This window comes from Parabacteroides sp. AF17-28, assembly GCF_003479205.1.
Classification (GTDB): domain Bacteria; phylum Bacteroidota; class Bacteroidia; order Bacteroidales; family Tannerellaceae; genus Parabacteroides; species Parabacteroides acidifaciens.
Genome location: NZ_QUGV01000021.1, coordinates 1 through 57671, shown reverse-complemented (window position 1 = coordinate 57671; position 57671 = coordinate 1). Strand labels below are relative to the sequence as shown.

At 45.3% G+C, this 57671-nt stretch carries 48 protein-coding genes, 1 pseudogene and 1 riboswitch (1 of these 50 running past the window's edge); of the genes and pseudogenes, 18 read left to right on the top strand and 31 right to left on the bottom strand.

What is annotated here, in order from left to right; translation table 11 throughout:
- Window positions 1–21 carry the final stretch of an ABC transporter permease gene (locus tag DWW90_RS14810; RefSeq protein ID WP_122345513.1) on the top strand. The gene continues 936 nt to the left of window position 1, outside the view, so 21 of the gene's 957 nt are visible here — the last part of the coding sequence; its start codon lies beyond the left edge, outside the window; the stop codon is at window positions 19–21.
- Window positions 22–116: 95 nt separating this feature from the next.
- On the opposite strand, the gene DWW90_RS14805 is transcribed toward DWW90_RS14810, so the two are convergent.
- From DWW90_RS14805 to DWW90_RS14790, 4 genes are read right to left on the bottom strand one after another with little or no spacing between them, the layout of a single operon-like run.
- Entirely contained in the window at window positions 117–581 is a 465-nt protein-coding gene (locus tag DWW90_RS14805) for a hypothetical protein (RefSeq protein WP_122331252.1), read from the bottom strand.
- A 1-nt stretch (window position 582) separates the two neighbouring features.
- The gene (gene rhuM, locus DWW90_RS14800) at window positions 583–1584 is read right to left on the bottom strand and encodes a RhuM family protein (RefSeq protein WP_233547771.1); all 1002 of its coding nucleotides are present in this window, start codon (window positions 1582–1584) and stop codon (window positions 583–585) included.
- Between the two features lie 53 nt (window positions 1585–1637).
- Window positions 1638–2303, bottom strand: coding sequence for a DUF4919 domain-containing protein (locus DWW90_RS14795; protein ID WP_122345511.1), 666 nt, complete (start codon window positions 2301–2303; stop codon window positions 1638–1640).
- Between the two features lie 4 nt (window positions 2304–2307).
- Entirely contained in the window at window positions 2308–3378 is a 1071-nt protein-coding gene (locus tag DWW90_RS14790) for a GNAT family N-acetyltransferase (RefSeq protein WP_122345510.1), read from the bottom strand.
- A 209-nt stretch (window positions 3379–3587) separates the two neighbouring features.
- Here DWW90_RS14790 and DWW90_RS14785 point away from each other — a divergent pair, with 209 nt between their 5' ends.
- The 7 genes from DWW90_RS14785 (at window position 3588) to DWW90_RS14760 (ending at window position 11524) form a co-directional block, all read left to right on the top strand.
- Window positions 3588–5177, top strand: a complete 1590-nt coding sequence (locus DWW90_RS14785) for a carboxylase (RefSeq protein WP_122345509.1) — start codon at window positions 3588–3590, stop codon at window positions 5175–5177.
- Window positions 5178–5233: 56 nt separating this feature from the next.
- On the top strand, window positions 5234–6877 hold the full coding sequence (locus tag DWW90_RS14780) for a DUF6377 domain-containing protein (protein ID WP_122345508.1): 1644 nt from the start codon (window positions 5234–5236) through the stop codon (window positions 6875–6877).
- A gap of 157 nt (window positions 6878–7034) precedes the next feature.
- Window positions 7035–7184 (top strand): hypothetical protein, encoded by a 150-nt coding sequence (locus DWW90_RS20660; protein ID WP_199662202.1) that lies wholly within the window; start codon window positions 7035–7037, stop codon window positions 7182–7184.
- Between the two features lie 128 nt (window positions 7185–7312).
- A riboswitch (cobalamin riboswitch) is annotated at window positions 7313–7512 on the top strand.
- A 57-nt stretch (window positions 7513–7569) separates the two neighbouring features.
- A complete protein-coding gene (locus tag DWW90_RS14775; protein ID WP_122345507.1) occupies window positions 7570–8733 on the top strand; it encodes an ABC transporter substrate-binding protein in 1164 nt (387 codons plus the stop codon).
- A 9-nt stretch (window positions 8734–8742) separates the two neighbouring features.
- Window positions 8743–9780, top strand: coding sequence for an iron ABC transporter permease (locus DWW90_RS14770; protein WP_122331247.1), 1038 nt, complete (start codon window positions 8743–8745; stop codon window positions 9778–9780).
- The gene (locus DWW90_RS14765) at window positions 9780–10787 is read left to right on the top strand and encodes an ABC transporter ATP-binding protein (protein ID WP_122345540.1); all 1008 of its coding nucleotides are present in this window, start codon (window positions 9780–9782) and stop codon (window positions 10785–10787) included. Before DWW90_RS14770 ends, DWW90_RS14765 begins: the two co-directional genes overlap by 1 nt.
- A 62-nt stretch (window positions 10788–10849) precedes the next feature.
- Complete coding sequence (locus DWW90_RS14760; RefSeq protein ID WP_122345506.1) at window positions 10850–11524, top strand: hypothetical protein; 675 nt, start codon at window positions 10850–10852, stop codon at window positions 11522–11524.
- Here the strand turns inward: DWW90_RS14760 and cbiD are convergent, their stop codons facing one another.
- The 10 genes from cbiD to DWW90_RS14710 form a co-directional block, all read right to left on the bottom strand.
- Window positions 11525–13387 carry a cobalt-precorrin-5B (C(1))-methyltransferase CbiD gene (cbiD, locus tag DWW90_RS14755; protein ID WP_122345505.1) on the bottom strand — a complete coding sequence of 621 codons (1863 nt, stop codon included), beginning with the start codon at window positions 13385–13387 and terminating at the stop codon, window positions 11525–11527. It abuts the gene before it with no gap.
- 2 nt (window positions 13388–13389) lie between these two features.
- On the bottom strand, window positions 13390–15264 hold the full coding sequence (cobM, locus tag DWW90_RS14750) for a precorrin-4 C(11)-methyltransferase (protein WP_122345504.1): 1875 nt from the start codon (window positions 15262–15264) through the stop codon (window positions 13390–13392).
- Window positions 15257–16516 carry a precorrin-6y C5,15-methyltransferase (decarboxylating) subunit CbiE gene (gene cbiE / locus DWW90_RS14745; protein ID WP_122345503.1) on the bottom strand — a complete coding sequence of 420 codons (1260 nt, stop codon included), beginning with the start codon at window positions 16514–16516 and terminating at the stop codon, window positions 15257–15259. The genes cobM and cbiE overlap by 8 nt, the downstream gene beginning before the upstream one ends.
- Window positions 16513–17925, bottom strand: a complete 1413-nt coding sequence (cobJ, locus tag DWW90_RS14740) for a precorrin-3B C(17)-methyltransferase (protein WP_122345502.1) — start codon at window positions 17923–17925, stop codon at window positions 16513–16515. Before cobJ ends, cbiE begins: the two co-directional genes overlap by 4 nt.
- Before the next feature lie 45 nt (window positions 17926–17970).
- Complete coding sequence (locus tag DWW90_RS14735) at window positions 17971–19635, bottom strand: AMP-binding protein (protein ID WP_122345501.1); 1665 nt, start codon at window positions 19633–19635, stop codon at window positions 17971–17973.
- A 164-nt stretch (window positions 19636–19799) separates the two neighbouring features.
- Complete coding sequence (locus tag DWW90_RS14730) at window positions 19800–20453, bottom strand: DUF1080 domain-containing protein (protein WP_122331240.1); 654 nt, start codon at window positions 20451–20453, stop codon at window positions 19800–19802.
- A gap of 24 nt (window positions 20454–20477) precedes the next feature.
- A complete protein-coding gene (gene ettA / locus DWW90_RS14725) occupies window positions 20478–22166 on the bottom strand; it encodes an energy-dependent translational throttle protein EttA (protein ID WP_122331239.1) in 1689 nt (562 codons plus the stop codon).
- 98 nt (window positions 22167–22264) lie between these two features.
- Window positions 22265–23707 carry an MFS transporter gene (locus DWW90_RS14720; protein WP_122345500.1) on the bottom strand — a complete coding sequence of 481 codons (1443 nt, stop codon included), beginning with the start codon at window positions 23705–23707 and terminating at the stop codon, window positions 22265–22267.
- 28 nt (window positions 23708–23735) lie between these two features.
- Window positions 23736–25037: a folylpolyglutamate synthase/dihydrofolate synthase family protein gene (locus DWW90_RS14715; RefSeq protein ID WP_122345499.1), complete on the bottom strand. Its 1302-nt coding sequence runs from the start codon at window positions 25035–25037 to the stop codon at window positions 23736–23738.
- Between the two features lie 168 nt (window positions 25038–25205).
- Complete coding sequence (locus DWW90_RS14710) at window positions 25206–25451, bottom strand: RNA-binding protein (RefSeq protein WP_115498651.1); 246 nt, start codon at window positions 25449–25451, stop codon at window positions 25206–25208.
- 311 nt (window positions 25452–25762) lie between these two features.
- Between DWW90_RS14710 and DWW90_RS14705 the strand changes: the two genes are divergently transcribed.
- Window positions 25763–26020, top strand: a complete 258-nt coding sequence (locus DWW90_RS14705; protein ID WP_122345498.1) for a TIGR03905 family TSCPD domain-containing protein — start codon at window positions 25763–25765, stop codon at window positions 26018–26020.
- Here the strand turns inward: DWW90_RS14705 and DWW90_RS14700 are convergent.
- The 5 genes from DWW90_RS14700 to DWW90_RS14680 all read right to left on the bottom strand — a co-directional run bounded on the left by DWW90_RS14700 (window position 26010) and on the right by DWW90_RS14680 (window position 31289).
- Entirely contained in the window at window positions 26010–26693 is a 684-nt protein-coding gene (locus tag DWW90_RS14700; RefSeq protein WP_115498653.1) for a response regulator transcription factor, read from the bottom strand. The genes DWW90_RS14705 and DWW90_RS14700 overlap by 11 nt on opposite strands.
- A 5-nt stretch (window positions 26694–26698) precedes the next feature.
- Entirely contained in the window at window positions 26699–28138 is a 1440-nt protein-coding gene (locus DWW90_RS14695; RefSeq protein ID WP_122345497.1) for a sensor histidine kinase KdpD, read from the bottom strand.
- 76 nt (window positions 28139–28214) lie between these two features.
- A complete protein-coding gene (locus DWW90_RS14690; protein ID WP_122345496.1) occupies window positions 28215–29111 on the bottom strand; it encodes an AraC family transcriptional regulator in 897 nt (298 codons plus the stop codon).
- Window positions 29108–30010: an AraC family transcriptional regulator gene (locus DWW90_RS14685; protein WP_122345495.1), complete on the bottom strand. Its 903-nt coding sequence runs from the start codon at window positions 30008–30010 to the stop codon at window positions 29108–29110. The genes DWW90_RS14690 and DWW90_RS14685 overlap by 4 nt, the downstream gene beginning before the upstream one ends.
- Window positions 30011–30170: 160 nt before the next feature.
- Window positions 30171–31289: a carboxymuconolactone decarboxylase family protein gene (locus tag DWW90_RS14680; RefSeq protein ID WP_122345494.1), complete on the bottom strand. Its 1119-nt coding sequence runs from the start codon at window positions 31287–31289 to the stop codon at window positions 30171–30173.
- An 802-nt stretch (window positions 31290–32091) separates the two neighbouring features.
- Between DWW90_RS14680 and DWW90_RS14675 the strand changes: the two genes are divergently transcribed.
- Window positions 32092–32640 (top strand): flavodoxin family protein, encoded by a 549-nt coding sequence (locus DWW90_RS14675; protein ID WP_122331231.1) that lies wholly within the window; start codon window positions 32092–32094, stop codon window positions 32638–32640.
- 35 nt (window positions 32641–32675) lie between these two features.
- On the top strand, window positions 32676–33521 hold the full coding sequence (locus DWW90_RS14670) for an aldo/keto reductase (RefSeq protein WP_122345493.1): 846 nt from the start codon (window positions 32676–32678) through the stop codon (window positions 33519–33521).
- Between the two features lie 234 nt (window positions 33522–33755).
- Here DWW90_RS14670 and DWW90_RS14665 read toward each other — a convergent pair whose 3' ends face one another.
- The 4 genes from DWW90_RS14665 to DWW90_RS14650 all read right to left on the bottom strand — a co-directional run bounded on the left by DWW90_RS14665 (window position 33756) and on the right by DWW90_RS14650 (window position 36852).
- Window positions 33756–34343: a phosphoglycerate mutase family protein gene (locus DWW90_RS14665; RefSeq protein ID WP_122345492.1), complete on the bottom strand. Its 588-nt coding sequence runs from the start codon at window positions 34341–34343 to the stop codon at window positions 33756–33758.
- A gap of 321 nt (window positions 34344–34664) precedes the next feature.
- Entirely contained in the window at window positions 34665–35609 is a 945-nt protein-coding gene (locus DWW90_RS14660) for a DMT family transporter (RefSeq protein WP_122345491.1), read from the bottom strand.
- 17 nt (window positions 35610–35626) lie between these two features.
- Window positions 35627–36214: a PepSY-associated TM helix domain-containing protein gene (locus DWW90_RS14655; protein ID WP_122345490.1), complete on the bottom strand. Its 588-nt coding sequence runs from the start codon at window positions 36212–36214 to the stop codon at window positions 35627–35629.
- Window positions 36199–36852 carry a flavin reductase family protein gene (locus tag DWW90_RS14650; protein WP_122331226.1) on the bottom strand — a complete coding sequence of 218 codons (654 nt, stop codon included), beginning with the start codon at window positions 36850–36852 and terminating at the stop codon, window positions 36199–36201. The genes DWW90_RS14655 and DWW90_RS14650 overlap by 16 nt, the downstream gene beginning before the upstream one ends.
- Window positions 36853–36947: 95 nt before the next feature.
- Here DWW90_RS14650 and DWW90_RS14645 point away from each other — a divergent pair, with 95 nt between their 5' ends.
- The 3 genes from DWW90_RS14645 to dnaB all read left to right on the top strand — a co-directional run bounded on the left by DWW90_RS14645 (window position 36948) and on the right by dnaB (window position 41861).
- On the top strand, window positions 36948–37787 hold the full coding sequence (locus DWW90_RS14645) for an AraC family transcriptional regulator (protein ID WP_122345489.1): 840 nt from the start codon (window positions 36948–36950) through the stop codon (window positions 37785–37787).
- A 99-nt stretch (window positions 37788–37886) separates the two neighbouring features.
- Complete coding sequence (locus tag DWW90_RS14640; RefSeq protein ID WP_122345488.1) at window positions 37887–40262, top strand: TonB-dependent receptor; 2376 nt, start codon at window positions 37887–37889, stop codon at window positions 40260–40262.
- 69 nt (window positions 40263–40331) lie between these two features.
- Entirely contained in the window at window positions 40332–41861 is a 1530-nt protein-coding gene (gene dnaB / locus DWW90_RS14635; RefSeq protein ID WP_122345487.1) for a replicative DNA helicase, read from the top strand.
- On the opposite strand, the gene DWW90_RS14630 is transcribed toward dnaB, so the two are convergent.
- Both DWW90_RS14630 and DWW90_RS20960 read right to left on the bottom strand, forming a co-directional pair.
- Window positions 41858–42712: an AraC family transcriptional regulator gene (locus DWW90_RS14630; RefSeq protein WP_122345486.1), complete on the bottom strand. Its 855-nt coding sequence runs from the start codon at window positions 42710–42712 to the stop codon at window positions 41858–41860. The genes dnaB and DWW90_RS14630 overlap by 4 nt on opposite strands.
- A gap of 373 nt (window positions 42713–43085) precedes the next feature.
- The gene (locus DWW90_RS20960) at window positions 43086–43220 is read right to left on the bottom strand and encodes a hypothetical protein (RefSeq protein WP_255418876.1); all 135 of its coding nucleotides are present in this window, start codon (window positions 43218–43220) and stop codon (window positions 43086–43088) included.
- Between the two features lie 112 nt (window positions 43221–43332).
- On the opposite strand from DWW90_RS20960, the gene DWW90_RS14620 reads away from it, so the two are divergent.
- On the top strand, window positions 43333–44112 hold the full coding sequence (locus DWW90_RS14620; protein WP_122345484.1) for a DUF6624 domain-containing protein: 780 nt from the start codon (window positions 43333–43335) through the stop codon (window positions 44110–44112).
- A 206-nt stretch (window positions 44113–44318) separates the two neighbouring features.
- Here the strand turns inward: DWW90_RS14620 and DWW90_RS14615 are convergent.
- Window positions 44319–45293, bottom strand: a pseudogene (locus DWW90_RS14615) (serine hydrolase domain-containing protein); the annotation flags it as partial.
- A 371-nt stretch (window positions 45294–45664) separates the two neighbouring features.
- Between DWW90_RS14615 and DWW90_RS14610 the strand changes: the two are divergent.
- Window positions 45665–47485 carry a beta-L-arabinofuranosidase domain-containing protein gene (locus DWW90_RS14610; RefSeq protein WP_353890116.1) on the top strand — a complete coding sequence of 607 codons (1821 nt, stop codon included), beginning with the start codon at window positions 45665–45667 and terminating at the stop codon, window positions 47483–47485.
- A 14-nt stretch (window positions 47486–47499) separates the two neighbouring features.
- Here the strand turns inward: DWW90_RS14610 and DWW90_RS14605 are convergent, their stop codons facing one another.
- From DWW90_RS14605 to DWW90_RS14590, 4 genes are all read right to left on the bottom strand, one after another.
- A complete protein-coding gene (locus DWW90_RS14605) occupies window positions 47500–48801 on the bottom strand; it encodes an alpha-L-fucosidase (protein WP_122345482.1) in 1302 nt (433 codons plus the stop codon).
- A gap of 5 nt (window positions 48802–48806) precedes the next feature.
- Window positions 48807–49982, bottom strand: coding sequence for a DUF418 domain-containing protein (locus tag DWW90_RS14600; protein WP_122345481.1), 1176 nt, complete (start codon window positions 49980–49982; stop codon window positions 48807–48809).
- A 3-nt stretch (window positions 49983–49985) separates the two neighbouring features.
- Window positions 49986–51026, bottom strand: coding sequence for an acyltransferase (locus DWW90_RS14595; protein ID WP_122345480.1), 1041 nt, complete (start codon window positions 51024–51026; stop codon window positions 49986–49988).
- A 104-nt stretch (window positions 51027–51130) separates the two neighbouring features.
- Complete coding sequence (locus DWW90_RS14590) at window positions 51131–52060, bottom strand: helix-turn-helix domain-containing protein (RefSeq protein ID WP_115500318.1); 930 nt, start codon at window positions 52058–52060, stop codon at window positions 51131–51133.
- A gap of 221 nt (window positions 52061–52281) precedes the next feature.
- Here DWW90_RS14590 and DWW90_RS14585 point away from each other — a divergent pair, with 221 nt between their 5' ends.
- Window positions 52282–54528: an outer membrane beta-barrel family protein gene (locus tag DWW90_RS14585; RefSeq protein WP_122345479.1), complete on the top strand. Its 2247-nt coding sequence runs from the start codon at window positions 52282–52284 to the stop codon at window positions 54526–54528.
- Between the two features lie 37 nt (window positions 54529–54565).
- Window positions 54566–56896, top strand: coding sequence for an ATP-dependent helicase (locus DWW90_RS14580; protein WP_122345478.1), 2331 nt, complete (start codon window positions 54566–54568; stop codon window positions 56894–56896).
- A gap of 164 nt (window positions 56897–57060) precedes the next feature.
- Here the strand turns inward: DWW90_RS14580 and DWW90_RS14575 are convergent, their stop codons facing one another.
- The gene (locus DWW90_RS14575; RefSeq protein WP_233547769.1) at window positions 57061–57591 is read right to left on the bottom strand and encodes an energy transducer TonB; all 531 of its coding nucleotides are present in this window, start codon (window positions 57589–57591) and stop codon (window positions 57061–57063) included.
- Window positions 57592–57671 lie beyond the last annotated feature (80 nt).

Here is a 57671-nt window from a genome sequence, read left to right as displayed (position 1 = left end):
AAGGAGGTACGATCCAGGTAAATAATGTGCCAATATGACGAATGTGCTAATATGCCAATGAACAGGTAATTTCCCTCAATTGGCATATTGGCACATTAACATATTGGCATATTATTTTATTCTGTCAATTTGAAACGCATACGCAACCGTCCGTCGGCATAGTCGTAGGTGAGCATCTTGAAATGCCCGATTTCGGATGTGTTGCCGACATGTGTACCGATACAGGCACAAACGTCGTAATCGCCGATCCGGACGATACGCAATGTTTCGCTTGCATCTTCCGGCAATTTACTTAGATCGACAAGGGCTCCTGCCTCTGCTTTGGGCATAAACTCTATGGTAACAGGCAGATGCCGGTCGATCACTTCGTTAATACGACGTTCCACCTCTGCCATCATTTCTGCAGTCGGTTCTTCCGCCAACTCATAATCACATTTACTCTTTTTCCTCTCGATATGACTATTCTTCGAGCGCGGACAACCAAACATACGCACCATTGTCTGATTCAAGATATGCTCGGCTGTGTGCATAGGTGGATACTCCGCTTTGTTGTGTTCGTTTAATTGGATTTCTGGTTCCATATTAATTATTTTGATTGATTAAATTGACTACTACTTTGACTATGATATCTTTTTCTTCTGTACGGCTTTCGGCTATCATCAAAGTGAGAGCTACCAATGTATTATCAGCAATCCGTTTTTCTCCATTTTCACGATAGAGTATGCCGTTATTTTCCATGAACCAAAGAAACAGCATAGCAGCAATACGCTTATTTCCATCGCTGAACGAATGATTCTTGGTAACGAGGTATAACAACATAGCAGCCTTCTCTTCAATGCTTGGATAGAGTTCTTTACCTCCAAAAGTCTGATAGATAGTGGAGATGGAACTTTTAAATGACTGGTCTTTCTCATGGGCAAATAGTTTGCTTCCTCCAAACTTTCCTTTTAGACTCATAATGGCTTTCATTGCATTTTCGTAAGTAGCATGGAATTGATTGCTTTGGGTAGTTTGTTCGATAGTGAGTTGCTGATAGTCATATTTATCAAGTGTATCGAGAGCATAAACATAGTCAGTTACTACTGCTAATAGTCCTTTGGATTGTTCGGAAGTTAGTTGTTCTTGGTTCTTAATTGTGTTACTGAGAATATGAATCATGCCTTTCAGCTCATCATACTGTTCTAATTTTATCTTTTGGTTAATGGCATATCCTTTAATAAGATAGTCTTTCAATATCTTGTTCGCCCAAATGCGGAATTGGGTGCCACGTTTAGATTTTACTCGATAACCAACAGATATAATAACATCCAGATTGTAAAGAGCGGCTTCATACTTTTGGTCACCTTCAGAACCCATATGTGCAAATTTTGCACATGTGATATGTTTTTCTAATTCTCCTTCTTTATATATATTATTGATGTGTCGTCCAATGACTGTTCTGTCTTTTTGGAACAAATCTCCCATCTGTGCCTGTGTTAGCCACACAGTGTCTGCTTCCATTTTTACATCTAATTGGATTTTACCATCTTCTGCTTGGTAGATAATAATATTATTTGAAGCTGTGTTTAATTCATCTATATGCATGGGTGGATACTCCGCTTTGTTGTGTTCGTTTAATTGGATTTCTGGTTCCATATTTATTGCAGTTGTTGTAAATGACGAAAAGATATGCTTATGTCGAAAAATATTTTTGTTTTTCCGGTTGGAAGTTTGACGTTGAATACGTCATATTTATTTTCGAGGGTGGCTTGTTGTTGAATGGATTTTGCTTGAAGCGGTTTAAAAATGATTTCATATTCATCCGATACGCATATTATTTTGTATGCTGTTTCTGTACTGGCGCCATTACCTGTTGCTAAAATCGCTTGGATGATTTGTTGATAACGCAGAGAAGTGTTCTCGAGAAATGATTGCAAATCGGGATCTTTCAGTGCTATGCTACATGTCATTGCTTTAATAAGCAAGCTTAAAGAAAGCGGATTCTTTTTGAGTTCTTCCTTAATCAAGGGAAGTGCCGTTGCAAAATCGTTTTTTGAGTAGGCTTTATCTATATTCATGTAAAGTGCGAAACTGTTATATTCATCAGTAAAAGGAAATCCATAATAGATTTGGGCTACTTCTTCCTTGGAAAGAGTGGGATCTCCTTGCTCAAAGCGTGTGAGTAAAAGATCGTATTCGATACGTTCATCTTTGACAAATCGCTCCATTTCAGCATAATCGATTTGCATAAATTCATTTTGAGCAAAAGCAGTAAAAGTGTTGGTAATAAAGAATAGTATTACTCCCGTTAAAATTCTTGCCATGACCTTATTGTTTAAAATCGTTTTTCAGTAAACTGTATATATTGATATCCGTATATTCTCCCGATAGCAACAATTCCCCTTCCCGTTCCGTTCCTTCAAGGGTAAATCCTAAGCGTTTGGGGATGGCGTTGCTGGGATGGTTGTCGACGGCACAGCGGATTTGGATGCGATTGATATTTCGCTCATGAAAAGCCCACTGGCAGAGGAAACGGACTGCGTTTGTCACAATCCCTTTGCCGCGATAGGCGGGGAGCAGCCAATAACCGATTTCGGTACGGTGATTAGATGGATCGGAGAAATGGAAACCTGCTAATCCGCAGATATCTGTATCATGTTCCAGGATAAATACCGGATCACGTTTTTCATAAGGGGTCGCCAGTATAGGATGCAGAAATTGCTGTTCATCGGCTACGCTCTGAAGACTGTCCACAAACGGGAGCCAAGTGCGAAGATCATCCCGATTCTTGTCGATCGCCTCGAAAATGATGCCGGCATCTTCATAAGTCGCTTCCCGGATTGTGTAGCCGGTAACTCCGATCGGGTTGGAATGGGGACGGAGTGTTTTCTCGAAAGCTTTTCGGGCACTGTTGTTCCGGTAATACACTTCCCCGCAATAGTTGAAATCCAGTGAGTCGATCAACCGGAGCATATAAGCATTGTCATATTTCGTATCGACACGGAAATTGTAGATCCCTTTTCGGCGGCTGACTTCTTCGGCCTGCAACATGAACTGTTTCGCCATGCCTTGCCGTTTCATCTCGTCGGCGACGGCAAGCCGGTGAACGATGAGATACGGCAAATCGTTCGACCATTTATCTTTTATCTGCTCGTACACAGGTTCGCCGTCAAAAGATACGACACCATAAGCTACAACCCGGTTTTCCCGGCAGATCACATATCCGTTTCCGTCCCGGATATCTTGCCGGATATTTTCGATGGACGGGTAATTTTCATCCCATTGCCGGCTGCCGAGCCGGCGCATTTGCGCTTTCGCCTGTTCGATGATTTGCCATATCCGTTCTGTATCTGTTTCTTCTGCTTTACGAAAGATGTCGGGGTTGTCTGAATATTCCATTAAGTCTCTGATTTTTGTTCTTTATGAACATCAAAGATACTCTTATTTTTCTTTTTCTCAATACCTTTTGTCAATATGTTAAAATGAGAAATAGAATTCAGTTTTTATAAACATTTGCTATTCTTAACCCAGTAATCGGAATCAAAACAGTTTAATTTTTGTTATAAAGATAAATTTAAGTCTGAAACGGTCTAAACAATTTATTAGGTATGATACGAAAACTATTGATTCGGGATCTGACTCTTCGGGATGGTCAGCAATCTGCTTTTGCGACGCGGATGTCACAGGAGCAAATAGACAGAGTGCTTCCTTTTTATCGGAAAGCCGGTTTTTATGCGATGGAAGTGTGGGGAGGCGCAGTGCCTGATTCTGTTATGCGTTATTTGGGAGAAGATCCTTGGGAACGGTTGGAGAAAATAAAAACGGCCGTCGGTAATGCCTCTAAGTTGGCAGCCCTTTCACGTGGGCGTAACTTGTTTGGTTATGATCCTTATCCGGATAAGATAATCAAAGGGTTTTGCCGTAATTCCATTGAGTCCGGATTGGATATTATGCGTATATTTGATGCTCTGAATGATGTGGAAAACATCAAGTCGACAGTAAAATATGTAAAACGTTTTGGAGGGATAGCCGATTGTGCTGTTTGCTACACGATCGATCCGCATCATTCGGCTGTCGAAAGGATCAAGGCTGCTTTGCATGGACATGCTCTGCACAAGCCGGTTTTCACGAATGAATATTTCCTTGACAAGGCACTTCAGATGGAGGCTTTAGGGGCAGATATGATTACGATCAAGGATATGAGCGGTCTGCTTCCTCCCGAGAGAAGTGCTGAGATCGTGCGGTTATTTAAGAAACACCTGAAAGTTCCGGTTGATTTCCATACTCACTGTACGCCCGGTTATGGCCTGGCCTCCGTTCTGGCGGCTATCGTCAACGGGGTGGATATTGTCGATACCAATATCTGGTATTTTGCCGGCGGAACGGCAGCTCCGGCTGTTGAACTGGTATATGTGTTCTGTAAGAAAATGGGGATTGAACTGGATATTAATATGGAAGTGATTACGAAGATTAACGCCCATTTGCTGGATATCCGCAAGGAACTGTCTTCTTTCGATATGGCAAAACAATTGCCGAAACCGTTTAATCCGTTGACGGATAAAATTCCGACGGAAGTAGACCGTTTCTTTAATGATGCGATCGAGGCGGCGCGGAAGGATAAAGAGGACGATTTGCTTATATTCTGCCATGCGATAGAAGAATATTTCGGTTTCCCCGAGCCGAATGAATTGGTGAAGAAAGCCCAGATACCGGGAGGGATGTACACGAATATGATCGCCCAATTGAAACAGCTGGGCCAGTTGGATTTACTGGAAAAAGCAATGTCATTGATCCCCCAGGTGCGTATGGATGCCGGTTTGCCGCCTTTGGTGACACCGACCAGCCAAATTATCGCGGCACAAGCTGTTTCATGTGCACAGGACCAGTTGAATGGACGTCCGTTGTATAGCCACCCTTCCAATCAGTTTATTGCCTTAGTCAAAGGGGAATATGGAAAGACGCCTGTTCCTGTAGATCCGGAGTTCCGGTTGATGATTACAGGGTCGAGAGACGAGGTTCCTTACGATCCTTCGGATTATGAGATGCAGGAGAATCCTGTGATAGAAGAAATCGGTGTCCAGTTGGCGGAAAATGAAAAAGAGGTTTTGCTTTTGGAACTTTTCCCGATGATGGCACATAACTTTCTGGCAAAAAAGAAACAGAAACGGGCGCATACTACTTTTCCTCCGGTCAGATGACCGGGGAAAACTTTTTTTGTCTTACATTTGTCTGCCGGATGTAAGCCCGATAGGATATGAGAGAGAGGTGGAGTATAATTTTGTTTTTACTTTTTACTGCAAATATAGCTTTTGCGGACAATAACCTCGACTCAATATTGATCCGTCTGGATCAGACAATCCTCCGGCATGAGATATATAAGAACGCAAGGGAAGCCCGTATCCGTGTCCTAAAGGAAAAAACAGTAAATGCTGCGCCTGTCTCTCTTGCCGCTTATCAGTTGAATGATAGTATTTTCCGGGAGTATAAATCCTATATGTGTGATTCTGCAGTTCATTATCTGAATAAAAACGTCGAGATTGCCCGTAAGCTTCATGACCGTGAACGGGAATATAAAAGTATATTTCTTTTATCTTCATTGCTTGCTACTGCCGGCATGTACCAGGAAGCTGTCGATATGTTGGGAGATATCCGGCGGGAGCAGTTACCCTCCTCCCTTATTCAGGATTATTACGTTTGTAAGGAACATGTTTACAGGGAAATATCGGGGAACTCCCGTGAACCGAAAAGTAAACGCCGTTATGGGGATTTGTCTCTGGCTTACCGCGATTCCTTATTAAGGATACTGCCGGAAGGTGTAGACAAGCGGATTGAGTTGCAGGAACTTGTCTTACGAGCAGACGGACGTATGGAAGATGCTTGCCGGATAAACGATGCCAGGCTGGCAAGAGTGCCTTTCGGCTCTCCGGAGTATGCACTGACCTCTTATCAACGTGCCATGATCTACCGTCAGGAGGGGAATCGGGAGAAAGAGAAACTCTATTTGGCTCTGTCATCTCTGTCAGACGTGCAATCTGCCATCACGGATCATGCTTCTCTGTGGATGCTGGCCGATTTATTGCTCAAGGATGGCGATATAGAACGTGCTTATCACTATATCCGTTTTTCCTGGGATGAGACAAACCGGTTTCGGGCCCGTTCGAGAAGTTGGCAGAGCGCTGATATCCTTTCGCTGATCGACAAGAACTATCAGGCAACGATCGAGAAAAAGAACGGGATGCTGGTGACCTACCTGGCTCTGATCAGCTTGCTGACCTTGTTACTGATTTCAGCCGTTATTTATATCTATCGGCAGATGAAACGCCTGGCGGAAGCCCGGAATCATTTGCAGGAAACAAATGGGCAGTTAAAGGTTTTGAATGGGGAACTGCATCAGATGAACGCACGTTTGCAGTTGGCCAACCGGCAACTTTCCGAATCCAACCAGATTAAAGAGGAATATATCGGACGTTTCATAAAGCTATGTTCTACTTATATCGATAAGCTGGATGGTTACCGCCGTATGGTCAATAAGAAAGTCTGTGCCGGACAGATAGAGGAGCTGGCCAAAATAACCCGTTCTTCTAATGCGCTGAACGCGGAACTGGATGAATTGTATAAGAATTTTGATACGGCATTCCTTCATTTGTTCCCTAACTTTGTGGCGCAGTTTAATGCGCTTTTGCAGGAAGACGAACAGATCGTATTGAAGAGAGATGAGTTGTTGAACACGGAACTCCGTATTTTTGCTTTGATTCGCTTAGGCATTAATGATAGTTCTCAGATTGCAGAATTTCTTCGTTATTCGGTTAACACGATCTACAACTATAGGGCGAAGGTAAAAAACAAAGCCTGTGTTTCCCGGGATGATTTTGAGAATTTGGTGCGTGAAATACATTAATCCTTTCACTGCTAATCCACTTTTTTAGTAATATTGTTTTGAGTTATTATGCTGTAATATAGTGTATTAATATTTTTGTTTGTCCACTTATTTGTTCACTGATCCTGTTTTGTCTTTTCTTTCTGCTTAATTTTGAATCACACAAAAAGTAATACGCATGGAGAAGAACATAAGGGAGTTTCTATCCCGCAAAAGTACGGAGATAATCGCTATAATTGCTTGTATCGGTTTAGTTGTTACTCTGATTCTTGCTGCCGGAACGATTCGAATTGAGCAGGAGAAGGCGTGTATTGTGTCGCATAAATAAAGAAAGTGTTTTTGGTATTCTCTTATATATAAATACCCGGTTTAATGTTTTTAGGGTACGCTGTTTGTGATAATCCCCGAACTTTCTAAAATGAAAGTGGCGGGGATTCTTTTTTTCTTATTACTTTTGCCGTTGAAACAGGTTTCATTATCCTTTTCAGGATAAGGATTAAAAGGGAACCGGGTGGGAATCCCGGACAGACCACGCTGCTGTGAAACTTCAGGAACATCCTGGCAATACTTTATGCCACTGACGTCTTGATTAAAGAGTCGGGAAGGTGCCAGGATGGAAGTAAGTCAGAAGACCTGCCGTTTCAATTAACTAAGAGTACTTGTTCCCGTGGGGTAGGATAAGACTTGTCGGCAAGAAATAAAATAAATTGAATATGAAAAAGTGTCTGGTAGGATGTTGCCTGCTTCTGTCGTTATTGGTTGTATCATCGTGCACAACCAATAACAACCGGCAGACTGAAAAGGAAGAAGTAGCCGAACAAAATGCGTATTCTGCTACCGTCCGTATTGTGCCGGAATATGCCCGTGGTTTTAGTGTATCTTACAATGACGGATATGTTTTGTTGGATATTCAGGACCCGCAAAATGAGGAAAGTACGACTTTTCATTATGCACTTGTCAAGAGAGGGACTAAGCCGGCGGGTATCCCTGAATCATATACGGTGATCGAGACGCCTATCCGGAGTGTTATTTGTATGACATCCCTTCAACTATCCAACTTTATTAAAATGGATGCCTTAGATAAAGTTGTGGGAATTACCAGCACGCGGCATCTGTTTAACAAAAAAATGAATGAACGGTTGGAGAGCGGGAAGACTGCTAAGATCGGTATAGAAGGAAATTTCGACAATGAAGTGATCATGAGCATGAATCCGGACTTGATTCTCGTTTCACCTTTTAAGCGGGGTGGATATGAAACCTTGAAAGACGTCGGTATTCCACTGATTCCCCACTTGGGATATAAGGAGATGACGCCGTTAGGACAGGCGGAATGGGTGAAGTTCGTAGGTCTGTTGTTGGGTGAAGAACAGAAGGCGAATGAAACCTTCTTGACCATAGCAACGCGGTATAATGAATTGAAAGCTTTGACGGCGGAAGGAAAGGTAAAGAGACGTCCGGTCGTTCTGAGCGGTGAGATGAGAGGCGGAAACTGGTATGCCGTGGGAGGCGAGAGTTTCCTGGCACAACTCTTTAAGGATGCCGGAGCCGATTATTTCCTGAAGGACGACAAACGTTCGGGAGGTGTGATACTCGACTTCGAGACTGTCTATAACCAGGGGGACGAGGCCGACTACTGGCGCATCGTGAACAGCTATCCAGGTACATTCAGCTATAAAGCTCTGCAAGACCAGGACCCGCGTTATGCAGATTTCCGGGCTTTCAAGGAAAAAGGCATCATCTATTGCAATATGAAAGATACTCCTTTTTACGAAAGCATGCCGACCGAGCCGGAAGTTGTATTGGCCGACCTGCTGCATATCTTCCATCCGGACCTGTTGCCCGGCCATACGCCTGTTTATTACGCACTACTAAAATAAGCTACGTTGATGAGACACTCTACTACTTTTCTGATGTTGCTGATCGTGGCGTCTATCCTTGTTTTGATGTTCCTCAATCTGGTGTTGGGATCGGTATCTATTCCGTTGAAGTCCGTTTGGAATATCGTATGCGGAATAGGAGAGGAACCGGTGACCTGGCAGAATATTGTCTGGAAATCTCGCCTTCCGCAAGCCTTGACGGCATTGGTGGCAGGAGCTGGTCTGGCGATAAGCGGTTTGCAGATGCAGACGGTTTTCCGGAATCCGCTGGCTGGGCCGTCCGTGTTGGGCATCAGTTCCGGTGCCAGTATGGGGGTTGCCTTTGTGGTGCTGTTGAGCGGAAGCCTGGGCGGTGTGGCGCTTAGCAAATTGGGGTTTATGGGAGAGATTGCCCTTTCTATTGCGGCGGTGATCGGTTCGTTGTCGGTGATGGCGTTGATTGTCTATGTTTCGCAAAAGGTAAAAGGGAATGTGACGTTATTGATTATCGGTGTGATGATCGGATATGTGGCGAATGCGGTGATCGGCGTGCTGAAGTTTTTCAGTGTGGAGGAGGATATCCGTGCTTATGTGATCTGGGGGTTGGGTAGCTTCTCCCGTGTATCGGGTAACCAGATGATGCTGTTTGTCGCAATCATGGCGATTCTGATTCCGTTATCTTTCCTTTTGATAAAGACACTGAACTTGATGTTGTTAGGAGACGGATATGCCCGTAACTTAGGGTTGAATATTAAGCGGGCGCGTCTGCTGGTGATCACTTCGGCCGGTGTGCTGACAGCTATCGTAACGGCTTATTGTGGTCCTATCATCTTTTTAGGGTTAGCGGTGCCGCATCTTTGCCGGGCGATATTTCAGACATCCGATCACCGGATACTGATGCCTGCCGTATTGTTTGCCGGGGCTGCATTGGCACTGGTTTGCAACCTGATTGCTCGTATGCCGGGGTTCGAGGGAGCTTTGCCGGTCAATTCGGTGACGGCTCTGGTCGGTGCTCCGGTGATTGCTTCCGTACTATTCAGCAAACGTAAGAACGAACTGAACGAATGATGAAACAAGATACAATTCATATAGATAACCTCTCTATCGGCTATCAGTCGAGGAACGATACTAAACTGGTCGCAAGCCATATACAGGCCCGCATCTACAGTGGTGAATTGACGTGCCTGTTAGGAGCGAACGGGGTGGGAAAGTCGACGTTGTTGCGTACCTTATCCGCTTTCCAACCAAAGATAGAAGGGGTGATTTCTGTCTTGGGACGTGATGTCGACAGCTATTCGGATAGGGAACTGAGTACGACTATCGGCGTCGTGCTGACCGAGAAATGCGATATCCGGAATATGTCCGTGCATGAACTGGTCGGGATGGGACGCAGCCCTTATACCGGTTTCTGGGGGCGGTTAAGCAAGGAAGACAAACGGATTGTGGAAGAGTCGATCGCCTTGGTGAAAATTGAAAACCTCACCTCTCGGATGGTACATACCTTGTCTGATGGAGAGCGGCAGAAAGTGATGATCGCGAAAGCACTTGCCCAGGAAACGCCTGTAATCTTTCTGGATGAACCGACCGCCTTCCTCGACTTTCCGAGCAAGGTGGAAATCATGCAACTTCTTCATCGCTTGACAAGAAGTACGAACAAGACGATCTTCCTGTCTACGCACGACCTGGAACTGGCCTTACAGATTGCCGATAAAATTTGGCTGATGGATAAGGCTAACGGCATTACGACCGGAATTCCCGAAGACTTGGCTTTAAGCGGTCATTTGAGCGGCTTCTTTGCCCGCAAGGGGATTGTGTTCGACACCGAGACCGGCCTGTTCCGCATTGATAACCAATATTCGACGGAAATACGCCTGAACGGGCACGGGCAGAAATACGCAATGGTTCGCAAAGCCCTCCAACGAAACGGCATACGTGCCGACCGTCGTGTGGAATCGTCCGCTTGGATAGAGACGACGGGAGAAACCTCTACATTTATTGTTCATTTGCCTGACGAACAAGTCCGCAATGCCGGGACTATAGAGGAGCTCTTACAGATTATATCTACCCATCTTTAACAAACTTCCTTTTCCGTTTGTTATCAGTAGACAGATTGTCAAACGCTGAAAAACTAAACGATATGAAAAGGTATTTTCTTTATGTTTCCCTGCTGTTTGCAGGTGTGCTTACCTCTTGCGGGGATGATGCTCCGAGCGAGATCGATCCGTCAGTCCCTTTCTACCAGAATCTGGGTGTCGAATACAATATTACGCAGAATCATACGCATATAGGTGCAAACTTCAACAAGTATAACAGCGAAGGTGTGAGCCTAAGGCTGCCGGATAAAGACATCCTGTTCAACGGGAAGGAACCGGATTTCTTAGGACAGGGTACTTATATGTATATGCTCTCGGAATCCGGACTGGATCCGGTTACCTTTACTTTCACCCGTTGGAAAGGCCAGGTGTACACGAATAAGGTCTCTATCGAAGATGTCGATCCGATAGCCATTCCCGAATCATTTGCAGCTATCAAGGGAAGCGGAAGTACGGTTATCACTTGGGAAGGCAATCCGATCGGGAAAGACGAATATGTCCAAGCGCATCTCACCTATAGCGGAGGCGTTTATGACCTCAACAATACGCAGGAGGGCGCGACCTCTATCACGCTGAACTTTACAAACCCGACCTCGGCTGCTAATGGAACGCTATATCTGAGCCGTGTCAGGAAATTACCTTTGCAGGAAAGCAATGGCGATGCCGGTGGAAAGATCGATGTCTCATACGTGCAAAATAAAGACGTTGTATTCGAGTGATTACATCCGGTAAGGTATTTCCCCGTTTTCTGCGATCAATAGGATAGAGAGTTTTCCATCCGGTAACAGGGGGGCACAATGTTCTTGGCATTTCTTCAACAGAAGTGGGAAGAAACGTGCTTGCCCGGCCGGATCGAACAACTCCCATAGCTCACGGGCCAGGGTCAGGGAATCTATCCGAATGATCGTTTCGGGGGTACAGCCGGCTTGTGCGGCGAGTTCCTTCAGGAAGGATTTGTTCATGATGACTTTCTTGCTATGCGTGTCCAGTGCCCCTTCCGCCAGTTTGACGGCTTTGCCGATCATAATACCAATGATTACCTCTTTGAAGTGCAGTTCGGAAGCAATCTTCAATGTCTCGCCGATGAAATTCCCATAGTGGATGAACATTTGCGGGGGAAGTTCCCCGCAAAGTTTGCCTGCCAGATCTGCTTTCAGGAAGCGTTCGCTTTTAGCGCCGGAGTTGATGACCAGGCGGGAACAGCCTATTGCTTTGGCTACTTCAGCTTCCTTGCGAATGGAAGCAATAAAAGCCTCGTTGGAGAAAGGGCGGACGATACCCGATGTACCGATGATGGAGATTCCGCCGACGATCCCTAATTTAGGGTTGAAAGTACGGGCGGCCAGGGCTTGCCCTCCGGGGACGGATATTGTGACGATTACTTCTTTAGTCAGGCCAGTTAGGTCGTTTTCATGTAACACCTTGGTTAGCTCTTCCGTCATTAGCCGGCGTGGAGTAGCATTGATCGCAGGGCCGCCGATTTCGAGTCCCAAGCCCGGAAGGGTAACTGTGCCGACCCCTTCACCGCCTCTGAACAGGATAGCAGGAGTATGGCCTCTCCCGGCAAAGCTTGAGTCCGATTTTACCAGTTCGATACGTGCTATGATGGAACAGCCGTTTGTCACGTCCGGATCGTCACCCGAATCCTTAATGACAGTGCATTGTGTCGCCTTATCCTCCCATTCGGTCGAGGCTATCGGAAGCGTGATGCACTCGCCCGACGGCAGTGTAATCCGGCTGTCCGGCTGCTCTTCTCCCGTCAGCAATGCCAGCAATGCCGCTTTGGCTGCAGCAGTGGCACAGGCTCCGGTTGTAAAGCCATTACGGAGTGGGAAGAAGTCCGGTGCCAGCCGTTCAATAGCCTTCCGCAATCCTTCTACGCCTTGTACAAAGGTGAATGTCTCAGGTAGGGCAGGCCGTTGGATGACATAAACGGGAATGCCGGAGGCTTGTGCCGCTTCCACTTTTTCGTTAAAATAACCGCTTTCCCCGCTTTCTTTCGTTAGGATCGCATCCGGGCGAAGTTGTTCGAATAATCGTTTTTCATCTTCTCCCTCTTGAAAAAAGACAAGCCGTTCGCGGGGAAAACCGCTTGCATCGGCCAATGATAGCGACTCTTCCCGGTTCAGGATACGGAACCGGCAGGGCGTCTTTTCCCAATAAGGACGCAGCTTAGCGATTGTCTTTACACCTGTTAGCGCCAGCAGGTCGCGGATGCCGTTGGCACGGAGGCGGTCGATGGCATCCGCATAGTCCGCACACCATATCAGCCGTCCGTCCCGTGCGGGATATTGCCTTTCGAGACGGACAACCGGGATTTGCAGTCTGGAAGAAACTTTGGCAAGTGTCCGGTGCAACTGGATGGCGAAAGGATGGGCAGCGTCTATCAGCAATGAGATTTGTCTCTCATGGCAGAACTCCGTCATCTCTTCTTCCTGCATACCGCCCGTGATTCGGAAGGCATGAGCTGTTTCGATCATTTGCTCATTGCTCACCGTCGAGTAGTAGTAAGGCTTACCGGCGCTTTCTACTACTTGGATGGCTTTGCGTCCTTCTGTTGTTCCTCCCAGAATCAGAATCATACTTATTTCCGGAATAGATGTTTAAACTCGTCTGCATATAGGCGGGAAAGTCCCTCTCGGTTATCAATGGCGTCGCCTACGACCAGCAGGGTTGTCAGCGTCAGGTTGTTGTCCTTGACGATCCGCGCCAGGTCTTTCAGTTCGCCCCTGTAAATACGTTCGTCTTTCCAGGTCAGCTTGTAGCAGGCGGCAACCGGCGTCGTCGGCGGGTAATGTTCCAGTAGTTCTTTCTGCACCTGTTCGGCAATTCCGGCACTGAGGAAGATACACATGGTACTCTGGCTGGCAGCCAACTTATGAAGTTGTTCTTTCTCGGGCATAGGCGTACGTCCTTCGCCACGTGTCAGGATGATCGTTTGTACTTTTTCCGGTATGGTGAACTGGGAGCGGAGGGCAGCTGCGGCGGCTTGGAAAGAGGAGATTCCCGGCGTGATGTGGTAGCTCATTCCGTATTGGTCGAAGAAGGCCATTTGCTCTTGTATCGCTCCGTAAATGCAAGGGTCTCCTGTGTGCAGGCGGACTACAAACAAACTTTTATCGTAGAACTCTTTCATCAACATAAATTGCTCTTCCAGATTCATGTCGGCAGAGCTTCGCACTGTAGCCCCTTTCTTGGCGCACAATGTCAGCTCTTTCGGGACAAGGCTGCCGGCATACAGGATCAAGTCTGCCTTTTCCAGCATTCGCCTGCCTCGGATGGAGATCAATTCGGGATCGCCCGGTCCGGCTCCTACGATTTCGATATGTCCCTGTTTCTCTTCCTGACGCTGCGCATACTTGTCCAGAGCAACTGAAAAGGTAAAGTCGCATACATCCCGTGTCTGTCCTTTATGTTTTTCGATAATCAACGGGCCGCCTTCCGCACTCCGGATAGCTGCTGCTTCCGAGACACTTGCCGAGCTGGTGACATCTTCTACTTTGGAAGAGGGATTCGGTACGTTGATCTTATTCAGTTCCTCTGCCGGATAAGTCTTAAACGGACACTTCAGATACTCTTTTGCAAAGGTGTTGAGCAACGGTTCGTCCTTTTTAAGGTCGATGGACGATACATCCGCAATGGCTTTCGGATTGATATGAAAGGAGGATAGATGCCGGATTACTTCCTTTGTAAAAGCATCCATATCGTCCAGTCCCTTCTTACAGCCGACGCCCATATGGAGCACCTTTGGGAAGAACGACAGGCAAGGAATCGGTGAATCTCCGTAGAAATAGGGACTGACTGTAATCAGTTGTTCGTATTTCTCCATATCGATATCCGGATAATGATAGAATATGTCCACATGAGAAGGGCAGGTCTGTTCCAGATAGTCCGTATCTTTTGTACGGACATTGAGCAGAAGGGCTGTCGGTTTCAGGTTGACGAATCGTGCAATGCATTCGTTCATCAGCTTCTGTGGGCACTCTTGCGTGCCGGCCTTCCGGTCGTATATATCCGTCTCCCAGCCGAACTGTTTGGAGAAGGTGTCCAAAGCCCAAAGCCCCTGGTTGTCGCTTTGAGTCGTAACGACTGCCTCAGCATCCAGTATCCGGGCCAATACGTGCGTCAGGCTGTTTGCCCCGCCGATATGTCCGGAGAGGACTGACACGACATATTTTCCGGTACTGTCGATGCAGACAACCGCCGGGTCTGTATATTTACTCTTTATATAAGGTGCGATGCTCCGCACGCAAATACCCATCGCTCCGATGAAAACAAGGTTTCCGGATGCAGCGAACAGCTCACCTGTCAGTTCCTCGAAGGAGGAGAACTGGCAGGTATCATCCGCTATGTCCTTGCTATAGATAACTGTCTCTCCGGGATATCCGTCCCGTATCTTGCGTGCTAACGGCAGGCTGCTTGCCGATACTACAATGATATTCAAAGAATCTTTATACATAATGTTTACCGGTTGCACAAAGTATTGTTATCGGATTATATTGATCGAGCGTGATATTCATCTTTGAATGCAACTTCAGACCGTTCTCTTCAACCGCCTCCCGGAACAGTTTGCAGCTTTCTTCCGATACGGAGTTGAATACGATCTTGCCATTCAGCGAATCCAGGTGAGGAACGATTTTCCGGACCATTTCTTTTAGCTTGCCGCTATGTCCGCCGATAAAGACAGCATCTACAATCGTATTCTCTTCGATAGTCGTGTTCAGGAAATCGCCTATATGCAGGTCGATACCGGGAGCGCTATGCAGCCGTGCATTGGATTGTATGATCGTTTCGCATTCTTCCCGCACTTCGAAAGCCCGGATGTGAAGATGCGGATATTGCCGGCGCGCCTCGATCGAGATAGACCCGGTGCAGGCGCCGATGTCCCAGAAGCTACGGCTGTTGTGCAGCTCCAGCAGGCTCAGGTCGATTGTGCGGATCGGCGCTTTGGTGATCATCTTTGCCCTGTCGTCCAGCAAAAGGAATTCCGTGTCCGGAATGCCGACAGCCGGACGTTGCCGGTTGCAATGCGGAGCCTTGAACAGCAAGACGCAGTTCGGCCTTTTGAAACTCATCCGGCTGATTTCCTCGATAGAATATATCTTATATATCTTTTCTTCATCCGGATTGCCCAAATGTTCGGCAACCCGCATTGTGTAGTCTTTGTCCAGATGGTATTCCATCATTCTTTTAGCAATCGCGTCAGGCGTGTGGACATGGTCGGTCAGCACACCGATCAGCGGATGGTATTCTAACAACGCCCGGTCAAGCTCGTGCCAAGGGCGTCCGGTGACGGATACGGCGTGCATATTCTCGTAGGCTATCTGTTCCCGGTGGGCGAACATCTGCAAGGAATTAAAATAAGGGAATACTTTCATGCCGACCCCTAAAAGGTGTTTCCGGACGGTGGAAGCGAAGCCGAAGAAGAACGGGTCGCCCGAAACGAAGGAGACTATCACTTTATCCTCCTGAATCAACCGGCTGTATTCAGCCATAACCTCGTCTATCGGTGCTTTTATCTCGATCCATATCGCATCGGCGGGCAGGAAAGGCTTCACGATCTCGTAATGCCGTTTCCCTCCGGAGAAGATATTGTCGTGTTTGATACTCTTGATGATTACTTCTATATGCTTGGGTTGTGGATTATCGTCCATACCGACCATATAGATGTGTGTTTTGCCGTAAGTCTCTACTATTTCTCTTGTGTTCATACGTCTCTACCTGGTTTTAATTGTTCTGCGTCATTGTAGCAAAGTATAGCGTTTACCAAAGTTGCGGCCAGGTTGCTACCTCCTTTCCGTCCTTCGACAATGAGTTTAGGAATGGAGACAAACGGTTTTACCATGTGTTTGGATTCCTGTACGTGTACAAAACCGACAGGAGCGGCAATGATGCCGGCGGGCGTGGCTTTCCCTTTCCTTATCAGGTCACAAAGTTCTATCAGCGCCGTGGGCGCATTGCCAAAAACATATAATGCATCAGGATGTTCGCTCGCCGCAAGCCGGATGCCCGCCTGTGTACGGGTAATACCTTTTTCGGCTGCCAAAGCAATGGCGCGTTCGTCCTGCAAATAACATTTTACTTCGATCCCCATTCGTTGCAAAGCTCCTTTCCGGATGCCGGAAGCGGCCATTGTCACATCGGTGATGATGGTGCGTACTTCGCCTTGGTTAAACTGCTTGTACAAGGAGGCGACGGCATTGTCGTCGATCCGCAGGATGTTCTCCATGTCGAAATCGGCGGTCGTATGGATAGCGTGGAGCAGGGCCCACTTCTTATCGAGGGGGATTTCTTTATTCTTCAGTTCTTTCTCTATCGTGCGGAAACTGCGAATCATGATGTCCTGGCCGATACCGACATCCTTGTTCATCTTGATCTCGCCGTAGTAGCCACGCGGTGTGATGAATTTGTCGCCTGCGATGTATGACTGCGAGTTCCCGATCAGGATGACCGTAAACATATCGACCAGTTCGGGGTCGAACTCGCCAAGCGTAGTCAGATTGACAACTTGCTCCTCACGTCCGGCCTGGCGAACATAACCGACAGGCGTCGCGGGATCGCGTTCTTCGAGGAAGAGTTCTTTCAGGCGGTATAACTGCCAGTAACGTCCTTCGCTTTTCGGATTGTAGACGGCTGTCACGAAATCTCCGATAGCTGCCGCCCGTATGCGTTTCTCAATCCGTTCCCAAGGCGTCATTAGGTCGGAAAGTGAGATGATACAGAGATCATGCCCGATAGGAGCACCCAAAAGCGAAGCTGCTTTCTGAAAAGCACTGATGCCGGGCACTACTTCTATCTCCAACTGAAATGCTTCTTGCTTCACGCTCATCTCATAGATCAGCGGCGCCATTCCGTAGATTCCGGCGTCACCGGAGCTGATCACCGTCACCGTCTTTCCTTCCAAAGCATGTTTGCAGGCCTCTTCGGCACGTGCTTTCTCGCGCTTCATCCCGGTGTCGATGCACTGGGCGTCCGGACGGACAATATCTTGTATGAATTGAAAGTAATAATTATATCCGATGATGACATCCGACTGCCTAATGGCAGACAATGCCGCCGGCGTTATATCTTCACGGCTTCCCGGGCCGATACCGGCGACAATGATTTTCCCTTTGCTCATATATAATCTGTTTGTAGATAATAAAAGCAAAGGTACGATTTATATTTAGTTTTCTTCCGCCGGTTGATACAAATATCGCTTGATACTCCGCTTCGGAGTCTTTTCGAACTCTTCCTGATAGAGCTTGAAACAGGAGACTTTGCTGTACGCCGGCATTTCGGCATTCAGCTGATCGATGTTTTGCTGCATCAGCCTTTCGATCTCGGAGTGTTGCATGCCGGCCTTGTCCACCTGTTCCCAGTCCGGATAGATCAGCGCCACCAGTTTGCCGCCTTGCGAGATGATGATGGACTCGGCGACATAAAGCATATTGTTCAGGCGGTCTTCGATCTCTTCGGGGTAGATATTCTGTCCGTTGGAACTCAGTATCATGCTCTTGCTGCGTCCGCGTATGTAAAGGAAGCCGTCGGCATCGAGCGTCCCTAAGTCGCCGGTGCGCAGCCAGCCGTCGGGCATCATGACAGCCTTAGTTGCTTCCGGGTTCTTGTAATAACCCAACATCACGTTCATGCCACGGACCAGTATTTCGCCTACTTCGTTCTCCGGGTCGTTCGAGTCGATCCGTACCTCCATGCGATCGACGATCCGGCCGACAGAACCTTGTTTGAATGTGTCCCATTGCTCATACGACACCAACGGCCCGCATTCCGTCATGCCATAGCCAACCGTATAGCGGAAGTTGATGGATTTGAGGAATGTCTCCACCTCTTTGTTGATGGCGGCCCCGCCGATCACGATCTCGCCGAAGTTTCCGCCGAAAGAGTCGTTCAGCTTCTGGGCGATTTTGTCTTTTACCTTCTGGTCTACGTAGGGCACTTTCAGCAGCAGCTTGATGAGCGGCTTTTCGAGTTCAGGGAATACCTTATTCTTAATAATCTTTTCAATGATAAGCGGAACGGCAAGGATCAATGCGGGACGAATCGTGGCGAAAGCCTCTGCAATGATCTTGGGGCTCGGCGTACGCGTCAGGAAATGGACGTGGCAACCTTTGTTGACGGAGTTCAGCACCTCGAACGCCAACCCGTACATATGCGCCATCGGCAGCATACAGACGATGTTGTCTCCCGGATGGATGAACGGCAGGCGGTCGTAGGCGAACTGCGTGTTGCTCCACAAGCTGCGATAGGGGATCATGACGCCTTTGGAAAAGCTGGTTGTTCCCGATGTATAGTTCAAGACCGCTAATTCTTCCGGGTCTTCGACATGATACTTCACGTCTTCTGCCTTGAAAGAGCGCGGATATTTCTTGCCGAAATACTCGTTGATGCGGTCACGCACAGTGCGGACCTCCTTGTTTTTACAGTCGATGATGGAGAAGTTGTCCAGCATCATAAACAGCCTGACCTCCGGCATCATCTTTTCGTTCATATTCTCCCAGTTGTTGGAACCCGCCAGTACGGCTTTTGCTCCCGAATGGTTGACGATATGGTGGATGTTATCCGGCTTGAACTCATGCAGGATCGGCACGGCAACAGCTCCGTAGGCAAGTATCCCGAAGAAGCAGATCGCCCAGTTGGACGAGTTGCGTCCGACGATGGCCACTTTGTCGCCTTTCTTGATACCGGCATGTTCCAGCAGGATATGAAACTTCTCTATCCGGCGGGCAACGTCTTTGAAATGGTAAGTATGTCCATTGTAATCGGAGAAAGCGGGGAGGTCCCAATGCTCCTTGATGCTTCTCTCTATAAGGCCTAAGAAACGATTATCCATATTGATACAGTTTTAAAAAGAACCGGGAATCCCGGGAGAATGTTGCAAAGATAACAAAGAAACAAAAATTCCATAGGCAGGGAACAAAAGTTTCATGCCTATGGAACAAAAGTTTCATGCCGAGGAAACAAAAGTTTCACGCCGAGGAAACTATTTTAATCTGCTTACCAGGGAGTGACCGTTACGTTACGGAACTGCACTTCCTTACCTTCGCTCTGCAGGCCGATGTAACCTTCTTTCACTTTGTTCGTGCCGGTGTTTTGATAAACGCCGTTGATGTAAACCGTGATGACGCCGTCTTTCACGAAGATATTCGCTTCGTTCCATTCTCCGGCAGGCTTTTCGCTGTCCGGATTGTTCTTCCGTACGACGGGGAAGCCTGGGCGCGGTTCTCCCGGTTTGCCCTGGTATTCGGCCAGGTCGGAACCTCCCAAAAGAACGAAGTCGCCGGCGTTATCCTTCATCAGGTTACACTCGATACCGTTCGGGAACGGGTTCTTCGGATCTTCGATCAGCAGGAAGATACCGCTGTTAGCCTTTTCCTTGCCGTTCGGCCAGCGATATTCCACGTGCAGCTTATAGTTGCCATATTTCTCTTTTGTGTACATATATCCGAATGGCTGTCCTGTAATGTTGATGACACCGTCTTTTACAGAATACACCTGGTCGGCGGGGACAGAATTCTTGTCGACAACGAAATTCCAGCCCGAAAGGTCTTTTCCGTTGAACAACTTAGTCGTTTTCTGCGCACTCGCTTCACTTCCGAAGCACAAAAAGGCGGCAGCCATTACTGCCATTGCTAACATTCTTTTTTTCATGGTCTTACAAAATTATAAATGTGATTAATCAACAATAAGTTTACGGTAACGGACACGTTTAGGTTCGACATCACCCAATTGCTTGCGCTTGTATTCTTCGTACTCCGAATAAGAGCCTTCGTAGAACACGACATTGGAATCTCCTTCGAACGAAAGGATATGTGTACAGATGCGGTCCAGGAACCAGCGGTCGTGCGAAACGACAACGGCACAGCCTGCGAAGTTTTCCAATCCTTCTTCCAGTGCGCGGAGCGTGTTCACGTCGATATCGTTGGTCGGTTCGTCGAGCAACAGGACGTTTGCCTCCGCCTTCAGCGTGAGGGCGAGATGCAGGCGGTTCCGCTCACCACCGGAAAGCACGCCGCAGAGTTTTTCCTGGTCGGCCCCGGCAAAGTTGAATTTGGAAAGATAGGCGCGCGAGTTGATCTCCTTGCCGCCGACGCGGATAAATTCCTGTCCGCCGGAAACAACCTGATAGACCGTCTTGTTCGGATCGATATCTTTGTGCGTCTGGTCGGCATAACCGACTGTCACGGTTTCACCCACTTCGAAAGTTCCCTTGTCGATGCTTTCCATGCCCATGATCATCTTGAACAGGGTGGTTTTACCGGCCCCGTTCGGACCGATCACGCCGACGATGCCGTTAGGCGGCAACATGAAGTTGAGATCGTCAAACAGCAGTTTGTCGCCGAATGCCTTTGCCACGTGTTGGGCTTCGATTACCTTGTTGCCTAATCGCGGACCGTTCGGGATGAAGATTTCTAACTTGGCTTCCCGCTCTCTCTGGTCTTCATTCAGAAGGGCTTCGTAAGAGTTCAAACGGGCTTTGCCTTTTGCCTGGCGGGCTTTCGGGGCCATGTTGATCCATTCCAACTCGCGTTCGAGCGTCTTACGCCGCTTGCTGGCCTGCTTTTCCTCCTGTGCCATGCGTTTTGTCTTCTGGTCCAGCCAGGAAGAATAGTTGCCTTTCCAAGGAATGCCTTCGCCGCGGTCCAGTTCGAGAATCCATCCGGCTACGTGGTCGAGGAAGTAACGGTCGTGCGTGATACAGATAACCGTACCTGCATATTGTTGAAGATGCTGTTCCAGCCAGTCGATCGACTCGGCGTCCAAATGGTTGGTCGGCTCGTCCAGCAGCAATACGTCCGGCTGTTGCAGCAGCAGGCGGCAAAGGGCTACGCGGCGGCGTTCACCACCCGAGAGCGTGTCGACAACCTGATCTTCGGGCGGACAGCGCAGGGCGTCCATCGCCCGTTCCAGACGGCTATCGAGGTTCCATGCGTCTGTTGCGTCTATCTTATCTTGCAGTTCGGCCTGACGGTTGATTAGGGCATCCATCTTGTCCGGATCTTCCAGCACTTCGGGATCGCCGAACTTTTCGTTTACTTCTTCAAACTCCTTGAGGGTGTCCACAATCTCTTGTACGCCTTCCTGCACGATTTCCTTCACCGTTTTGCCCGGTTCCAGCTTCGGGTCCTGTTCCAGATATCCGACGGAATAGCCCGGAGAGAAAACAACTTCTCCCTGGTATTCTTTTTCAATGCCTGCAATAATTTTAAGCAGTGTGGATTTACCGGAACCGTTCAAACCGATGATCCCGATCTTCGCTCCATAGAAAAAGGACAGGTAAATATTTTTCAATACTTGCTTCTGAGGCGGAAAAGTCTTGCTCACGCCCACCATCGAGAAAATAATTTTCTTGTCGTCTGCCATATAAACTTTTAATGTGTTAGTTTGATTTCGTGACTTAAAAATAGTGGTCACAAATCTACACAAATATCTTGTATTTTACAAACTGCCGGGATATGGGGTTACCTTTGTCCTTCGCCGATCATCTCTTCAGCCAGAACGATGTCTGCGTCCTTCTGGATGTTCGGGAGTTCGAGGCCGTAGCCTTTGATGCGGTCTTCGCGTTTCAGCAACAGGGAGATGCAAAGCGCCAGAATACCGAAGCAGGTGAAGATCATCATCGGGATCATATAGTTGTAAGTCGGTTTACCGTCTACCATGCCGGTAATACAGTATTTGTCCAGTACGATGCCGATCATATACGGAACGCCCATCAGTCCCCAGTTCTGTACCCAGAAAATCAGTGCATATGCCGTACCCAACTTGTTTTCCGGAATGATCTTCGGAACAGAAGGCCACATGGCGGAAGGAACCAGTGAAAAAGCGATACCTAACAGGATGATGAGGCAGAGTGCCACAATCCAGTTATTCAGCATCGGGATGGAGAACATACAGTGAATGAAGATCAGCATAACAGAGCCGATAATCATAATAGTCGCCCCTTTCCCTTTACGGTCGTAAAGGTTACCGAAGAACGGAGTCAGCAGGATGTTTCCGAAAGGCAATAACGCCGGGATAACGCCCGACCATTCCGGGTCGATACCAAACTTATTGATCATCAGGTTCGGTGCATATTTAAGGAAGGGGAATACAGCAGAATAGAACAATACGCAAAGCAACGCCATATACCAAAAGCCTTTCAGCGTGATGATATCCAGGATGTCGCCAAAACGGAACGGCTCTTCGGCTTCTTCTTCGCCTGTGGCGGCGGCAGCGTCTTCAACATCACGTCTCTTATCCATGACAACAAAGACGATGAATGAAATCAAACCGATGCAAAGCAAGATCAGTCCGATAAAGATCGGCATACTGATAGAGTTGCCGAATGCACGGCTTAACAGCGGGGTAATACCGATTGCCAATCCCGTACCGATACGGGCGCAAGCCATTTCCAACCCCATTGCCAAAGCCATTTCCTTGCCTTTGAACCATTTGACTATAATCTTTGAAACGGTAATACCGGCGATCTCAACCCCAACGCCAAACAAGGCATAGCCAAGTGAAGCGACCAGCAGCGGATAGCCCCATTCCGTACCGAAGATAGAAACTGTTTCGCCACCGAAATCGTGCGATACGCCGAACCATTTGATAAATACGCCGACAAGCATGATGCTGGTTGCCATAACTCCGGTGAAACGTACGCCCATCTTGTCCAGGATCATTCCGCCGAAGATAAGCATGAGGAAGAATACGTTGAACCAGCCATAGGCACTGGTGAATTTGCCGTATTCATTGGCTGTCCATCCTAATCCTCCACCATCGACCGGTGTTTGCAATAAGTCCTGAAGCGGAGCCATCATATCTGTGATGAAGTATCCGCAGAGCATTGTAAATGCAACGAGCGCCAATACAGCCCATCGTGCTGTCTTCGATTCGCTCAGTTTTCTCTGAATTTGTTCTGTCATGATATTTGTTTATTGAATTAAGTTATTATTATCCTTTGATGAACAGGGGCAAGGCGTCGGCAACGACAAAGGTGCTGCCGCCAATAAAAATCGTGTCGTTTTGCCCGGCACGTGCCAGCGCTTTCTCTACGGCCTCCGGCACAGTGTCGCATACGACACCCGACAGTCCGTGCCGGATGGCCAGCGCAGCGAAGTCTTTTGCCGGCATTGCCCGTTGTACGGACGCTTGGGTGAAGAAGTAAAATGCTTCCTTCGGCATCAGTTCGAGCACACCGTTGATGTCTTTGTCGTTGACCATGCCGACGATCATATAGAGTTGCTTGTGTTGCGTGATCTCTTCTTCCAGTTGGATGTTCAGGTATTGCCAGCCTCCGACATTGTGCCCGGTGTCGCATACGACCTTCGGGCTTTCCTGCAAGACTTGCCAACGTCCCATCAGGCCTGTCAGTTCGACGACGTGTTCAAATCCTTTGCGGATTGCTTCCACGGGTATATTGACTCCGGACGCTTTTAACAGGTCGATGGCTCCCAATACGGTTGTTGCATTCCTGAACTGTACGACACCGCCTAACTGTCCGGACAATTGTCCGTATTCTGTCGAGTCCAGATGCCATTTGCCGGTCTCCGTCAGGTAGGATTCTTTCAGATATTCTTTGTCTTGTGCAAAAAGAACTTGCGTACCGGCTTTGTCTGCGGCATCCAAAAAGACCTGTGCTACGCTGTGGCGGTCTGCCTCGCCGATCAGTGCGGGAACGTCTTTCTTGATGATACCGGCTTTCTCGAAGGCTATCTTTTCGACCGTATCGCCCAAAAATTGCGTATGGTCCAGGCTGATATTTGTAATGACACTCAGGATCGGAGTGATGATATTCGTACTGTCTAACCGTCCCCCCAAACCTACTTCGATCACGGCATAGTCCACTTCCTTCGTACGGAAATAATCGAAAGCCATGCAGGAAGTCAGTTCAAAGAAAGAAGGATGGAGAGGCTCGAAGAATGAGCGGTGGCGTTCTACAAAATCTATAACATATTCCTGGGATATCTTTTGCCCGTTCACCCGGATACGTTCGCGAAAATCGATCAGGTGCGGGGAAGTGTACAGTCCGACTTTATATCCCGACTGCCGTAGAATAGCTGCCAGCAGATGGCTGACGGAACCTTTTCCATTTGTTCCTGCGACATGGATCGTCTTATAGGCTTTATGCGGGTTGCCTAAATAATCGTCCAGTGCGATGCTGGTTCCCAGTCCGGGTTTGTAAGCTGAAGGTCCGGCATTCTGAAATACAGGAATGCTGGTATATAGATAGTGTAGCGTTTCTTCGTACGTCATACAGTTGTCATTTATGTTTCGCAAAGTTAGGTACAAATATTTTAGGAAAAAAGAAATTACCTAAAATACTACTCGAAGTCCCGCCGGCAGGTTAAATGGACTGTAAACAAAGAAAAGGATACCCGATAGCGGATATCCTTTTCAATACAGTTCTTATAATTCAGTGAATTAATTTCTTGGGAGTGCTTCTTTAACAACCATCGGACGGCCTTCGTATGTAGCTCCGTTCAATTCTTCGATTGCTCTTTTTGCTTCTGAAGTTTCCGGCATTTCGATGAATGCAAAACCTTTTGATCTTCTTGTGTCGCGATCTACGATAAGTTTTACTGATTCAACAGTTCCATACTCTTCCATTACTTCTCTCAAATCTGCTTCCCTAACGTTATAGCTAAGGTTACCAATGTACATGTTCATAAATATAAAAATAAAAAATTAATAATTCAACAACAGAATATAAGGAAGTTCTTAATCAGAGGTGGAAATACTCAATCTGGATAACTGAGGAGATACATATGAAAAATCAAATCGAAATAAATCTCTTATTGTTTGTTGATACAAAGGAAAGCATTCTTTTTGGATAATGCACTATCTTATTCCGTTTATATTGAATAATACATTTCTTTTATGAAATAAGGTCAATACTTAAGGTTTAAAATACCTTTCCAAATTTATTTATACCTTTGCACCCCGTTATAGACGACATTACGGATAAATAAAATAAGGAAATGAATAAACAACGCGTGGCATACACTCCGACCGGCGGAGTGTGTTCTAAGATGATGATTATCGATTCGGAAGATAATGTGATTAAGAATGTTCAGATCGTCGGCGGTTGCCAGGGCAACACGCAGGGGCTGTCCAGATTATTAGTGGGTATGGATGTAAACGAAGCTATCCGGAGACTGGAAGGTATCGACTGCCGCGAGCGGGGAACGTCGTGTCCGGACCAGCTGGCGCAGGCCTTGAAGCAGGTCAGTCGATAATCAGTTTGTAACCGATCCCACGTACATTCAGGATTTTGATCGATTCGTCTTTTGACAGTTTATGCCTTAGTTTGGTGATAAAGACATGCAGGCTGCGGGCATTAAAGAATGAATCGTCTCCCCATAGTTCCAGCAGGACGTCTTTCATGGGTAACACGTGATCTTTGTTTTCACACAGCCGCTTCAGTATTTCGGACTCCCGGTTGCTCAGTAATTGTTTTTCTCCGCAGTACTGAAGCGTTTGGGTGATGGAATCGAATATATATTGACCGAGAGTGAAAGAACTGGTCTCCTCCTTGGAAACAGTTATCTTGTTCAACAACGCCTTAATACGGATGATCAGCTCTGCCATGCCGAAAGGTTTTTTCAAGTAGTCGTTACCGCCTAATTCGAAACCTTCTACGACATCATTTGCCGCCGAGCGGGCGGAGAGGAAGAGCACAGGTATTTGATGGTCTGTCTTCCGTATATGCCGTACCATTGTGAAACCGTCTATCTTCGGCATCATGATATCCGAAACGATGATATCCGGCCTGGTCTCTTTATAGCGGGATAATCCCTCTTCGCCGTTAGCTGCAATAAATACTTCAAATTCATTCCCGTCCAGCGTGTCCTTTATGATCATGGCAAGGGTGGGCTCGTCTTCTACTAATAAAACTCTGATCTTATCCATTGATATTAATTTTTAAAATGAAGGGTAAACATAGAGCCTTTTCCCGGCTGGCTCTTGACTGTCACGGTTCCATTGTGTTTAGCCATCATGTCACGGACATAGTATAATCCGAGGCCGAAGCCTTTTACATCGTGCAGGTTTCCGTTTGGAACGCGGTAGAATTTGTCGAAAACCCTCTTCTGATTGGCTTCGCTGATACCGATTCCTTCGTCTGTCACCGAGAGGGTCGCCTCTTTGGAGGACAGTGTGCCTTTGATCCGTATGCGGCAAGGTTTCTCGCCGGAATACTTGATAGCATTCCCAATCAGATTACTGAGCATATTATATAAGTGGGTACGGTCGGCCGTCACAGCCATTCGGTCCGGTATTTCCGATATGATACTGACCGGCTTGTCTGCTTTCAGCTTGAATTGTTCGATAAGCGGTGTAAGCACATCCGCCACTTGTACCGATTCGGGATGAAGGCGGAATGTACTTCTGTTCTCAACAGAAAGGGTCAGGATTTGCTCGACCAGTCCGGACAGATGGTTCAACTGTTCCCGCACGATATTCAGGTATTTCCTTTGTTTTTCGTTGATTGTGTCGCTGTAGTTCAACAACACATCGTTAGCGGCAAAGGCGACAGAGATAGGCGTCTTCAGTTCGTGTGTCATGTTGTTGGTGAAATCGGTTTTCAGTTCCTCTACTGTTTTTTGTCTCAAAATGGTGTAAAGCAGATATACAAAAGCAATCAGGATAATCACAAAAAGCAAAAAAGAAGAAATTAATATACCAGCCATCTGCCGGAATACAATCTGGTCGGGAGATTGAATTTCCAGATCATAGTAATATTCTCCCGGTTCGATAATATGGGTGAAACGAACGGCATTTTTCCATGATCCTTCTTTCCGGGATGTTTCCGTATAAGTATAAAGTACGGAATCTTTCGCTTCTTGCCGAATCACCCGCAGGCGGTATGGAGCGGCGATTTCTCTATCCTGTAACCCATTCTTTAATAAAGTATTAAATTGCGCATAATTAATAGGCAGTAATGAGTCTATCTGCTGGTGCATGAGTATTTGTACGTTTCTTTCCAACGTACCGATCATCTGTAAATATTCATTTAATGTCTTAGCAGCTTCCATATACTGAATTGTATAGCCCGGAGAAGATTCCATGATTTTGTCCAGAGAAATAGACTCCTTTTTCTTTTCCCATGCCGTGTCTTGGCTAAAGCTGAATTGAGGACTTATTTCGCCGTGGAAGTCGTTTTTGCTCAGCGAGTCTAAGCGTAGGAATATTTCCATATAGTCAGCCATTCGCATGGCTTCCTCTATTTTATCCCATGTGTTTTTCTTGTTGGATACGTATAATCCCTTCAGCCAGTATCCCTGTGAAATCAACAGTCCGGCAAGTGAAAGGCATATAAGCGTTGCTATTATCTTAAATCGGAGACGTGTTTTCATTTCTTCTTCTTTACGGCAAAAGTAAATGTTCCGATTCGATTTATAACGAATCCGATAAGACTAAATAACACTTTTATTAGTTTTGTGCCAGTTTATAATCATCAGGAGCTATCCCCGTATTCATCTTAAAAATACGTCTGAATTGTTGTACATTGGGGTATCCCAGCCTTTCTGCCACTGCGCCGGCAGTACATCCTTGTTCCAACAGCATCGTTTTGGCGGCTTCCAACTGTTTGAGCTGGAAATATTCGTCGATATCCTCTCCCGTCTCAAAATACAATAAATCATTGAAATATTGGGAGGATAAATGGAGTTTATCGGCACAATATTCAGCCGAAGGTGAAATTCCTTTTTTTAGCTTTCCGGATTGGATGTACTCATCCAGTAATATGTTTGTTTGGCGGATAAGAGACTTGTTTGCCTCACAGCGTGTAATGAACTGGCGTTCATAGAAACGGGTACAATAGTCAAGTAAGAGCTCGATATGCCTTGAAATCAGAGTTTTGCTATGGTTGTCTATAGCGTGTTCCAATTCCTCTGCGATGTTATGCTGGCAGTCTATGATTTTACTTTTCTCGCGCAGGGACAAGTGGAGGGCTTCATCCGGTTTATAGAAGAAAAATGTATAATCCTCTATATGCCAGTCCAGCGAAGTACGGCTGAGTAAATCGGGATGGAATGCAAGCAGCCTACCTTTCCGGCGGAGCAGTTCGTTATGGTCTATATTGATGGATTCGCCCGGAGTAAGGAACAGGAGCGATGCATTGGAGTAATCACAAGACTTGCGTCCATATGAGAAATCTTCCACATCCCCTTCCAGCATAATAATAGTATAGAAATCGAATTTGATGGTACACTGCTCTAAATTAGTCTTCGACAGGTCGATAACACTGACAAGCGGATGGAGCGTCTTGCACCCTAAACAACGGTTGCACTCGTGTATTGTTTCTATATTTAATATGCTTTCTTTCATAATATATTCATTTTCTTGTACTCATTGGGCGAACAACCCACATTCTTTTTGAACAGGCGCGAGAAATGTTGTGCATACTGAAATCCCAGTTCGTAGGCTATGTCTGATACGGGCCGGTTAGTGTTTACAATCCGGTCTTTGGCGAGGCTTATGAGCTTGGATAATATATGTTGCTGGGCTGTCTGTCCGGTTTCCTTTTTAATGAGGTCGCCAAAATAGTTTGGGGAAAGGAAGACCTTGTCTGCAAAGTATTTCACTGTGGGATACCCCTTGTTTTCTGCATTCCTGCCCTGAAAATAATCGTCCAGAAGTTTTTCGAACTGTACAAGAATATCTTTGTTTACCTTGCTGCGAGTGTTGAACTGCCGTTCATAGAAACGCATACAATAATCAAGTAGCAGCTCGATGTTTTTGGCTATCAGTATTTTGCTGTGCTTGTCTATGGCATGGCTCAACTCTATCCGGACTTTATCGAGGCAATCGATGATGATTTGTTTTTCTTCTTCGGATACATGGAGTGCTTCGTTTACTTCGTAGGAGAAGAAAGAATACTGCTTGATATTCTCTCCGAGCGATGTACCCCGTATCAAATCCGGATGGAAAACAATGCCGACTGAAGAGGGGCGGGAATCTTCCTTCAAATCAATCCCGATTACCTGTCCGGGAGCGAAACTGACGATTGTCCCTTCCTGGTAATCATACAGTTTTTTCCCATATTTCAAGTCGCCGCATATGGTCTGCTTCAGGAAAAGCGAGTAAATACCCATATTCATGCGGATATGGTTGGGAAAGGCAGTCGCTTTTGTCAAATCCACAACTCCGACCAGTGGATGCATGGTTTCCAGGCCATACAGCTTGTTGTACTTGTCTATAGTATCTATTTTTATTATTTCATCCATATTTATAGTGCATTATATAAAAATTAAATTGAGCTATTGCATGACCTGTCCGTGTTGCAGTCTGTATTCGTAAACGCAAGTGTTTGAACTAAAGCAAAGATATGAATAAAAACCATAAGAATTTCAGACAGTACGTGAAATCTGTAATATTAAGGTACAATTATTTCAGTTTGTCATATTCTGCGTCAGTCACCGGTTCGAGCCACTCCGCACTTGCCCCTTCAGCCGGAATGCCGATGGCGATATGTTGAAACCAGCTGTCGGCTGCGGCACCATGCCAATGTTTGGTTTCGGCAGGAATATCGACTACGTCGCCGGGATGTAATTCCTGAGCTTGTTTGCCCCATTCCTGATACCATCCTCTGCCGCCTACGCAGATAAGGATCTGGCCGCCTTTGTGGTGGATATGCCAGTTGTTGCGGCAACGTGGCTCGAAAGTAACATTGTCTACGTGCAACTTTCCTTCACCGGTCGCCAGTCCGGCCAAATAGCTGTTCCCGATGAAATATTTGGCATACGCCGTATTGGGTTCGCCTTTTGGAAATACGCAGTTCTCTATGGGTTCGCCTTCTCTGAATTCTTCACCATAAACTTCTGCAATAGCTTTCTTGGCACGGTAGGCTTCGGGTTCGCCTACTTTTTGCAGTAGCACGCCGGGGATGAAATGTATTTCTGCATCCGTCAGCCCCATGTTCTTTGCTCCACGCACGTGCGATTTCAGTTGCGGTTCCACTCCTTTGATACCGGACAGTGCGCTGACCGTTACCAGCTCACGTTCGGGGAAAGTCAGGTTGTTACGTGCAAAGATGTCGCCGAAGAGATGCGCTTTCAGATAATAATCGGTAGCCGGAGCGAAGGTATAGTCGAAGGGGGCGCCACTGAGTTTCGTCTGTATAGCCGTACCTTCTTTCAGAGCGTCGAAATCATCGGGTAGGGGATCGGCTTCTTTGCCTTCTCTGTCTCTGATACCCTTTGCCTTGCGTTCGGCCAGTACTTGCTGGAGGACTCCCAACGCATTGAGGCTGCGTGGAAAACCTGTATAAGCATAGAGATGTGAGAGCACTTCTTTTATTTCACTGACTGTCAGACCTTCGTCCAAACCCGTATGGATGGCTCCGGAAAGATTTTCCAGGTCACCTTTTGCCTCAAGGCATGCGATGGCAACGATGTTCTGTTGCCGCTGGTTCAATACATTCTCCATATTTTCTTGTGCTTTAATGGGATGGCAGGCGGCTATGGTTAATAGCGCTACTGCTATCCGTTTGTTTATTGTTCTCATACAATCTGTTTTTTCTTAGTTACTGTGACAAAGGTACTCCTGGTCCGGCGATTGGCTTGTGCATGAATTACTGATTATTCAACCATTATTACTGTTTTATGGCGTCAAAGACTGTGCCTTTGCAAACTGGAAAAAGACAATAACCCCCCTTTTCAGGCATTTTTCTATTTCGTCCGAAATTTTGATCCATTTTGGATTGACTTTTTTCATGGTTTCGGCCTTTTTGATTGACAACAGAGAAAATGAGGTGCCGAGGTCGTTCTGAAAAGTATTCTTTTTGATTGCCGGAAGACAGAATCGCCGACAATGTGATAAACCTTAACTCCCGGAGAATCGAATATTTAAAAACAAAACGGACGGCGTTCCAAATATCTCAAGGAAATTCAGGTGCTTTTTTACCCTTAAAACGGTCCTCTTTCCAATTACGACCGTCCAAATCGCCATTACGACCGTCCAAATCTTCGCGAGGTGCCGAGTGCACTACCTATCAGAACGGTCGTAATGGAAATTAGGACGGTCGTAATGGTGGAAAACGCTCAAAAAAGAGGAAAAAGTCCCTTTTTGAGGCCCAAAAAACGGATTAACATTTATTTTGTTTCGGACGTTTTTCGAGCCTGAAAAATACGTTTTATACAATAAGCCCATGGAATCCAATTATCATGCGTATGTATCTATCGGCTCATGGAATAAATATTATAATCTGTAATTCGGGTACTATTATCCGTAATTCATCTACAAAGTGTCTTCTTGTAACGGTGTATTTTTGTTGCATGAAAAATAACCTATTAAATAATATATAATTATGAGCAAGAAAGTATTTATACTATCATCCAGTCCGCGGCGTGGAGGAAACTCCGATACACTTTGCGATGAGTTTATGCGTGGCGCAGTTGAAGCCGGGAATGAGGTGGAGAAGATTTTCCTGGGAGACAAAACAGTCAACTATTGTACAGGGTGTAGCGTATGCAGCCAATATAAGAAACCTTGTCCTCAAAAAGACGATGCTGCCGAAATCATCAGCAAAATGCTGGCCGCTGATGTCATCGTTCTCGGAACACCGGTTTATTTTTATGCGATGAGTGCACAACTGAAAACAATGCTCGACCGTTGTTGCGGCCCCTATACGGAAATGACGAACAAGGAGTTTTATTTCCTTGCTGCCGCAGCCGAAGGAGATGAAGGTCGCCCTCTTTTGGAGCATGTTTTCGATAATCTTATGGGCTTCATCGATTGTTTGGAGAATCCGGTAGTCAAAGGGAAAATTCTTGCAACCGGAGTGTGGCACGTGGGCGAAATAAAAGGCAATTCTGCCTTACAGGAAGCATATGAGATGGGAAAGAAAATCTTCTGAAAGTCTTTTTGATAATTATATAAAAACATGAAATTATGGATATTGTAAAATTGAATAATGGCATCGAAATGCCGATCTTGGGCTATGGCGTCTATCAGGTGACACCTGAAGAGTGTGAACGTTGTGTAGCGGATGCTTTGAGTGTGGGGTATCGTTCTATCGATACGGCGCAGGCTTATTATAATGAGGAAGGCGTAGGCCGTGCTGTGAAGAAAAGCGGTATTGCCCGTGAAGATGTTTTCATCACTACTAAAGTATGGATTTCCAATGCCGGCTATGAACAAGCGAAGGCATCCATCGACGAATCTTTGCGCAAATTGCAAAGCGACTATGTGGATTTGCTGCTGATTCACCAGCCTTTCAGCGACTACTACGGCACTTATCGCGCCATGGAAGAAGCCTACAAAAACGGCAAGGCTCGTGCTATCGGTGTGAGCAATTTCTATCCCGACCGTTTTGTGGATTTGGCGGAGTTCTGCGAAATCAAACCGATGGTCAACCAAGTGGAAACGCATGTATTCAACCAGCAGGTTGAACCGCAGAAAATCATGGAACGTTACGGTGCGCGTGTCATGTCGTGGGGTCCGTTTGCCGAAGGGCGGAATGACTTCTTTACAAATGAAACTCTAAAAGCAATTGGTGAAAAGTACGGCAAGTCAGTAGCACAGACAGCGTTGCGTTTCCTTATTCAACGAGGCGTAATTGTTATTCCGAAGTCCACCCGCAAAGAGCGTATGATTGAGAATTTCAATGTATTCGACTTTGCTTTGACGGATGAAGATATGCAGGAAATAGCCGGACTCAACCAGGGAAAAAGTCTGTTCTTCTCGCATTATGACCCGGAAATGATAAAATGGTTGGTCGATTTGGTGAAAAAATAGTCTGGTTAAATAATGAATTATAGATTAGGCCGCGCGGATGTGTCAAAAGTACTATTTATAGCGTCTGTGTCCTGGCGGGCTTGATCCGCCATCTCATACTAATCATTGTATCAGTGTAGTATAAGGTTGCGGGGCAAGCCCGCAATGACACGCTAAAGCGTTAGAACTTACTTTTGACACACCGCCGTTTAATTTAATATTGTAATCTGTAATTGGGGTTATGATGTTTCCATATTATGGCATCCATTCAATTATGCCATCTGTCGGATTATTTTTCAACCATTCTGTAAACTCAGTGTAAGTACGAACACCGCCTTGAATTACAGCTTGATAATAAACTATGCCCATAATTTTCTCCGTATCGGGAGTTTCGTATTTAAGTCGCAGAATTGCATGTCGTGTCTCATCGGTAAGGAGTTCAGAAATACGTTCGGCAACTTTCTCAAAATAGCCATCGTATGTAGACCCTTTTTCAATGTGAATCATATCCAATTGCCAAAGATCTTTGTTTTCATCTTCATACCAAGCGTGCCATTCAATACATTTTTCGTCGGTATCTATGAGGTTTCCATACTCAATACGCTTGATACGTGGATGTTGAGCCAATTTTGTCATTGCGGAAAAACTATCGGCAACATCCAACCTTTCAGTATAAATATGAAAATCAATATCCCGATGCTTCATAAGTAGCCCTGTTTTGAGCGAGCCGACAAGATTAATGGTTGCGCCTGCATCTTGCCAAATTCCCATAATGTTAGTATCTCTGATAATCTCCCACGCTTTGTCTTGATTCTTTGTTGCAATTTCTTCAATCTGCTTCATATTTCCATTTTTTAGCTTGCAAATATAGGAATATAAAACTTATGCTTAAATAGCTATTTAATAGATTTGACGTTGTGTAGATACTAAAGGCAGAGTAACAGTTGCCTAGGTTATTCTTGATTTATTGTATTTGTACTGTAAATTTAGAATTGAACAATATAAACAGACATATATATTTGCAGAAGTTGATTGATATATAGACGATGTTGTGGAGCGAAATAACGTGAAGAATCGTCAAGCGTTTCGTAAGATAGTCATCGTAGGTGATGATATTGCCACTTACACCGATGACAACGGTTTTAATTTACAATTTAGATAATTTCATTTCGGTTGCCAAGGTTTATGAAGTATTTGTCCTATATAAGTAATAGCAACGGTTAATGTTCGAATTTGAATTGATTTACCAATTATTATTAGAATTACAGCTATTAGTATCATCATAATGCCAACAGCCAACCGTAGAGTGAATATTTCATTGAATATAGTAATACCGATAACCACCGCAGTGAGTGGTTCCAATGCGCCCATGATAGCAGTAGGTGTTGAACCTATTTGGCGTACTGCAATTACCATAAATACTAAGGATATAACAGTAGGAACCAATGCAAGCATTATAACAAACATCCACATAGAAGAGGTTGTAAGTAACTGTAAATGGTTGTTGCTGTCAAAAAATGATTGAACCATGATAGTTAATGTACAAAATAGCAGAACATAAAACGTTAACTTTATAGATGACATTCTTAAAGAGGATTTATTTACAGCAACTATATAAAGTGCATAAGAAAGGGAGGATAGCATAACAAGCGATACTCCCGTTGCATTCAACACGCTACCATTATTCCCTTTGTATAACAGTCCTATGCCCCCAATAGCCAGAAGAATAGATAAAACCGTAATTAAGGATGTTTTTTCTTTAAAGAAAATAGCCATGATGACAGTTACAATAACAGGATATACGAACAGAATTGTAGACGCTATTCCTGCATCCATGTAGTGGAAACTTAGGAACAGGGTCAGCGAAGATGCCGCAAACAAAATCCCTAACCCTGCCAAAATCCCTAATTCTTTTCGTGTAACCCTGAACGATTTATTTTGTATAAACATTAACCCACCGAGAAAAAAAGCCGCAAGTAAGAAGCGGTAAAATAATACAGAGTTAGCGTTTATTCCAGCTTCATAAAGAGATAATGCCCCAAGTGGATTTGTTCCATAGCTGATTGCTGCAATAATCCCATAAATTGAACCTTTAAATTTAGCATCCATTTTATTATGTAATTTATCTATAAAATTAAAGCCAGCGCAGGGATTAATATACCTGCTAATAATTCAATTCCCCCTATTCCGAACAAACCTCGTTTACCTTTATTCATTAGAATACCACTTATACATATCAATATAAGGCATACCGCAGATAGGTCTGAGAAATAGGTCCACCATGTTCCCGGGTTATAATGGAGAAATGAGAGTTGATAAAAAAACGGTCTTTTCTTTATTCCTTCATAAGCAACATTTCCTGTTTGAGTATCAATAATATAGGATGAACCACTTTTCAAGAAAACTTTCACTGTTGAGTTATTCGGATAAAAATGCTTGATATAATTATCCTGTTCGCCTACCTCTTTTAACAACTGTATTATTTCATTTTTATTAAATTTATGGGAGGTAGGGAATGTCCCCTTCACCGTATAATTGTTTACAGTTATATAGTATTTCGGATTAAAATCCTTTAAATGATTCATCGTTATGCCCGATACTGCATAAATAAGAATCACTCCCATAAAGAAAAAGGATAGATGAAAATGAACCGTCCTGCAATACCGTCGGAACGAATTACGTGTAACTGATTTATTTTTTATTTCTTTATCCATATATTGGTTATTTCTGAAATAAAGAGTTGGTGTTTAGAAGGCTCTTTGTTATAAGATTCTTCCATAATTTTCTCTTTATAAGGTTGAGTCAAATTTGCATAGTCCATCTCTTGAACGAACATTTTCTTACATTCTATAATCATTCGAGCCTCTTCAAAACTCATTAGTCCGGAAGGGGTTTCCAATGGGGTCAACCCGGCTTCTGACACTTTATCAGTATCTCGTCCCGATTTTGTTCCACAAATTCTAAGTGCTCCCCGATATTCTTCTGTAAAAAAACTTAGTGTAAAACTTTCTTCTCGTTGCAAAAATTGATAAGTATGCCTTGAATCACGGACTACGATAAAAGTAGATGGTCTGCTCCACATATCGCCAACCGCTCCCCACGATGCTGTCATTGTGTTATAAGAATTTTTATTCCCTGCTGTCACCAGCATCCATTGCTTACCTATTAAGTCTATTACGTTATCAGGAAGGTCGGTTGCTTCCATCCGGTCATAATGAGATTGCCAACCTGTGGTACTCGTGCTATCTTCATTCTGTGTGAAGACTACTTTGTCTGATTTTTTACTGTTTTCCATACATGAAGTAATTAAAAATATACCTAAGATCATTGAAAATAATGTTATCTTTTTCATTCTTTGTTATTTAGTTGATGATTGTTTTGCAAAGGTAGGCGGGAATAGGATTGAAATACTTGTATTTACATTACATTATTTTGTATATTTGCGCTATGAGAAAGTGCAGCCAGTTTGAATCATTAAAGATTATAGATGTAATTGAGGAAGAATATTCTTGCGAATTACATGCCCAAGACCATTTTGAAATCATCTATATTCATTATGGGTGTGGGGAGCATGTCTTTAATGAAGTTACAATTCCATATGAAAAAGGGGATTTATTTCTGCTTGCCCCCGGTGACCGCCATTATTTCACAGTAAAAACTGTAACGCGCTTTACCTATATTAAATTTACTTCAAGCTATTTTGAGACTTATGACCGCTCCTATAAGTCCTTTTCGCGAGAAATAACTCCAACTTCCATTATGGAAATTCAATGGCTGAAAGAGGATAAGATAACGGTGAGTGAACCTTGCCAGACTATATTGAAGAATATTTTTGAGAATATTATCCTATATAATTCAACGATTAACGTACTTCGTTCGTCTATTGTGTATTATCATATTCTTTCCATTTTCGGAATGATAAAAGAATACATTGAGAACCGAAATATTGAATTAAAGAAGAAAACTCCAACTAACGCTCATATAGCAGCATACATTCAAGAGAATATATCTAACCGTGATTGTATTTCCATCAATATGATTGCTAATAATTTTAATATTTCGCCATCTTATTTCAGTACTTATTTCAAGCGGAATTTCGAGATAAGTTATAAAGAATATATCGAAAAGATGCAATTACAACTCATCAAGCGCAGATTAGAAACCGGAGAAATCAAGTTGAAAGAAATTGCGGATGAATTTGGTTTTACAGATGTAAGCCATTTATCCAAATTCTTTAAAAGGCATGAAGGTATTAATCCTTCTGCTTATAAAAACGTAGGAAAATAGGAATATGATAAGACTAAATAACACTCCGTAAGTGAGTGATAACACAGTTTCTCCCTGGAAGGTTCTTTCTTTGCATTGTTGAACAAAAAAAGAACGAAGATGAAACGAATACTTTATTACTCGCTGGTTTTATTGGTTGCCGGTTGTGGCATGTTGCAGGCGCAGGAACGGATTCACGGCAAAGTGGTCGATAAGGAGGAACAGCCCGTAGACGGAGTGGCTGTCGTATTGCAAACATTGGATTCTACTTATATAGATGCTGTAGTAACAGATAGTCTTGGCGTTTTCTTGTTGAACTGGGAAGCCGGTCAGACTTACCGTCTGTTATTCCAGCATTTACTGTATGAACCGGCCTGTAAAGAGGTTTCGACAGCGGATGCCGGAACAGTCCTTTTGACTGAAAAGGATTATGAGCTGGAGGGCGTCGTGGTAAAAGCTGAGCGGCCACAGGTGAAAGTCGAGAATGGCGCATTGAAATATGACGTGCCTCAACTGATGAAAGATAAGGCTGTCAGCAATGCTTTTGAAGTTGTGAAGGAGATACCCGGCGTGATCGGAACAGACGATGCCGTTCAACTATTGGGCGCCGGCAGTCCGAGCATTGTGATCAACGGACAACTGACGACCATGTCGGTCGACCAGCTGATCAGTATGCTGAAAACAATCCCGGCTTCCCGGGTGAGCAATGTCGAGATCATGTATAATGCTCCTGCCAAATATAATATCAAAGGGGCTATGATCAACGTCGTGTTGGATCAGTCGGTAGCCGAGAAGAACATGTTACAGGGAGAGGTGGGAGCCGATTACCTTCAACGGCATTATGCGGCGGGGAAAGCACATGGCAACTTGCTTTATTCTACCTCCCGCCTTAATATCGATTTTCTGGTCAACGGAGGTAAGGGACGTAACTATATGGGAGAGGAGATTCTGGCCCGCCATACCTTAAAAGACCAGGTGACGGAAGTCAACCAGTCTGACCGTGGCAAACGTCATGGCACCGACGGAACGATGCGCCTGGGAATGGACTATACTTTTAAGAATGACGACAAACTGTCGGCAGCCTACTATCTTACGGCAGGTAAGTCCGATATAACCCGTGTCGCCACTACGACTTTCCATACATTACAATCGGAACAGCCGGCAGAAGAACGTTTCAGCCGAACCTATGTTGAAGGGAACAATGCGTTGCATAATGTACGTGTCCAGTATGACGGCCATTCCGGACTGATGGCGGGAGCCGATTTCACTCGCTATCGCTCACCCGGATTCCAGACTTTCGTCGACCGGAACAGCGAAAGCGTTCTGACAGACCTGCAGAACAATTCCAAACAGGATATTTCACAAGGAGCACTATTTATTAACCATACCCGCACTTTTGGAACCGGGTGGACACTGAATTACGGTGTCCATGGCGGTTTCACCTCCTCGAAAACCTATATCGATTACTTATATAATAAAGGTAATGGCTACGAGCTTGCTCCGGATGAGCTGGAGAATAACCGCCAGAAAGAATATAGCGCAAATGGTTTTTTGGAAGTGTCGAAGAGCTTCGGTTCGCATTTCTCGGCGACCGCTTCCCTGAAAGCCGAATATTTCAAATCCGACTATACTTCCAATGGCGTGAAATCCACACTTTGGAATGATTGGGCCTTGTTCCCGAATGCTTCACTTAGTTATACGGTCAGTCCGATGCATGTCTTACAATTGGATGTAAGCAGCGATAAGACATATCCGTCTTATTGGGATGTCACTCCGCAGGCGAGCCCGCTTAACTCTTACTCAGTCGTGTTAGGTAATCCTTCGTTGAAACCCTATCGCTCTTACAGCGGCCAGCTTCTTTATATTCTGAAGCAGAAATATACGTTCCTGGCTTTCTGTGACTATGTACCTGATTACTTCGCTCAGTTACCTTATCAGAACACATCGGAATTGAAGAATATTTTCCGGTACGAGAATATGGACTATCAGTTGCAGTTCGGGTTGGCCGTGATCGTTCCTTTCCGTGCCGGTGAGTTCTGGAACAGCCAGGTGACGTTGCTTGGCGGGCGCATACAGGAAAAACTGGATCATTTTCACGATCTGTCATTCGACAATGGAAAATATTTCGGGCAGTTCAAGATGAATAATACGTTTGTCCTTTCCAAAGCCCGTCCGAATCTGAAGTTGGAATTGAACGGTTATTTTGTGACGGGAGCTATTCAGGGGGTCTATGAGGTTGGTCATATATCAGATGTTTCAACCGCTCTGAAGTGGCAGTTTTCCGATGATCGTGCCACATTGATACTGAAGTGGAACGACATCTTTCAGAATAACGACCCGCATCGTCTGGATATCGACCAGCCCGGCCAATATAGCCGTATCCGGATGCTGAACGACCATCGTTGTCTGACCGTTTCTTTCATCTGGAAGTTCGGAGGATATAAGCAGAAACAGCACGAAGCGGTAGATGCTTCCCGGTTTGGCAAATCGATGTAATATTTTGTTCAGGGTTCGGAGAACCGGATAAAAAGTATTACTTTTGATGCCCGATAATTATATAGAACGATGGCTGAAAGAGGAAATAATACAGGAGGAAAAGGAAAGCGGAAACCGGTTGTAGTACCCGATATGGGGCGCTTGCAGCCACAGGCACGCGAGCTGGAAGAAGCCGTGTTAGGAGCCTTGATGCTGGAAAAAGATGCTTATTCCATAGTTAGTGAAATCCTGAAACCGGAATGTTTCTACGAGAAAGCGCATGAGAAAATCTATGCGGCTATTGTAGATCTGGCGATCAGCCAGCGTCCGGTGGATATGCTGACCGTCACTGAGCAACTGAAGACGCGTGGTGAACTGGAAGAGGTAGGCGGTCCGTTCTATATATCCCAGTTGACCAGCAAAGTCGCCAGTAGCGCCCATATCGAGTATCATGCCCGTATCATCGCCCAGAAATATCTGGCACGGGAGTTGATCTCTTTCACGGCTATGATACAGGGTAAAGCCTTCGATGAAACAATCGATGTGGAAGACCTGATGCAGGAAGCCGAAGGAAAACTCTTCGAGATATCCCAGCGTAATGTCAAGAAGGATGTGACCCAGATCAATCCGGTAATCAAGGAAGCTATGGTGCTGTTGGAAAAAGCGGCCAACCAGAAGGAGGGTTTGAGCGGTTTGCGTACCGGTTTTGAAGGGCTCGATAAAATGACTTCGGGATGGCAAAATTCCGATCTTATCATCATTGCTGCCCGTCCTGCGATGGGTAAAACGGCGTTCGTGCTCTCTATGGCTAAGAATATGGCGGTGAACCATAATACGCCGGTCGCTTTGTTCTCGCTTGAAATGAGTAACGTCCAGTTGGTAAACCGTTTGATCGTGAACGTTTGTGAGATTCCGGGCGAAAAGATCAAGAGCGGCCGTCTGGAAAACTACGAATGGGAACAGCTGGACTTCAAGATAAAAGAATTGTATGATGCACCGATCTATGTAGACGATACGCCGAGCCTCTCGGTGTTCGAATTGCGTACGAAAGCCCGGCGTCTGGTCCGTGAACATGGTGTCAAGATTATTATTATCGACTACCTCCAGTTGATGAATGCGAGCGGTATGAGTTTCGGTAGCCGTGAACAGGAGGTAAGTACCATCTCCCGATCCTTGAAGGGATTGGCGAAAGAATTGAATATCCCGATCATCGCCCTGTCTCAGTTGAATCGTGGCGTCGAAGCCCGTCAGGGAGTCGAGGGGAAGCGCCCGCAGTTGGCCGACTTGCGTGAGTCCGGTGCCATCGAGCAGGATGCCGATATGGTATGTTTCATCCATCGTCCCGAATACTATAAGATTACGGAGGACGAACGGGGTAATTCCTTGATCGGTCTGGCCGAGATTATCATAGCCAAGCACCGTAACGGTGCGGTAGGGGATGTGCGCCTCCGTTTCAAGAGCGAGTTTGCGAAGTTCATGAATGTGGATGAGGACATTCCTGTCCGTGAGTTCGCTTCCAATATGAACAGCTCGGGCCCGATAGAGGCTATGCCGCCGATACCGCCTGCCGGAGCCGATTTCCTGGCCCCGGCTCCGGGAAATAATGAGGTTCCGTTTTAAGTTTTCATTTGGGATTTTTTCCTGATCTCTCTTGGGGGCAATCCGTATTGCAGCTTACAGAATTTGGTCAGGTGGGACTGGGATGAGAATCGCCAGTCCAGCGAGATTTCCTGAAAAGATTTATTCGTTGTTTTTATATCGTGCAGGATTCCTTCTGCACGTTTTTTTTGCATCCAGCGGAATGCCGATTCGCTGAAATAACGCCGGAACTTACGGTTAAAAGAGGAAAGGCTTATGTTTGCTTTTTCGGCCAGTTCTTCCACAGTGGAGACCGTACGGTAGTTGGTGAGAACAAACTGGTTAAATTCTTCATTCTCGTTTATAATGGGATATAAGAAAGTGGCCAGTTCTTCTTTTGAATAATAAGTCCGGAAAAGGATACCTAATTCTTCCAGTTTGCCTTCATGTATGCGGGGACAATCGACTTTACTGTTTAGATATAACTTTAAGAGTGATAGATAGTCCGGCATCTCTCCCCGGAAAGGAAGCGTGTTGTAATGATAGATAATGCTTTTCTTTAACCGGGTGAGATTAGAGAGTTGGACCCGGTTACAGACCTGAGGCATTTTTAAAAAGGAACAGACGATCAGGCTGCTTTCCTGCTCCGCATTGATTGCTATCCGGCATCCGATCGGCAAGAGGGCTATTTCCTGTTGCTTCAACGTATGGTTGTAGCAGGCATCGCAATCGATGGTTATTTCTCCTGTAAGCAAGAAGATGATTCGTGTAAATTCATTCCTGGTTTCTGTAAATCTCGTCCCGGATTTTAGTTCGAATGAACGAAATTTACAAGGGGAAGGAGTATTGTAATAATGGCAGTCAATCTGTTCTGTCTCTTTAAAATTACCCATACTAAATATCTACTTTTTCTTAAAAACTCTTGCTGTAAATATAATAGATATGCTGCTGAAATTTGTGGCGGATATACGAAGATATAAAAGAAGTGGCAACCAAGTTTGAAAGAATCCGCTTGCCTTGTGTTTCAAAAGGAGGAATGGTCTGAAATAGACCGGCCTGGTTTTCGATAACCGAAAATCCAGGCCGGAAGAGTTCTAAAAAACGAAAATAGGGTAAAAACCATTCCTCTTCGCAGAGGTTAGAAAGTCTGGTTAAAATAGCTTTTTGTTTAGATTACAAAGTTACTCTTCCGGCTTCTATCATCTCTTATATAAAAAAAGCATTTACTTATACTTTTCGCCTTGTTGGTTTGTTTCTTATTCCTGTTTATTTCCCGTCCGAAGAATCTTTCCCGCTTATATCCAATATATCTTTTACGATATGCCAGATAACAAACAAAATCATGACTCCCCCGATTAGGATTCCACCGACTTTTATGACTGCTCCGATATATTCATCCATGATTTTTAAGTATTGATTTTGTAAATATAGGAATAATGTAATCACTTGCCCATATTCTCTGGAAAAATATTTCATATATTTGTTACTCAAAAAGATATTATAAGAAACGACCATGAGAAAGAAAATAATATGTTTGATCATCGCCATTACCGGCACAGCCATAACAGCTGAAGCGCAAAGTTTATCGGAACTGAAAGATAGTTGTTATTCTTATCTTGCCTCGCATGATACTGCCGCTTTCAATGCGACCTATGTCAAACTGCTCGATGCAATCGAGAAGGATATGGACCCTGAAATATACGGGATACGGAATGAACTGAATGATATCCGGAGTAAGGATCAGAGTATTCGAATTCTTTTGATGGATGCAATGAAAAAGTATGGGAGGGAGGACGAGCGTACGTTGGATATAAGAAAGATTATGCGTGAGATCGATTTAAAGAACGGCTTGCGGGTACAGCAGATCATCGATGCTTACGGTTGGTTGGGGATTGATGACATAGGAGAGGATGCCAACGAGACTCTTTTTCTCTGTATCCAGCATATTAATGAATTGACGGTGCAAACCAAATATCTGCCCCTTTTGAAGGAGGCCGTGAAACAAGGAAATGCAAAAGGATGGCATTATGCATTCCTGACAGACCGCATTCTTATGAATCAAGGTAAACCCCAGGTGTATGGTACGCAGACAATTACTTCAAACAACAAAGTCTTTATCGTTCCTTTGGAGAATCCGGATAAAGTCGACGAATTGCGTAAAGAGATCGGACTTGCTCCTTTGAACAACTATATGCAGGACTTTGGCTGCGAATGGTCTTTGGATAGTTATAAAAAGAACTTACCGGAGATCCGGACCGTTTTCCAGCGTTGGTATCAGAATAAACCGGAATAAGTAGGGTTATAACCGTAAAGGAAGGAACAACCCGGCAGATAGAGTGAATGATGCGGAATGTGTGCCCCTTCCATATCCGCCCGCTATTCATGTCACAGCTATGAAACACAAGAAATCCAAATGTAACATACAAGGAAGACAACTGTGACATGAATAGAATACAGCCGTAACATGCAATAGAGGACCGGAGTTTATCCGTTATTTATTTATAATGCCGGCAATATATGTTTCCAGATCAGATTGATTTCCGCTTGCATGTCGTTAATGTTGGCTGTTGTTACGATGACGGCATCCTTTTCGGGTAATACGATAATGTATTGGCCTGCTGCGCCGTCTGCCCGGAACCCGTTATGCCGGCAACGCCACATCTGGTAGCCGTATCCTTGTAACCAATCGCTGTCCTGGGGCTTCATTGTCAGGTTTTCGGGGCGCATTCCGGAAGGCAAGGAGGCTATTTTGGATGTTGTGGCCTCTTCGATCCAGGATTCCGGTAAAAGTTGCTTGCTGTTCCATTTTCCTTTTTGCAGGAAGAGTTGCCCCATCTTTGCCAGGTCTTCGGTTTTAAGATACAATCCCCAGCCGCCGCAATTGATACCCTGCGGGCTTTCAGTCCAGGAAGCCCCCGTGATTCCCAATGGCTGGAAAAGGCGGGGAGTGAGGTAGTCGATCACTTTCTGTCCGGTCACTTTCTGGACAATAGCGGAAAGCATATAGGTTCCGAGGCTGTTATATACAAAAAATGTACCGGGTTCATGTACGACAGGTATGGCCAGAAAGCCTTGAACCCAGTCTGTCCCTTCTTGCTTGCGGACCAAGCCGGTCGGATCGGCATCGTGCCCGCATGACATGGTCAGCAGGTGGCGGATCTCCATGTTTTTCAGATTCGGACTGATTTCTGCCGGGAGTTTATCGGGGAAGAAAGAGATGACCTTATCCGTCACTTTCAGTTTCCCTTCTGCAACGGCAAAACCGATGGCTGTCGCTGTAAATGTTTTGCTGACGGAGTTTAATACGTGCGGTTTGTTTTCGTCGCCTTCGCCCATCCATTTTGCGGCAATGACTTTACCGTGTTGGAGCACCATGATGCTGTGCAGGTCCTGCTTGGAGTTTTCCACATCTTTCAGATAGTTATCCATTGCCTTCACCATTGTCTTTGGGGTTGCTGCGCGGGGTAAATCCTGTGCGGTGCCTGTTTGTCCCGAAAAAGAAAGAACTGATGCATATACCATGCATCCGAAAATCAGTTTGCTTATCTTGCCTTTTTTCATAATGTATATATGTTTATTGTAAGAGATTACATTGTGTAGTCTTTTCTGCTTCCAAAGATAATAAAATCTGTGTATTATACCAGGTTAAATAAAAACGTAATGTAACCGGTCATGGGACTGTCTTGAATATCAATTGTCATAAATGGCAGGTATTCTGTCAATTTTGTAACTATGTCTTTATCGCTTACTTTTTATTTTTGCTTTCGTAATTCTTAAATCCGTTTATTATGAATATTTTGTCCTGCGTAAAAAGTATTTCTATCCTGTTGGCTTGTTCCTGTTCGATGACAGGTGTGGCGCAAATCGTCAATAACTCTTCTGTAAAACAGGTTAAAATATCCGGTTATGTCGGAACCCGTATAGATGATTGTATCGCACATCGTGTAAAAACACAGGATGTGGATCATTTGGTCGAACCTTTCCGCCACCAGGATGAAAAGTCACGTTGGCAGAGCGAGTTCTGGGGGAAATGGATACAGGGGGCGATCGCTTCTTACCGGTATAACCAGGATCCCGAACTGTACCAGATCATAAAGAATGCTGCAGAATCTTTGATGGAAACCCAGTTGCCAAACGGATATATCGGTAACTATGCGCCGGAATATCAGTTGCAGCAATGGGATGTATGGGGACGTAAATATACCTCTTTAGGTTTGATTGCCTGGTATGACCTCTCGGGCGATAAGAAAGCATTGGATGCGGCCTGTAAAGTGGTCGACCATTTGATGACACAGGTTGGTCCCGGTAAGGTTGATATCGTTTCGACAGGAAATTATGTCGGTATGCCGAGTTCTTCCATCCTGGAACCGGTGATGTACTTGTATAACCGGACAAAAGAAGCGCGCTATCTCGACTTTGCCAAATATATTGTCGGACAATGGGAAACAGCCGGAGGTCCGCAGTTGATCAGTAAAGCCATTGCAGATATTCCCGTTGCGAACCGTTTCCCGCATCCTAAAACCTGGTTTTCGCGTGAGAACGGGCAAAAGGCTTATGAAATGATGTCCTGCTATGAAGGTTTGCTGGAACTATACAAAGTGACAGGCAATCCGCTCTATCTTTCCGTAGTGGAAAAAACAGTCGGGCATATTATCCGGGAAGAGATTAATGTCGCCGGATCGGGTAGCGCCTTTGAATGCTGGTATGGGGGAGAAGAACGCCAGACGCAGCCGACTTACCATACGATGGAGACTTGTGTGACTTTCACCTGGATGCAGCTTTGCAACCGTTTATTGGGTGTTACGGGCAATTCTTTGTATGCCGATTATATGGAGACGGCCATTTATAATGCATTGATGGCATCGTTGAAGGCGGATGCCTCCCAGATTGCAAAATATAGCCCGCTGGAAGGTTGGCGCCATGAAGGGGAAGAACAGTGCGGGATGCATATTAATTGCTGTAATGCGAACGGACCGCGTGCCTTTGCTATGATTCCGCAATTTGCTTATCAGGTTCAGGACGATTGTGTACATATCAACTTTTATGCTCCTTCCGAAGCCGATCTGGTTTTGCCCGGCAAGAAATCGGTTCAATTGAAGCAAACCACGGATTACCCGGCAACAGACCGGATCGATATAGAAGTCAATCCTGCTAAAGAAACGGCTTTTACGATTGCTTTGCGTATTCCGGCATGGAGTAAGATGGCGACGGTTTCTGTGAATGGACAGCCGGAAAGCGGTGTTTTGCAAGGGGCCTACCTGCCTCTCAACCGCAAATGGAAAAAGGGTGACCGGATAAGCATCGAGCTGGATCTGCGTGCCCGTCTGATAGAGAAAAACCAAGCGCAGGCCATTGTCCGAGGCCCTGTCGTCCTGGCCCGTGATAGTCGTTTCGGAGATGGTTTTGTAGATGAAACGTCTATTATCGTCAGCAAAGACGGGTATGTCGAGCTGACTCCTGTGGCTGCACCAGGTTTTGCCTGGTTGGCTTTTACGGCTCCGATGGTATTGGGGACGGATCTTGAAGGTGATCGCGCCCCCAAACAGATTCATTTCTGCGATTTTGCATCAGCCGGTAATACTTGGGACAAGACACAGCGTTACCGGGTATGGCTGCCCAAGACACTGAATGTGATGTATTCGCCTTATAAACCGTATAATCAATAAAAGAATATCCTGTTTTACAGATCCAGTTCTATCACATAGTCGATGTCTGTCGGTACTTCTGCCAGTTTCAGGACAACACCTTGCTTGTCTTGCGTAAACTTGACGGGTGTCTTATCTGTGAACATGACTGCTTTCTTGATCTTTTGGTCTGTGATGGGCAGGAAAAGACCTTTGTCTTGCAGGTTTAGGATGTGGACGTATAGTTTGTTGCTTTTCTGTGTCGTCACGCCCCAGTCATGAGGAGGAACGATGCCGCCGCGGGTCCCGTAGATCGTTTCGCTGTATATCTTCATCCATTCTCCCATTTCTTTCAGGCGTTCGACAGAAATGGCAGGCAGTTCCCCGTTAGGTTGCGGGCCGATGTTCATCAGCAGGTTTGCATTCATTCCGGCGGCTTTCACCAGATAATGGATCAGTGTTTTTGTCGATTTGTAATCCTGGTCGGTGATCTTATATCCCCACATACCGTTCATTGTTTCGCAGGTTTCCAGCGGGAGCGGGCTGACTTCCTGCCCTGAAAGCCCGGCATTGTTTTCTCCGGGCAGGTCACGCTCGAAGATCTGTATGTCTTCGCCGGGGAAAGGCGTCTGGTGATGGTTGTTCCCGACCAGGCAGGCCGGTTGCAGTTTATGTATCATGGCATACTGTTCGGGCAATTGCCAGTCGAAGCCCGGGTTCTGGTCCTGGTCCCACCAGCCGTCAAACCAGATAGCGCCAACCGGACCGTAGTTGGTCAGCAGTTCCGTCAGTTGGTTATTCATAAACTGGTAATAGGTTTTCCACTCCCCGTGTGTCGTGCGTCCTGTTCCGTGGCCGGTTCGTCCGAGCGGGTAATAGTCATTCCGGTACCAGTCGATATGGGAATAGTAGAAATGGATTTTGATGCCTTGTTTATGGCATTCATCCGCCAGTTCTTTTACAATATCCCGTTTGAAAGGGGTTGCTTTCACTATGTTGTAGTCGGTGTATTTACTGTCGAACATCGAGAAACCGTCGTGGTGGCGGGTTGTGAAACAAATATACTTGGCACCGGATGCCTTGATTGCCGCAACCCATTCGGCTGCATTGAATTTGGACGGATAGAAGCCACCCGCCAATTTGGCATACTCCTTATAATTGAGATTCTTGTTATGCATCGCCCATTCTCCGTCCGCCAACATACTGTAGATGCCGTAGTGGAGGAAAATACCGAATTTATTATCCTGAAACTCTTTTCTTGCCTGTACATTCTCCGGAACGGGAACATACTCCTTTTGTGCCAGTGCCGGGAAGGCAAGACTGGCTGTCAATAATAGACTTAATACTCTCTTTTTCATTTATATTATTTATTTGTACCTATCCAAGTCCATTTATGCCAAATAGACTCCAACGGTCCTTGTTTATATTTGCCTAACCACCATTTACTGAATTTTATCTGCAAAAGGAATGTGAAAATTCCAATTAGTAAGCTAACCGTATATCCGCAATAAGGAGCAAGGTACAAACCGAAGGGAAAGTAAATGATTACTCCAATGATGGATTGGGTTATGTAGTTGGTCAGACTCATTTTTCCGTAAAAACGCAGATTATTGACAGCCTGACTGAATTTCCGGCTCTGGTAAAGTAGAATGAAAGACGAAACCAGGACCAATGTGAAAGCTAACTTTTGCCACATGTCAAATGCAGTTCCGACAGTTTGCTGTACAATTGCGTCGTTCCCCATAATAAGCTCTTTTAATGTGTATAGGGGAGCAAATGCAATAGCAGATATTATCAGGGTTTTTACCCAAAAACGAAGGTTGTTCTCTGTGGTTACGAAAAGTTGCTTTCTTCCGATGTAGAAGCCTAAAAGGAACAATCCGGCTGTTTGGAAAAAACGTCCGGCATTTACGGCCCACAAGAAACTGGCTTTTTGTCCTAACGTGATATTGCCTGAAATGAAATCCCAAAAGCTTCCGTTTTTGGTGTATTCCGCCACTTCAGCATACATTTCACCTACTTTAAGGTCGGGTAGCTGGTGTGCCGGATTTATCAGATTGGCAATATAGTGATACCATTCGACCGGTTGTAGCAAGAAAATAACGGCCGTTATGATAATAGCCTTGTCACTCCAATTTCGAGTAAGGAACAACACTAATCCGACTACTACAAACAGAAGCAAAACGTCTCCAGCCGGGAAAAAGGCAGCGTTTAATGTGGCAAAACCAATCAACAGGACCAATCGCCACAGAAAGCGATAACCAAAATCCTTGCCCTGTTTCTTTTGATTATTGCATTGAATGTAGAATGTAAATCCGAACAGGAGGGCAAAAATGGCATAGGCTTTGCCGGCAAAAAGGGTAAATACTCCGTTAAAAACACCTTGGTCTAAGATATGAAGCCAGTTAGGGGAACTGGCCGGATAGACCGGAAATATGAAATGTTCCAAATTGTGAACCAGAATAATAGCCATTACAGCAAAGCCGCGTAAAGCATCCACGACTTCAATACGAGTTTTTTTGTTTGTCAGTTGTTCCATGAGTTATTTATTTAGCATTGTTTTAATTTTTTTATTCGCCGGCTTTTCAAAGAAGTAATAGGAAAGCAGGCTTAATAGAATAACCGTGCAGAAAAGAACGGGTATCGAAATGTACCATGCGATCTGAGTAGTACTGCTTTTTTGCCATTCTACATAAAGCTGTAGTACAAGAAGGTGTATCAGATAAAAACTGTAACTGATTTCTCCTCCGATAATAAAAACACGGTTAGACAAAATACGCGAAATGACTCCCTTTTGGAGTGAGAAGCTTAGTAAAATGGCTGCAACAGGTAACCAATAGTAGCAGGAATAGCGATATACTTTGGGGATTTCGGCTGCATAGAAATAGAAGCAGGAGAACACTGCTACAGCTGTGATCTCAAATAGACTTCCCTGTAAAAAAGTAATGTCCTTATTTTTTAGCCGTTCATATAATTGGAATAGTAACATGCCGACAATGAAATCCGGAAAACGGGTTATCGGATTGACATACCAATATTCTTTTATATTCTCTTCCGGTGTAAAGTACATACCAATAAAAATCAATATGGCCATAAATCCAAAAACATAAAGCAAGCGCTTGTAATTCTTTGTCAATGGTATAAGAAATGGGAAGCAAATGTAAAAAAGCTGTTCGCAACATAAACTCCACGAAGGACTGTTGAACGAGAAAAAATAGTCAGCTTTGGGTATATAGGCATTTGTTAATGTGAGCGAAGCTAAAAAATGCTTGAGCCAGTCCACAATCCCGGATGTTATGGCATAGCCACCTAAACCTGCAGCAATAAATAATGTCAGCCAGTGCAGGGGATAAACGCGAGCTATGCGTGCTATCCAAAAAGAACGTTTCGTTATAGTGCTTTTTTGTAGTTTCTCTTGGTAGTTATATGCTATGATAAAACCGCTTAATACAAAAAAGAAACTGACACCGACAAATCCTTCTTTGAAGAAATGGGTATTGAAAAAGTCGTTGATTATGTAACAGTGTGCTCCGAAAACCATTATTGCGAATATAAATCGCAACGATGTTAATGTATTAATCATAATTCAATGCTTATCGTCTTTTCATATATATGTCAAATAAATACGACAAATATACGAAAAGTATGCTTGGACATACCACATATGCCTACTAAAAGTAACTCAACTTAAAGCTGAGATAGCTTTTCGCTTTGCAGTTCCAATATATAAGCACGTCCTCGGTCGGTCGTGATTTTCAGATTCGTGTTTTCTTCGATAAGGGGCCGGAGCCTGCGGATAAGGGTGTTTAAGGTCTCGTCAGCGTTGATTTTCCCAGGCCATAAGGTCTCACATATCTCAGTCCGTGCCAGGATGTGTGTCGACGATAAATAGAACATCTCCATTAATGAATATTGTTGGGGAGTAAGCTTCAGTTTGTCTTTGTTCTCTTTATAGAAATAGTTTTTGCTGCAGGATAAAGTCAGGTTCCCGTATGAGATTTCAGGCTCGTCGGCCTTCTCCGTCGTTTCTTTTTCTTCTTTGTGACGGAGTTGGAAAAAGGCTGTTACTGCAAAAGCAACAGCCAGTAGCAGGAAAATAACCGGCCATGTTTTGTTCATCAGGCCGAATGTGTCTAAAGGCGAACAGTTTGCATAGCCCTGAAAAGAGATACCCAGGTTATTTTGCAGGGAATCTTCGGCCGGAACTTGTGCCGATAGCCAGATGACCGTATCGCTTGCCAGATAGTGCTCGGACAGTTCCTTTCCTGTAACAGGTTGCGGGTTAACTGCTTCTTTTTGGTTTTTGACTTGGATAATCAGCCCTGTTTTCTCCTTTTTCAGTTCGGAGAAGCTGAGTGCTTCCGCAAAATCACGGTTATAACTCTCGATGGAGACGGGATTCCCGAATAATGAAGACAGGTGCGAGTAAGTCCGGAGACTGTCCTGGCTCATCCACAGATGGCTTTTTTGCATGATGGTTTGTTGTAGCGCCTGGTTCAGATCGCTGATGATCGCCCGTTGCGTTTGGGTATAGTTATGAAAGCCAAAGCTGAACGAGAGCGCCAGCATGACGAATGTGAATAATAAGGATAAATTAGCTGTTAATCGTGTGTTCATCGTTCTTTCTGTCTGCATCATTTGATAAAACTAACGTTCGAAGGTAGGGATTTATTATAGAAAGTAATGCCCTGAAACCTCAAAATCGTCAGGAATAGGCTGAATGACCGGATGTCATGGATTTGTCAGATAAATGTCAGGCAGTTGTACGGCTTTTATTTATGATGTCGCTTGGCGGAAGGTCTACTTTTGCCTCTGTTATTTAAAGGTGAAAAGATCAGATGAAAAAATTATTGTATTTATTTATTGCATGCCTTTTTGTTGCAGGGACGGCAGGACAGGAGAAAAAGAAATATGAGTTGAAGGAGTTTGCTGCCGATTCATTGGGTGTCCAGCCGTCGCTGCTCGATTCTCTTCCAGAGATCAGCATTGTTGCTTCCAAACCGCTGGTAAAGGCGGAGGTGGATAAGACTTCCTATAACGTGGCCGACGATCCGGATTCCAAAACGAATACGCTTCTCGAGATGCTTCGGAAGGTTCCGATGGTGACGGTAGACGGAGATGACAATGTGAAGGTCAACGGGAGTGGCAGTTTCCGTATATATATGAATGGGAAGCCCTCGAATATCCTGTCCAACAACCCGAAAGAAGTCTTACGCAGTATTCCCGCCGGAACGGTAAAAAAGATTGAGGTGATAACCGATCCCGGCGCTAAGTATGATGCCGAAGGGGTAAGCGGCATCTTGAATATCGTGACAAAGAATTCGGATTTCGAGGGCTATAATGCCAGTGTGCAGGCTTTGGTCATGAACCAAGTCCGGATGTTTGGCGGCTATGGTACGATGAAATACGGGAAATTATCGCTTTCCGCCAACTATTCTTTCAGTGACTACCGGATGAAAATGGAGACGGATTATAGACGGCACCAGCTTAACACGCCGGAAGAATCCTATCTGCAGGTCTTATCGTCAACCAAAGATAAGACTCCGGGGCACTTCGGCGGATTGGAGGCCAGTTATGAGATAGACACGCTGAATCTGATAGCAGTTTCGGCTTCTTTGAATATTGCACGTAATGAGGAAACTTCCCATAGCGGCTATGATATGCAGGATTCCGGAAACCATCCTGTCTATGCCTACAATCAGACTTCGGACGAACGGGAGAAATGGGGAAGCAGTTCGGTTAAAGTCGACTTTCAGCATCTTTTCAAACGGAATAAGGAGGAGATGTTGACTGCTTCCTGGCAATATGATTATATGCCGGATGACGTCACACAGTATCTGGATATTACGGATAAGAAAGGGGATTCTCCCTCTCTCCAATACCTGAACGCCTTCAACCAGCAGGTCAACCAGGCTAATGGACGGGAACATACGCTGCAACTGGATTATGTAAATCCTTTCCGTGAAAAGCACCGTCTGGAAGGCGGCCTGAAATACATCCGCCGCAACAACAGGAGCGAGGCGTTGTCCGAAAAGAGAAACCTGGAATCGGAGAGCTGGCAGCCTGCCGATTTTCAACCGGAGATTGAATATGAGCACATACAGAATATTATGGCTGCTTATGCCGGTTATACGTTTTCTTTCGGTAATTGGAGTATGAATAGCGGGTTGAGAATGGAACATTCCTGGCAGGATGTAAATTATAAACAGGGAAACGGCACGGACTTCGATTACCGGGCGACACATTGGGTTCCGTCACTGTCTGTTTTGTATAAACTGAGTGACCGGCAACAGTTGCGCCTTGCCTATAATATCCGTTTGCGGCGTCCGGGAATCGGTTACCTGAATCCTTATGTGCTGATATCCGGGACCAGTATCAGGTATGGAAATCCGGAGCTGGTTGCCGAAAAGAACCACCGTTTCAACTTGTCGTACAGCTATTTCGGGTCGAAGCTGAATGTGCAGGCAACAGTACTCTATTCCCGGGGAAACGGTACGATCAGCGCGTATCAGTTTCTCGACGAGGAAGGCGTGCTGAACAGGACGTATGCAAATCTTTCGAAATTCAATGCGGGCGCCCTTACGCTATATATGGGATATAACCCGACTCCCAAAACATCCGTTTCTTTGAATGCAATCTTTCAATATCTCGATTTTTACCCGGTGAAGAAGTATGAGGCGTATTTCCAGGAAGGCGGTAACTCCGGTTTCAGCGGATCTGCCTTTGCCACTTTCAGCCAGAAGTTAGGGCGTGACTGGAGGTTTGTCCTTTCATCCGGTATCATGCGTCCGGAGATCAGTATCGGACGGGTGCCGGAAACCTATTATTTCTATAGTTGCTATTTAGGAAAGACGTTCCTGAATAATAAACTGACGATTGCCTTGCGCGGACAGGATTTTGCGGAATCTTACCATGTGTCGAGAAGCAAAGAGTCTTTTGCAGATTTTGAATCCCGCCAAAAGACAAAGAAGTTCGGCCGGACATTCGGTATCACGTTTAGCTATAGTTTTGGCAATCTGAAAGAAAAAGTCAGGAAGGCGGCACGCAGTATCGAGAATGATGACCTGACAGGAAAGGATAAATAAAAAATCGTACCTTTGTGTCTTTAAATACGCAAGACACGTGGAAGAATATCTGAAACAACTAAATGAAAGTCAGCGCGAAGCGGTTGTCTATACGGAAGGCCCTTCACTTGTGATCGCGGGAGCCGGGTCGGGAAAAACGCGCGTGCTGACTTATAAAATAGCTTATTTACTACAACAGGGATTGCCGCCCTGGAGCATTCTGGCACTTACATTCACCAATAAGGCGGCTCGCGAGATGAAAGAGCGTATCGCCACTCTGACGGACGAACAGACGGCGCGCCGGTTGTGGATGGGGACGTTCCATTCCCTTTTTTCCCGTATTCTGAGGAATGAAGCGGAGCATATCGGTTATCCGTCCAACTTTACCATTTACGATGCAACCGATTCCAAAAGCCTGCTCCGTTCCATCATGAAGGAAATGCAGCTCGACGATAAGGTCTATCGGCCGGGAATGATACAAAGTCGTATCTCGAATGCAAAAAATGCACTTGTCACTTGGAAGGCTTATGAACAGAATAAGGAATTGGTGCAACATGATATGGATTCAAAAGTCCCTCTGGTGCGCGAGATATACAAACGGTATCAGAACCGCTGCCTGCAGGCCGGGGCGATGGATTTTGACGATTTGCTGTTGCAGACGAATATCCTGTTTCGCGACCATCCGGATGTGTTGGAGAAGTACAGGAGCTTTTTCCGTTTCGTACTGGTCGACGAGTATCAGGATACGAACTTTGCCCAGCATCTGATCGTACAGCGTTTATGCGAGACGCACCGCCGCATTTGTGTTGTCGGGGATGATGCACAGAGTATCTATTCGTTCCGCGGGGCGAATATCGATAATATTCTGCAGTTTAAGAACCAGTATCCGGGGTGCCGCATCTTCAAGCTGGAACGGAATTACCGTTCTACGCAGAATATTGTAAACGCAGCAAACAGCTTGATCCATAAGAATACGAAACAGATTCAGAAAACGGTTTATTCGGAAAAGGAGGAAGGTAACAAAGTCTCTGTATTAGCCTCTTATTCTGATTATGAGGAAGGATATGCGGTTGCCGGCAAAATCAACGATATGCGTATGCGGAACTATGATTATGCTGATTTTGCCATTCTGTATCGTACCAACGCCCAGTCGCGTATCCTCGAAGAGGCGCTGCGTAAACGGGGAATCCCTTATAAGATATACGGTGGCCTGTCTTTTTATCAGCGTAAGGAGGTGAAGGACGTCATTTCTTATCTGCGTCTGATCATTAATCCGCACGACGAGGAGGCGTTCAAACGGGTCATAAACTATCCGGCACGCGGGATAGGAGAGACGACTTTAGGTAAGCTGACGGCGGCTGCAACGGAGCATAATGTCAGTCTGTGGACCATATTGAATGATCCGATCGGATATGCCTTGCAGATCAATAATGGAACAGCAAAGAAACTGGGGGATTTCCGGGAAATGATTGCCGGTTTTATCGAAAGGAACGATAAATTGTCTGCAGAAGAAATGGCCTCTGCAGTGGTCAAAGAAAGCGGTATTGTGAGTACCTTGTTTCAAGACCGGTCGGTAGAAGGGATCAGTAAACAGGAGAACTTGCAGGAGTTGTTGAAAGGTATTGCCGAGTTCTGCGAGATAAGGCGTGAAGAAGGGGCGGAACATGTTTCGCTGGCCGATTTTTTGTCTGAAGTATCTTTGTTGACGGATCAGGATAACGATAAGGACGAGCAGGCTAACAAAGTGACGATGATGACGGTTCATGCCGCCAAAGGGTTGGAGTTTAAGAATGTTTTTGTTGTCGGCTTGGAAGAAGACTTGTTCCCGTCGTCAATGTCGAAGGATAATCCGAGGGCGGTTGAAGAAGAACGCCGTCTCTTTTATGTCGCTATCACCCGTGCGGAAGAGAACTGCATGTTGACCTATGCCAAGAGCCGTTACCGGAACGGACAAAGTGCGATGTGTTCGCCCAGCCGTTTTTTACGGGATATCGATACTAAATATTTGCATATGCCGGAAAATACCGTTGCGACAGATTCATCGGCCGCTTCACGTGAACGTTTTGAGCGTCCGTCTGCTTTTGTTTCTCCTTTCCAACAACCGAAGGCCGTGGAAAGGGAAACGTATGTTTCTCCGGTTGCCCAAGCCGTACAACGGCAATCGCGTCTGACAAAGGTGGAAACAGCGGCTGCTTCTCCTTCCTCGGCTCCGGCTTCCGATCTTTCGGGTTTGTATGTGGGAGCCAAAGTCCGGCATGATCGCTTCGGTGAAGGCGAAGTCACTGCAATAGAAGGGGATGGAGGCAATGCTAAAGCTACTGTTGCATTTACCCATTTCGGACAAAAGCAACTGCTTTTGAAGTTTGCCCGCTTGGCTATAGTCGAATAAATTCAGGTAAATCGATTGATATTCTGGAATGAATCTCCTATCTTTGAGGCATTATCTCCCTTTTTGAGAGGAGTGTGGGGCATGTAATCTTCGTTTTCGCCTGGCAGCATTTTGAAGATTGCGTGCCTTTTTTGTGTCCGACTCAAAAAGGGAAATACTTTAAACTATTGTAATCTATAGGTTAATGGAACAGCATATTGTACGCGGACAACCGTTCCGTCTTTCAGCTTTCCCGGAGTCCATTTCGGCATGGAATTTATTACTCGTAAGGCTTCCTTATCCAATGAAGGATATAAAGGTTGTACTATTTTAGCATTTGTAATCATTCCGTCTTTTTCAATAACAAATGAGATATTGACTGTGCCTTGCTTTCCTAATCTTTGAGCTTCTACCGGATATTTTATACTTTTAGCAAGAAATTGCAATAAAGCTCCTTCTCCGCCTGGGAATTCCGGTTTAATATCACATTTATCCAAATCGTAAATCTTATCCTTGCCGGGAGGAAGCGGATCGGCAATTTCCGTTTCGGAAACAACTGTTTCAAGAGCCGGCAACTGGATAACATCTGTTACCTTTTCATTCAATACTCGCGCCATTGCATCAATATTATTGAGCAACAACAAGCCTGCGGCCATCGGGATCAGTGCCAGATACTTTACTTTTCTGACACTGTTTGTTCTTTTTTTGTTTAACATCGTAATTCTCTTTTTTAGTGGTAAGACGGCTCACCCGATATTTCTTGGGGGTAGTTCTTTTACATTTTCCTTACAATGCT

Coding starts and splice junctions, on each gene's coding strand:
- DWW90_RS14620 (WP_122345484.1), top strand. CDS start 43,333: ATGAGAAAGAAAATAATATGTTTGATCATCGCCATTACCGGCACAGCC.
- DWW90_RS20660 (WP_199662202.1), top strand. CDS start 7,035: ATGGAGAAGAACATAAGGGAGTTTCTATCCCGCAAAAGTACGGAGATA.
- DWW90_RS14600 (WP_122345481.1), bottom strand. CDS start 49,982: ATGGAACAACTGACAAACAAAAAAACTCGTATTGAAGTCGTGGATGCT.
- cbiE (WP_122345503.1), bottom strand. CDS start 16,516: ATGAACACAAGAGAAATAGTAGAGACTTACGGCAAAACACACATCTAT.
- DWW90_RS14730 (WP_122331240.1), bottom strand. CDS start 20,453: ATGAAAAAAAGAATGTTAGCAATGGCAGTAATGGCTGCCGCCTTTTTG.
- DWW90_RS14650 (WP_122331226.1), bottom strand. CDS start 36,852: ATGAAAAAGATAACATTATTTTCAATGATCTTAGGTATATTTTTAATT.
- DWW90_RS14605 (WP_122345482.1), bottom strand. CDS start 48,801: ATGAAAAAGAGAGTATTAAGTCTATTATTGACAGCCAGTCTTGCCTTC.
- DWW90_RS14735 (WP_122345501.1), bottom strand. CDS start 19,635: ATGGATAATCGTTTCTTAGGCCTTATAGAGAGAAGCATCAAGGAGCAT.
- DWW90_RS14760 (WP_122345506.1), top strand. CDS start 10,850: ATGAAAAGGTATTTTCTTTATGTTTCCCTGCTGTTTGCAGGTGTGCTT.
- DWW90_RS14720 (WP_122345500.1), bottom strand. CDS start 23,707: ATGACAGAACAAATTCAGAGAAAACTGAGCGAATCGAAGACAGCACGA.
- DWW90_RS14595 (WP_122345480.1), bottom strand. CDS start 51,026: ATGATTAATACATTAACATCGTTGCGATTTATATTCGCAATAATGGTT.
- DWW90_RS14675 (WP_122331231.1), top strand. CDS start 32,092: ATGAGCAAGAAAGTATTTATACTATCATCCAGTCCGCGGCGTGGAGGA.
- DWW90_RS14805 (WP_122331252.1), bottom strand. CDS start 581: ATGGAACCAGAAATCCAATTAAACGAACACAACAAAGCGGAGTATCCA.
- DWW90_RS14690 (WP_122345496.1), bottom strand. CDS start 29,111: ATGAAAGAAAGCATATTAAATATAGAAACAATACACGAGTGCAACCGT.
- DWW90_RS14610 (WP_353890116.1), top strand. CDS start 45,665: ATGACAGGTGTGGCGCAAATCGTCAATAACTCTTCTGTAAAACAGGTT.
- rhuM (WP_233547771.1), bottom strand. CDS start 1,584: ATGCATATAGATGAATTAAACACAGCTTCAAATAATATTATTATCTAC.
- cobM (WP_122345504.1), bottom strand. CDS start 15,264: ATGTATAAAGATTCTTTGAATATCATTGTAGTATCGGCAAGCAGCCTG.
- DWW90_RS14655 (WP_122345490.1), bottom strand. CDS start 36,214: ATGGATAAAGAAATAAAAAATAAATCAGTTACACGTAATTCGTTCCGA.
- ettA (WP_122331239.1), bottom strand. CDS start 22,166: ATGGCAGACGACAAGAAAATTATTTTCTCGATGGTGGGCGTGAGCAAG.
- DWW90_RS14645 (WP_122345489.1), top strand. CDS start 36,948: ATGAGAAAGTGCAGCCAGTTTGAATCATTAAAGATTATAGATGTAATT.
- DWW90_RS14660 (WP_122345491.1), bottom strand. CDS start 35,609: ATGGATGCTAAATTTAAAGGTTCAATTTATGGGATTATTGCAGCAATC.
- DWW90_RS14785 (WP_122345509.1), top strand. CDS start 3,588: ATGATACGAAAACTATTGATTCGGGATCTGACTCTTCGGGATGGTCAG.
- DWW90_RS14700 (WP_115498653.1), bottom strand. CDS start 26,693: ATGGATAAGATCAGAGTTTTATTAGTAGAAGACGAGCCCACCCTTGCC.
- DWW90_RS14780 (WP_122345508.1), top strand. CDS start 5,234: ATGAGAGAGAGGTGGAGTATAATTTTGTTTTTACTTTTTACTGCAAAT.
- DWW90_RS14770 (WP_122331247.1), top strand. CDS start 8,743: ATGAGACACTCTACTACTTTTCTGATGTTGCTGATCGTGGCGTCTATC.
- cbiD (WP_122345505.1), bottom strand. CDS start 13,387: ATGATTCTGATTCTGGGAGGAACAACAGAAGGACGCAAAGCCATCCAA.
- DWW90_RS14640 (WP_122345488.1), top strand. CDS start 37,887: ATGAAACGAATACTTTATTACTCGCTGGTTTTATTGGTTGCCGGTTGT.
- DWW90_RS14705 (WP_122345498.1), top strand. CDS start 25,763: ATGAATAAACAACGCGTGGCATACACTCCGACCGGCGGAGTGTGTTCT.
- DWW90_RS14710 (WP_115498651.1), bottom strand. CDS start 25,451: ATGAACATGTACATTGGTAACCTTAGCTATAACGTTAGGGAAGCAGAT.
- DWW90_RS20960 (WP_255418876.1), bottom strand. CDS start 43,220: ATGGATGAATATATCGGAGCAGTCATAAAAGTCGGTGGAATCCTAATC.
- DWW90_RS14775 (WP_122345507.1), top strand. CDS start 7,570: ATGAAAAAGTGTCTGGTAGGATGTTGCCTGCTTCTGTCGTTATTGGTT.
- DWW90_RS14680 (WP_122345494.1), bottom strand. CDS start 31,289: ATGAGAACAATAAACAAACGGATAGCAGTAGCGCTATTAACCATAGCC.
- DWW90_RS14695 (WP_122345497.1), bottom strand. CDS start 28,138: ATGAAAACACGTCTCCGATTTAAGATAATAGCAACGCTTATATGCCTT.
- dnaB (WP_122345487.1), top strand. CDS start 40,332: ATGGCTGAAAGAGGAAATAATACAGGAGGAAAAGGAAAGCGGAAACCG.
- DWW90_RS14685 (WP_122345495.1), bottom strand. CDS start 30,010: ATGGATGAAATAATAAAAATAGATACTATAGACAAGTACAACAAGCTG.
- DWW90_RS14790 (WP_122345510.1), bottom strand. CDS start 3,378: ATGGAATATTCAGACAACCCCGACATCTTTCGTAAAGCAGAAGAAACA.
- cobJ (WP_122345502.1), bottom strand. CDS start 17,925: ATGAGCAAAGGGAAAATCATTGTCGCCGGTATCGGCCCGGGAAGCCGT.
- DWW90_RS14765 (WP_122345540.1), top strand. CDS start 9,780: ATGAAACAAGATACAATTCATATAGATAACCTCTCTATCGGCTATCAG.
- DWW90_RS14575 (WP_233547769.1), bottom strand. CDS start 57,591: ATGTTAAACAAAAAAAGAACAAACAGTGTCAGAAAAGTAAAGTATCTG.
- DWW90_RS14715 (WP_122345499.1), bottom strand. CDS start 25,037: ATGACGTACGAAGAAACGCTACACTATCTATATACCAGCATTCCTGTA.
- DWW90_RS14630 (WP_122345486.1), bottom strand. CDS start 42,712: ATGGGTAATTTTAAAGAGACAGAACAGATTGACTGCCATTATTACAAT.
- DWW90_RS14795 (WP_122345511.1), bottom strand. CDS start 2,303: ATGGCAAGAATTTTAACGGGAGTAATACTATTCTTTATTACCAACACT.
- DWW90_RS14585 (WP_122345479.1), top strand. CDS start 52,282: ATGAAAAAATTATTGTATTTATTTATTGCATGCCTTTTTGTTGCAGGG.
- DWW90_RS14670 (WP_122345493.1), top strand. CDS start 32,676: ATGGATATTGTAAAATTGAATAATGGCATCGAAATGCCGATCTTGGGC.
- DWW90_RS14665 (WP_122345492.1), bottom strand. CDS start 34,343: ATGAAGCAGATTGAAGAAATTGCAACAAAGAATCAAGACAAAGCGTGG.
- DWW90_RS14590 (WP_115500318.1), bottom strand. CDS start 52,060: ATGAACACACGATTAACAGCTAATTTATCCTTATTATTCACATTCGTC.